General features: G+C 61.2%; 39 protein-coding genes. 22 read left to right on the top strand and 17 right to left on the bottom strand.

Annotation, left to right across the window (positions count from 1 at the left end):
* The 5 genes from AC4PS6_RS07885 to AC4PS6_RS07865 all read left to right on the top strand — a co-directional run.
* A partial coding sequence (locus tag AC4PS6_RS07885) for a hypothetical protein (protein ID WP_230633856.1) occupies window positions 1–92 on the top strand: 92 nt, incomplete at its 5' end.
* A 146-nt stretch (window positions 93–238) separates the two neighbouring features.
* Window positions 239–727 (top strand): DUF1289 domain-containing protein, encoded by a 489-nt coding sequence (locus tag AC4PS6_RS07880; protein ID WP_014718664.1) that lies wholly within the window; start codon window positions 239–241, stop codon window positions 725–727.
* Window positions 728–776: 49 nt separating this feature from the next.
* The gene (locus tag AC4PS6_RS07875; RefSeq protein WP_014718665.1) at window positions 777–1697 is read left to right on the top strand and encodes a class I SAM-dependent methyltransferase; all 921 of its coding nucleotides are present in this window, start codon (window positions 777–779) and stop codon (window positions 1695–1697) included.
* Between the two features lie 148 nt (window positions 1698–1845).
* Window positions 1846–2562, top strand: a complete 717-nt coding sequence (gene pcsA, locus AC4PS6_RS07870; RefSeq protein WP_014718666.1) for a phosphatidylcholine synthase — start codon at window positions 1846–1848, stop codon at window positions 2560–2562.
* A 109-nt stretch (window positions 2563–2671) separates the two neighbouring features.
* Window positions 2672–3451: a TSUP family transporter gene (locus tag AC4PS6_RS07865; RefSeq protein WP_003191011.1), complete on the top strand. Its 780-nt coding sequence runs from the start codon at window positions 2672–2674 to the stop codon at window positions 3449–3451.
* Here the strand turns inward: AC4PS6_RS07865 and nudC are convergent.
* Together nudC and AC4PS6_RS07855 are read right to left on the bottom strand one after the other, a co-directional pair.
* Window positions 3419–4252: an NAD(+) diphosphatase gene (gene nudC, locus AC4PS6_RS07860; protein ID WP_032901605.1), complete on the bottom strand. Its 834-nt coding sequence runs from the start codon at window positions 4250–4252 to the stop codon at window positions 3419–3421. The genes AC4PS6_RS07865 and nudC overlap by 33 nt on opposite strands.
* A 5-nt stretch (window positions 4253–4257) precedes the next feature.
* Complete coding sequence (locus AC4PS6_RS07855) at window positions 4258–5070, bottom strand: crotonase/enoyl-CoA hydratase family protein (protein WP_032901606.1); 813 nt, start codon at window positions 5068–5070, stop codon at window positions 4258–4260.
* A gap of 184 nt (window positions 5071–5254) precedes the next feature.
* On the opposite strand from AC4PS6_RS07855, the gene AC4PS6_RS07850 reads away from it, so the two are divergent.
* The 3 genes from AC4PS6_RS07850 to AC4PS6_RS07840 all read left to right on the top strand — a co-directional run bounded on the left by AC4PS6_RS07850 (window position 5255) and on the right by AC4PS6_RS07840 (window position 7650).
* Complete coding sequence (locus tag AC4PS6_RS07850; RefSeq protein WP_073842467.1) at window positions 5255–5809, top strand: UPF0149 family protein; 555 nt, start codon at window positions 5255–5257, stop codon at window positions 5807–5809.
* Between the two features lie 133 nt (window positions 5810–5942).
* On the top strand, window positions 5943–7199 hold the full coding sequence (gene aroA / locus AC4PS6_RS07845) for a 3-phosphoshikimate 1-carboxyvinyltransferase (RefSeq protein ID WP_122300743.1): 1257 nt from the start codon (window positions 5943–5945) through the stop codon (window positions 7197–7199).
* 61 nt (window positions 7200–7260) lie between these two features.
* On the top strand, window positions 7261–7650 hold the full coding sequence (locus AC4PS6_RS07840; protein ID WP_336827337.1) for a hypothetical protein: 390 nt from the start codon (window positions 7261–7263) through the stop codon (window positions 7648–7650).
* Between the two features lies 1 nt (window position 7651).
* On the opposite strand, the gene AC4PS6_RS07835 is transcribed toward AC4PS6_RS07840, so the two are convergent.
* Window positions 7652–8251, bottom strand: coding sequence for an NAD(P)H-dependent oxidoreductase (locus AC4PS6_RS07835; RefSeq protein WP_336827338.1), 600 nt, complete (start codon window positions 8249–8251; stop codon window positions 7652–7654).
* Window positions 8252–8323: 72 nt separating this feature from the next.
* Between AC4PS6_RS07835 and AC4PS6_RS07830 the strand changes: the two genes are divergently transcribed.
* On the top strand, window positions 8324–8926 hold the full coding sequence (locus AC4PS6_RS07830) for a TetR/AcrR family transcriptional regulator (RefSeq protein ID WP_191949351.1): 603 nt from the start codon (window positions 8324–8326) through the stop codon (window positions 8924–8926).
* On the opposite strand, the gene AC4PS6_RS07825 is transcribed toward AC4PS6_RS07830, so the two are convergent.
* The gene (locus AC4PS6_RS07825) at window positions 8916–9593 is read right to left on the bottom strand and encodes a GNAT family N-acetyltransferase (protein ID WP_014718674.1); all 678 of its coding nucleotides are present in this window, start codon (window positions 9591–9593) and stop codon (window positions 8916–8918) included. The genes AC4PS6_RS07830 and AC4PS6_RS07825 overlap by 11 nt on opposite strands.
* A 56-nt stretch (window positions 9594–9649) precedes the next feature.
* Window positions 9650–10534 (bottom strand): LysR family transcriptional regulator, encoded by an 885-nt coding sequence (locus AC4PS6_RS07820; RefSeq protein WP_019816880.1) that lies wholly within the window; start codon window positions 10532–10534, stop codon window positions 9650–9652.
* A 113-nt stretch (window positions 10535–10647) separates the two neighbouring features.
* On the opposite strand from AC4PS6_RS07820, the gene AC4PS6_RS07815 reads away from it, so the two are divergent.
* The 6 genes from AC4PS6_RS07815 (at window position 10648) to AC4PS6_RS07790 (ending at window position 18621) form a co-directional block, all read left to right on the top strand.
* Entirely contained in the window at window positions 10648–11880 is a 1233-nt protein-coding gene (locus AC4PS6_RS07815; protein WP_336827339.1) for an MFS transporter, read from the top strand.
* Between the two features lie 38 nt (window positions 11881–11918).
* The gene (locus tag AC4PS6_RS07810; protein WP_336827340.1) at window positions 11919–12629 is read left to right on the top strand and encodes a FadR/GntR family transcriptional regulator; all 711 of its coding nucleotides are present in this window, start codon (window positions 11919–11921) and stop codon (window positions 12627–12629) included.
* Between the two features lie 106 nt (window positions 12630–12735).
* Window positions 12736–13929, top strand: a complete 1194-nt coding sequence (lhgO, locus tag AC4PS6_RS07805) for an L-2-hydroxyglutarate oxidase (RefSeq protein ID WP_336827341.1) — start codon at window positions 12736–12738, stop codon at window positions 13927–13929.
* A 56-nt stretch (window positions 13930–13985) separates the two neighbouring features.
* Window positions 13986–15311 carry an MFS transporter gene (locus tag AC4PS6_RS07800; RefSeq protein WP_014718679.1) on the top strand — a complete coding sequence of 442 codons (1326 nt, stop codon included), beginning with the start codon at window positions 13986–13988 and terminating at the stop codon, window positions 15309–15311.
* 82 nt (window positions 15312–15393) lie between these two features.
* Window positions 15394–16245, top strand: a complete 852-nt coding sequence (locus AC4PS6_RS07795; protein ID WP_336827342.1) for a CAP domain-containing protein — start codon at window positions 15394–15396, stop codon at window positions 16243–16245.
* 171 nt (window positions 16246–16416) lie between these two features.
* Window positions 16417–18621 (top strand): GAF domain-containing protein, encoded by a 2205-nt coding sequence (locus tag AC4PS6_RS07790; RefSeq protein WP_336827343.1) that lies wholly within the window; start codon window positions 16417–16419, stop codon window positions 18619–18621.
* Here the strand turns inward: AC4PS6_RS07790 and AC4PS6_RS07785 are convergent.
* The 4 genes from AC4PS6_RS07785 to AC4PS6_RS07770 all read right to left on the bottom strand — a co-directional run bounded on the left by AC4PS6_RS07785 (window position 18600) and on the right by AC4PS6_RS07770 (window position 27546).
* A complete protein-coding gene (locus AC4PS6_RS07785; RefSeq protein WP_019816876.1) occupies window positions 18600–19760 on the bottom strand; it encodes a GGDEF domain-containing protein in 1161 nt (386 codons plus the stop codon). The two genes, AC4PS6_RS07790 and AC4PS6_RS07785, sit on opposite strands and share 22 nt — an antisense overlap.
* A gap of 42 nt (window positions 19761–19802) precedes the next feature.
* On the bottom strand, window positions 19803–22049 hold the full coding sequence (gene glgB / locus AC4PS6_RS07780) for a 1,4-alpha-glucan branching protein GlgB (RefSeq protein WP_014718682.1): 2247 nt from the start codon (window positions 22047–22049) through the stop codon (window positions 19803–19805).
* The gene (gene treS, locus AC4PS6_RS07775) at window positions 22046–25393 is read right to left on the bottom strand and encodes a maltose alpha-D-glucosyltransferase (protein ID WP_014718683.1); all 3348 of its coding nucleotides are present in this window, start codon (window positions 25391–25393) and stop codon (window positions 22046–22048) included. The genes glgB and treS overlap by 4 nt, the downstream gene beginning before the upstream one ends.
* A 164-nt stretch (window positions 25394–25557) precedes the next feature.
* Window positions 25558–27546 carry an alpha-1,4-glucan--maltose-1-phosphate maltosyltransferase gene (locus AC4PS6_RS07770; RefSeq protein ID WP_020301129.1) on the bottom strand — a complete coding sequence of 663 codons (1989 nt, stop codon included), beginning with the start codon at window positions 27544–27546 and terminating at the stop codon, window positions 25558–25560.
* Between the two features lie 204 nt (window positions 27547–27750).
* Between AC4PS6_RS07770 and AC4PS6_RS07765 the strand changes: the two genes are divergently transcribed.
* Window positions 27751–27915, top strand: coding sequence for a hypothetical protein (locus AC4PS6_RS07765; RefSeq protein WP_165835081.1), 165 nt, complete (start codon window positions 27751–27753; stop codon window positions 27913–27915).
* A 195-nt stretch (window positions 27916–28110) separates the two neighbouring features.
* Window positions 28111–29124 carry a M10 family metallopeptidase C-terminal domain-containing protein gene (locus AC4PS6_RS07760; protein WP_336827344.1) on the top strand — a complete coding sequence of 338 codons (1014 nt, stop codon included), beginning with the start codon at window positions 28111–28113 and terminating at the stop codon, window positions 29122–29124.
* Window positions 29125–29143: 19 nt separating this feature from the next.
* Here the strand turns inward: AC4PS6_RS07760 and AC4PS6_RS07755 are convergent, their stop codons facing one another.
* Window positions 29144–29635, bottom strand: coding sequence for an MgtC/SapB family protein (locus tag AC4PS6_RS07755; RefSeq protein WP_014718686.1), 492 nt, complete (start codon window positions 29633–29635; stop codon window positions 29144–29146).
* A gap of 122 nt (window positions 29636–29757) precedes the next feature.
* Here AC4PS6_RS07755 and AC4PS6_RS07750 point away from each other — a divergent pair, with 122 nt between their 5' ends.
* The 3 genes from AC4PS6_RS07750 (at window position 29758) to mapR (ending at window position 33156) form a co-directional block, all read left to right on the top strand.
* Entirely contained in the window at window positions 29758–29997 is a 240-nt protein-coding gene (locus AC4PS6_RS07750) for a DUF3203 family protein (RefSeq protein ID WP_032901622.1), read from the top strand.
* Window positions 29998–30181: 184 nt separating this feature from the next.
* Window positions 30182–31591, top strand: a complete 1410-nt coding sequence (gene ccoG, locus AC4PS6_RS07745; protein WP_038452177.1) for a cytochrome c oxidase accessory protein CcoG — start codon at window positions 30182–30184, stop codon at window positions 31589–31591.
* A gap of 155 nt (window positions 31592–31746) precedes the next feature.
* Window positions 31747–33156, top strand: coding sequence for a GntR family transcriptional regulator MpaR (gene mapR / locus AC4PS6_RS07740; protein ID WP_103452169.1), 1410 nt, complete (start codon window positions 31747–31749; stop codon window positions 33154–33156).
* Here mapR and AC4PS6_RS07735 read toward each other — a convergent pair.
* The 7 genes from AC4PS6_RS07735 to tpx form a co-directional block, all read right to left on the bottom strand.
* On the bottom strand, window positions 33153–33899 hold the full coding sequence (locus AC4PS6_RS07735) for an SDR family oxidoreductase (RefSeq protein ID WP_336827345.1): 747 nt from the start codon (window positions 33897–33899) through the stop codon (window positions 33153–33155). The two genes, mapR and AC4PS6_RS07735, sit on opposite strands and share 4 nt — an antisense overlap.
* 54 nt (window positions 33900–33953) lie before the next feature.
* The gene (locus AC4PS6_RS07730; protein WP_492180768.1) at window positions 33954–36050 is read right to left on the bottom strand and encodes a putative bifunctional diguanylate cyclase/phosphodiesterase; all 2097 of its coding nucleotides are present in this window, start codon (window positions 36048–36050) and stop codon (window positions 33954–33956) included.
* A 364-nt stretch (window positions 36051–36414) separates the two neighbouring features.
* Window positions 36415–37872: an efflux transporter outer membrane subunit gene (locus tag AC4PS6_RS07725; RefSeq protein ID WP_419722485.1), complete on the bottom strand. Its 1458-nt coding sequence runs from the start codon at window positions 37870–37872 to the stop codon at window positions 36415–36417.
* 80 nt (window positions 37873–37952) lie between these two features.
* Window positions 37953–41060, bottom strand: coding sequence for an efflux RND transporter permease subunit (locus tag AC4PS6_RS07720; protein WP_336827347.1), 3108 nt, complete (start codon window positions 41058–41060; stop codon window positions 37953–37955).
* On the bottom strand, window positions 41057–44158 hold the full coding sequence (locus AC4PS6_RS07715; protein WP_073453633.1) for an MdtB/MuxB family multidrug efflux RND transporter permease subunit: 3102 nt from the start codon (window positions 44156–44158) through the stop codon (window positions 41057–41059). Before AC4PS6_RS07715 ends, AC4PS6_RS07720 begins: the two co-directional genes overlap by 4 nt.
* Window positions 44155–45453, bottom strand: coding sequence for an MdtA/MuxA family multidrug efflux RND transporter periplasmic adaptor subunit (locus tag AC4PS6_RS07710; protein WP_014718695.1), 1299 nt, complete (start codon window positions 45451–45453; stop codon window positions 44155–44157). Before AC4PS6_RS07710 ends, AC4PS6_RS07715 begins: the two co-directional genes overlap by 4 nt.
* 232 nt (window positions 45454–45685) lie before the next feature.
* Entirely contained in the window at window positions 45686–46186 is a 501-nt protein-coding gene (tpx, locus tag AC4PS6_RS07705) for a thiol peroxidase (protein WP_014718696.1), read from the bottom strand.
* A 158-nt stretch (window positions 46187–46344) separates the two neighbouring features.
* Between tpx and AC4PS6_RS07700 the strand changes: the two genes are divergently transcribed.
* Both AC4PS6_RS07700 and AC4PS6_RS07695 read left to right on the top strand, forming a co-directional pair.
* On the top strand, window positions 46345–47634 hold the full coding sequence (locus tag AC4PS6_RS07700) for a glycosyltransferase (protein WP_020301121.1): 1290 nt from the start codon (window positions 46345–46347) through the stop codon (window positions 47632–47634).
* Window positions 47635–47706: 72 nt separating this feature from the next.
* Window positions 47707–48612, top strand: a complete 906-nt coding sequence (locus tag AC4PS6_RS07695) for an AraC family transcriptional regulator (protein WP_003190965.1) — start codon at window positions 47707–47709, stop codon at window positions 48610–48612.
* Window positions 48613–49243 lie beyond the last annotated feature (631 nt).

Here is a 49243-nt window from a genome sequence, read left to right as displayed (position 1 = left end):
TGAGCGAGATCATGGACTTGAAGAAAGAGAAAAACTTCTTCGAGACCCGTGTGATTGAGTATCAGACTGGCGGCGCGTTGAGCTGGGACTAATCAACACGAACCAAAAAATGTGGGAGCGGGCTTGCCCGCGATAGCGGTGTATCAGTCACGGATGTACCCACTGACACACAGCTATCGCGGGCAAGCCAGCTCCCACATTGGCTATTGTGATCCATAGACTTTGCAAGTAAGCCTTTATGCCCAACCACACCATTAAAACCCCCTGCGTCGGGCTGTGTTCCACCGTCTACGGTGACCTGGTCTGTCGGGGCTGCAAGCGTTATCACCACGAGGTGATCCAGTGGAATGGCTATAACGCCGAGGAAAAACAGGCGGTGTGGCTGCGCCTGGAACAACTGCTGGTGCAGGTGATGGCCAGCAAGCTGGAAGTGTTCGACCCGCACTGCCTGCGACAGCAGCTGGAAGCGCGCAAGATTCGTTTTATGCCGCACCAGTCGCCGTATTGCTGGGCATACCAGTTGATTGCGCGCGGAGCGCGGGTGATTTCCAAGCTGGATGCCTATGGGTTGACGCTGTTACCGGAGTTTCGCGAACGCCACCTGGCGGATTTGCGCGATGCGATAGATCGAGAGTTTTTTCTGCTGTCCGAGGCACATTACGAGCGCTATATCGCCCCGGTTTTCTTGAAAGAGTCATTCGGCCCGGCGCTGATTGCCACGCGCTGACCCACAGTTGTGTTTAAAATGCCGCCCGCCCGATGACTGACCCTTAACGATGAACCCAGACGCACTCGCTACCCTGCACGCCCACTTGCTCACTGCCCTGGCTGACGCGCCCGCGGAAACCCGGCGCCTGTTCCATGGCCGTGGCCGCTGCTGGCCGGGCCTGGAACAACTGACGGTGGACTGGCTGCAAGGGGTGGTGCTGGTGGCGTTGTTCAAGGAAACCGAGCACCTGCAGGCCCTGAAGCAGACGCTACTGCACATCGACTGGGCCGCTTTCGGCGCGCACACCGTGGCCCTGCAACACCGCTACCTGCCGCAAAGCACCACCGAATGGCTGGTGGGCGACGCCATCGACGAGTTGACCATCACCGAGGGCGGCCTGCGCTACCTGATCGACCTGGGTAAAAAACAGAACAGCGGGCTGTTTCTCGACATGCGTTACGGGCGCAACTGGGTACGTGAGCAAGCACAGGGCCAGCGCGTGCTGAATTTGTTTGCCTATACCTGCGGTTTTTCCGTGGCCGCCATCGAAGGCGGCGCCGACCATGTGGTGAACCTGGATATGGCCCGTGGTGCCCTCAGCCGTGGCCGCGACAACCATCGTTTGAATGGGCACGACCTGAGCCGGGTGAGTTTCCTGGGCCACGACCTGTTCAAGTCCTGGGCCAAGGTGACGAACAACGGTCCTTATGACCTGGTGATCATCGACCCGCCCTCCTTCCAGAAAGGCAGTTTCCTGCTGACCAAGGATTACCAGCGCGTGCTGCGCCGCCTGCCGGACTTGCTCAGTGCCCACGGCACCGTACTGGCATGCATGAACGATCCGGCCTTCGGCGAAGATTTCCTGATCGACGGCGTGACCCGCGAAGCACCGGGCCTGCGGTTTGTACAGCGGCTGGAAAACCCACCGGAATTTCCTGACATTGATCCGCAGAGTGGACTAAAGGCACTGGTGTTCCGTCAGGGCTGATGCCGAAACATCCTACGCTTGCTACGCTAACGGATACGCCGGGCGGTGAACCTTATCCTCCCCTTCCCGGTCGATACCTGCATTCCCTGGCCAGACTCGACGGCGCTACGTCGTCGGCTGCCCCGTTTGACCTTTTGGAGAACCGCCCGTGATATCGACCCTGCATGTAGCCAGACTCAAAGCCTGGGGCGCCCACGGCTTTACCGCCACCGGTGTGGTACTGGCCTTTTTGGCCACCCTGGCGCTGCTGGAAAACTCCCCCAAGGCGTGCCTGCTGTGGCTGGGCCTGGCACTGGTGGTGGATGGCGTCGACGGCTCGCTGGCGCGACGGGTGAATGTCAGCACGGTGCTGCCCAGCTTTGACGGCTCGGTGCTCGACCTGGTGATCGACTACCTCACCTACGTGTTCATTCCTGCCCTGTTTATCTACCGCTACATCGACCTGCCCGAGTTCACCCACCTGTTTGCGGTGTCGGTGATCCTGGTGTCGTCGCTGTTCTGCTTTTGCAATGTGAACATGAAGAGCAAGGACAACTACTTCGTCGGCTTCCCTGCCGCCTGGAACGTCGTTGCCCTGTGCGTCTATATCATCCAGCCGGATGCCTGGGTCACCTTGCTGACCGTGATCGGCCTGGCGCTGTTGACCGTGACGCCGATGAAGTTCCTGCACCCGTTCCGGGTCAAGCGTTTCATGCCGATCAACATCGCGGTGACCACTATCTGGCTGCTGTGCAGCTTCCTGATGGTGGTGGATTACCCGAATACCAACCCTTGGACATTTGGCTTGTGGTCGCTGATGTCGGCGTACTTCCTGGGTATCTGCATCTGGCGCACGGCCGTGGAATGGCTGGGCGCGCACAAATAACCAGGCGGGCCCGGTAAAAGATGTGGGAGAGGCTTGCCACCTCCCACATTTGAGTCACATCGCAGTAAGATGCTGGCCTTCTGCGGCCCTCCAACAATAAGCCCTGCCCATGCCCTTCGAACTCAGCGTAGACCTCACCACCCTGGCCATCCTGGCCGTTGTCGCTTTTATCGCCGGTTTTATCGACGCCATCGCCGGCGGTGGCGGTTTGTTGACCACCCCGGCCCTGCTCACCGCCGGTATGCCGCCGCATCTGGTGCTGGGCACCAACAAGCTCAGCTCCACCTTCGGCTCGGCCACCGCCAGTTTTACCTTCTACCGCCGCAAGCTGTTCCACCCACGCCAATGGGTGCACGCCATTGTCGGTACCTTGATCGGTGCACTGACCGGCGCGGTCGTCGCTCATTACTTGCCTGCCGAAACCCTGAACAAGATGCTCCCGGTGATCGTCTTCGCCTGCGGTGTGTACCTGCTGTTCGGGGGCACGCCCAAGGCGCCACTGGATGCCGAGGCACCGATCAAAAAGAAATGGCAAGCCACCCAGGGCTTTGGCCTGGGCTTTTACGATGGCGTGGCCGGGCCCGGCACGGGGGCGTTCTGGACGGTCAGCACGATGCTGCTGCACCCCATCGATCTGGTGAAGGCCAGCGGCGTGGCGCGCAGCATGAACTTCGTCAGCAACGCCGCGGCGCTGACGGTGTTCATCATCAATGGGTCGGTGGACTGGATCGTCGGCCTGGCGATGGGTGTGTCGGTGATGTGTGGCGCGTTCTTTGGCGCACGCAGCGCGATCAGCGGCGGCGCCAAATTCATCCGCCCAGTGTTTATCACCGTGGTGCTGGGCCTGACCGTGCGCCTAGCCTGGCAGCACTGGTTCAGCGTGGCCTAGGCGGCGGGCCACGTAGAGGTCGATCAGGTAACGCGCAATCGAGCGTGACGCCGGCAACGGCGGCAGCTCGTGGATATTGAACCACTGCGCGTCCTCGATCTCGTCGGCCTGGGGCACGATATCGCCACCGGCGTATTCGGCGTGAAAGCCCAGCATCATCGAGTGAGGGAACGGCCAGCATTGGCTGCCCATGTACTGGATGTTCTTGACCTCCAACTGCACCTCTTCGCGCACTTCACGGATCAGGCAGTCTTCGGCGGACTCACCCGGCTCGGCAAAACCGGCCAGGGTGCTGTAGACCCCCGTGACGAAACGCGGCGAGCGCGCCAGCAGGATGTCATCGCCACGAGTCACCAGCACGATCATGCTTGGCGAGATGCGTGGATAGCTGCGCAGGTCGCAGGCCTGGCAATACATCGCCCGCTCCCGCGGCACCTGTACCATCGCCTGGCCGCAACTGCCACAAAAACGGTGCTCCCGCGCCCAGGTGCCGATCTGCGCGGCGTAGCCCAGCACCTTGTACAGGGTGTGATCACCTTGCAGCATAAAGCCGCGCAAGCCTTGCCAACTGCACCCTGGCACCTCTGCCGACGCGTTGAGTTCCAACAGGTACACCGGCTCGCCATCGAGATGGCCGATGCCGTGTTCGGCAAACACCGACAGGTCCTGGCGCTTGAGCCATTCGCGCGGGAACAGCGGGCCGTTGGTATCGTGTAAAAAGCCTTCGCGGCTGCGGGCGACGGCCCAGCCGCCGGGGGCGTCGTTGTCCAGCAGCGTTGTGGTAATCCAGCCTGGGGTCATGTCAGTCAATCCACGAATTCGGGTTTCTGCTTACTCATATGGGCCGCGATGGCCACGCGCAGGTCGTTGGATTGCAACATAGCCGAGTTCCAGGTGGCAACGTATTCCAGGCCGTCATTGACTGTGTGGTCACGCATGTAGCTGATCATGGCCTTGGTGCCAGTCACGGCAATCGGCGACTTGGCGGCGATTTGCTGGGCCAGGTCCATGACACCCGCCAGCAGGCTTTGCTGATCGGCAAACACGCGATTGACCAGGCCGATGCTGCGCGCTTCTTCAGCGCCGAATTGACGACCGGTATAGGCCAGTTCACGCAGCATGCCATCGCCGATAATGCGCGGCAGGCGTTGCAAGGTGCCGACGTCGGCGGCCATGCCGATGTCGATTTCCTTGATCGAGAATTGCGCGTCTTCGGCCGCGTAGCGCATGTCGCACGCGCTGATCAGGTCGATGGCACCGCCAATGCAGTAGCCCTGGATCGCCGCCAGCACGGGCTTGCGGCAAGTGTCCACGGCGTTGAACGAAGCTTGCAGCTCGAGAATCTTGCGGCGCAGCAGGCGCGCATTGCGACCCACGTCCTTGCCAAAGTCATTGGCGATCGAGGCCAGCATCATCAGGTCGATGCCCGAGGAAAAGTGCTTGCCCGCCCCGCTGAGCACCACGGCACGCACGGCGTCGGTCTCGTCGACCCATTGGAAGATGTCGATGATTTCGGTCCAGAACGCCGCGTTCATGGCGTTGATCTTTTCCGGGCGATTGATCTGCACATGGGCAACGTTGCCACTGAGTTCGACAACGAAGGCTTGGTATTCGGACATGGCAGTGATCCCTGACTGGCGATTGAGAAAGGCCAGACTATATCAAGGGTGCGCCACGGCGCATCGGCCAAAAACGGGACTGGTCACGGTGAGGGAAAAGACGCTGGATAAAACCCGATGCACAGGCCATCCTTTGCGCTTTAAGCCGCGCTGTGCGCGGCGCTCGACGTTTTAAGGATATGCCATGCACGCCCAACCCCTCGCTCCCGCCGATTTCGAATTCATTGACGCCACCTTGCTCAAATACGGCGAAGACCACTCGGTGCTGAACATGGCCGAACTCGACGGTTATTTCACCGCCCTGGTTTCCAGCCCGGCCAAGGTGGATGTGGCCGAGTGGTTCCCGGCGATCTGGGGTGGGCAAAACCCTGAATGGGACAACATGGACGAGGCCCAGGCTTTTCTCGAGCTGTGTGTACGCCATATGAATACCCTGGCCGCGCAATTGGCCACTGACTCCCAGGCATTCAAAGCCCGTTTCGATGAAACCGAACATCAAGGCCAGGCGGTGACCCTTGCCGAGGAATGGTGCTTTGGTTATGTGCGCGGCGTGACAATCGCCAACTGGCCGCCATTGCCCGCTGTACAAGCCGGGCAACTGGAGCGGATTTCCTGGTGCGCCGAACAGGACAATTTCGAATTGCCGGCGGATCTGGATGTAAACGCCCATCAACTGCAGGTCAGCGCAATCGAACCGGCTGCGCGGGCGCTGCATGACTACTGGTTGAGCCAGCGTTAAGGCAGTAGGAGCGCATGCCAATAAATCACGCAGATCACCCACTCACTCGACAAGCATGGCGTGTTTGCCTGATGATTCGGGTCCGCACGTCGGCCACTCCACGCCACCTCGCCTTGACCAGGAGCCTTGTACCTTGAGTTCGCAGAAAACCGTGACCGTTACACCGCCCAACTTCCCCCTCACTGGCAAGGTCGCGCCCCCCGGCTCCAAATCCATTACCAACCGTGCGCTGTTGCTGGCGGCACTGGCCAAGGGCACCAGCCGTTTGAGCGGTGCGCTCAAAAGTGATGACACGCGCCACATGTCGGTCGCCCTGCGGCAGATGGGCGTCACCATCGACGAGCCGGACGACACCACCTTTGTCGTCACCAGCCAAGGCTCGCTGCAATTGCCGGCCCAGCCGTTGTTCCTCGGCAACGCCGGCACCGCCATGCGCTTTCTCACGGCTGCCGTCGCCACCGTGCAAGGCACCGTGGTACTGGACGGTGACGAGTACATGCAAAAACGCCCCATCGGCCCGCTGCTGGCCACCCTGGGCCAGAACGGCATCCAGGTCGACAGCCCCACCGGTTGCCCACCGGTAACCGTGCACGGCGCGGGCAAGGTCCAGGCCAGGCGTTTTGAGATTGACGCAGGTTTGTCCAGCCAGTACGTATCGGCCCTGCTGATGCTGGCGGCGTGCGGCGAAGCGCCGATTGAAGTGGCGCTGACCGGCAAGGACATTGGCGCCCGTGGCTACGTGGACCTGACCCTCGATTGCATGCGTGCGTTCGGGGCCCAGGTCGACGCCGTGGACGACACCACCTGGCGCGTGGCCCCCACCGGCTATACCGCCCATGACTACCTGATCGAACCCGACGCTTCCGCCGCCACTTACCTGTGGGCCGCAGAAGTACTGACCGGTGGCCGTATCGATATTGGTGTAGCCCCACAGGATTTCACCCAGCCCGACGCCAAGGCCCAGGCCGTGATCGCGCAATTCCCGAACATGCAGGCCACGGTGGTGGGTTCACAAATGCAGGATGCGATCCCGACCCTGGCAGTGCTCGCCGCGTTCAACAACACCCCGGTGCGCTTCACTGAACTGGCGAACCTGCGCGTCAAGGAATGTGACCGCGTGCAGGCGCTGCACGATGGCCTCAACGAAATTCGCCCGAGCCTGGCGACCATCGAGGGTGATGACTTGCTGGTTGCCAGCGACCCCGCTTTGGCTGGCACCGCCTGCACCGCACTGATCGACACCCACGCCGACCATCGCATCGCCATGTGCTTTGCCCTGGCCGGGCTGAAAGTCTCGGGCATTCGCATCCAAGACCCGGACTGCGTAGCCAAGACCTACCCTGACTACTGGAAAGCGCTGGCCAGCCTGGGCGTTCACTTGAGCTACTGACACACAAACCTGTAGGGGCGAGCAAGCTCGCTCCTACAACTGAACCTTGCCGGGAGCGTCAATGACCCTTCGCCAACCCTGCCCACCCGGCGCCTGTGTCTGCAACCGTGAACAACTGCTGGAAGCTCCCGGCGCTGATCTGCGCATTCTGCAACTGACGCGACAGCAGGAAAAAATCCTGCTGGCGCGCCTGGAAAACCTCAAGAGCCTGCAAGACCTCGAACACTTGCAACAGCGGATGTACGACCAACTCGGCATCCGCGTCCACATCGCGCCCGGGCATACCGAGGTCAAAAGCATGCGCGGGATCCAGATCGTCATCGACGAACTGCCGGGCATGTGCCGCAAGACTCGCCAGTCGATCCCCGCCTCCATACGCCGTGGCCTGGAGAAAAACCCAGAGATTGCCTACCGCTTGCTGGACGCCCACGACCTGTTTCGCGACGCTTGAATTATCCCGCAACGGCCTCACGCTCAAACAACCCCTGCCCTACAGCCCGGGCCTTGTGCAAATGCGCCTGGGCCGTGCCGTTTTCCGAGTCCAGCAACAACTGCGAGGTAAGTACCCGCGCCCCGCAATAATCAAAGATGCCGTAGTCGATCTGGGTATTCATGGCCTTGGCATAACCGTGTCGATCGAAGGCGCTTTGGTCAGCCGCCCCCAGGGCCAGCACATGCACGTGCAAATGCCTGAGTTTCTTCTGCACCGGTGTATCGGGGCCGTAATCAATCGCCCAGCCATTGACGAATACGCGGTCGACCCAACCCTTGAGCAATGCCGGCATTGACCACCAGTAGATGGGGAATGCCAGCACCAGCGCGTCGGCGCGATCGATGCGGGCCTGCTCGGCCACCACGTCGGCTGGCGGCGTCGCCCGAGTACGGTGCACCCGATGGTCGGCCGCGCTGTAGCGTGGGTCGAACCCTTCAGCGGCAAGGTCGGCTATTTCAAAGGTGTGGCCAGAGGCGCTCAAGCCCGCGCCCACCTCGGCGGCCACGCTGTGGGTGAGGGATTGCGGGTCGTGATGGGCAACAACGATCAGTGCGTGCATGACTTTGACTCCGTTTCGGCTTAATCTACTTTTAGTAAGTTACGTCGAATAAGTTACTTTTGGTATATAAGCATGTCAAGCAATGAATCCCCTGCCCCCCGTCGTCGTTTGTCCCGTGAAGATCGCCTGCGCCAGTTACTCGACGTCGCCTGGCAATTGGTGCGTGACGAAGGCACCGACGCCCTGACCCTGGGCCGCCTGGCCGAGCTGGCGGGCGTCACCAAACCAGTGGTGTACGACCACTTCGCTACACGCGCGGGGTTGCTGGCCGCGCTGTATGCAGACTTCGACGCGCGCCAGGACCAGGTGTTTGCCGATGCCATCGCCACCAGCAAGGCGACGCTTGAGGACCGCGCGTGGGTTATCGCGTCGTCGTATGTCGATTGTGTGTTGTTGCAAGGTCGGGAAATCCCCGGGGTGATTGCCGCCTTGAGCGGTTCGCCGGAGTTGGAAGCGTCCAAGCGCGAATACGAGGCGATCTTCCTCGATAAGTGCAGAGACGCGCTGTCGCCCTTCACCCACGGCGGCAGTATTTCCCAGGCCGGGTTGCGCGCCATGCTCGGCGCGGCGGAAGCCCTGTCCCATGCGGCGGCCAATGGCGAGATCAGCCGCGAGGAAGCTCAGCAGGAACTGCTGGAGACTATCCTCGGGATGGTCATGCGCGTCAGGCCGTAGGCAGACGGCCCTGGACGAACAGTTGCGCCTTGCGCGTCAACTGGTCCAGGTGCCGATCACGCTGTTTCTCCGCATCGACCATGGCGCGCTTGCCGTGTTTTTGCAGCAGGTAGGTGTGGATCTGCCGCACTTCCAGCGAGCTGTAGATTGAAGCCACATCCAACACGCCCATCAGCCCATCGGTGCCGTAGTTGCGGGTGTTCATCACGACCTGGGTGCCACGCGCACCGCGTACCTGGAAACCCATGGCTTCGAACACCGCAACCTTCTCTACCGCACAGGCCAGTTCGGCGTGGGGATAACGCGCCAACACCTCGTCCAGCATGCTGCGTGCCACACCCTGGCGACGAAAGCCGGCCTGCACCGCCATAAACGCGATGCCACACGCGTTCGGGTCATCCTTCACCGGCAGGTACAGGCAAAAGCCCACCACCGTCTCGTCTTCCATCGCCACGACCAACTCGACGGCGATGCCCTTTTCGCCATTCAACGCCTCAAGGTACAGGTGTACCTCAAACCCGATGGCGTACTGGTAGATGTTGTAGAGCAGGTTGCTCGGTGCCAGCGCTACGCTGCTGATATCGGTGAGGTTGTCCACCACCATCTGCAGGATCTGGCTGTTGACCGGTTCGGGGCACGGCGTGGTGTAGCGGGTAAGGCTGAACATGCAAATTCCTGGGGTTTCGCGTCAAGGCAGCGGCGATTGTACCTGTTGCGCGCCGCTCATGGCCCGCACACCTCGCGCAAACACGCGCGCAGCCAGCGATGGGCCAGGTCGGCGTCCTGTCGCGGGTGCCACAGCATCGCCACGGTAAATGGCGGCAATGTCACCGGTAGCTCAAAGCAATACAAGCCTCGAGGCGGCACTGTGATATAGCGCTCAGGCACGCTGGCGATCAGGTCGGTATCACGCGCCAGGGCGATGGCCGTGTTGAAACCGGCGACCACGATGCTGACCTGCCGAACCAGACCTTGCGCCTCAAGGGCCTCATCGATCTGGCCACGGTCCTGGCCGCGCCGCGACACGTAGACATGTTGTCCCTGGGCGAAACGCGCTGCGCTCAAGGGGCCGCGGCTCAGAGCATGGCCCTCGCGCACCACGCCCACCAGGCGATCACGGAACAGCGCCTGGGTCAGCACCTCCGGGCTGGCGCCGACATCGACCACACCGGTTTCCAGGTCGACGCCACCGTCGCGCAGCAGCGCACTGTGCTTGTCGCTCTTGTGCACGAAACGCAAGCGCACCCCTGGAGCCTCCTGGGCGATACGCGCGAGCAATGCAGGGCCGAAGCGTTCGACGAACTCCTCACTGGTGCGCAGGGTGAAGGTACGCACCACCTCACCCAAGTCCAGGGTGTGCGCCGGGCGCAATACCGCATGGGCGTCCTGCACCAGTTGGCTAACCTGTTCGCGCAATTGCAACGCCCGGGGCGTCGGCACCAGGCCGCGCCCGGCACGTACCAGTAGCGGATCGCCCGTGGCCGCACGCAAACGCGCCAGGGCCCGGCTCATGGCCGAAGGGCTCAGGCGCAGGCGCTGGGCGGCGCGAGCGACGCTGCCTTCGGCAAGCAACACGTCGAGGGTGATGAGTAAATTGAGGTCGGGCATGCGGGCTCCTGATCAGGCGTTGGGTGCAGCTATAACCTGCAAGCCATGCGTCTTCCGCCATGTTAGGCGACGCCGTAGATTTGTGACAGGTGCATTCACTCAAGGAAACGCGCATGCAAACCTCCACACGCGGCGGCCTGGTCGCCTTGTCGCTGTCCATGTTGCTGGCCGCCCTGGGCACCAGCATCGCCAATGTCGGCCTGCCCAGCCTGGCGCACGCCTTCGGTGCCTCGTTTCAGGCCGTGCAGTGGGTGGTGCTCGCCTACCTGCTGGCCATCACCGCCGTGATTGTCAGCGCCGGGCGCCTGGGCGACCGTCTGGGGCGCCGGCGCTTGCTGCTGGCCGGGTTGCTGGTGTTTGCCCTGGCCTGCGCCGGGTGTGCCGCCGCGCCAACCCTGCCCTGGCTGATCGGCGCACGGGCATTCCAGGGCCTGGGCGCGGCGATCATGATGGCGATGACCCTGGGCATGGTGGGTGACACTGTCACGAAAGAGAATACCGGCCGAGTCATGGGCCTGCTGGGCACCCTGTCGGCACTCGGCACGGCCATGGGGCCGAGTGTCGGCGGGGTATTGCTCAGCCTGTGGAGCTGGCGCGCGCTGTTTTTGATCGGCCTGCCCTTGGCGGGTGTGGCTGCCGCCTTCGCCTACCGTTATTTGCCGGTAGATGCTCACCGCCGCGACGCTTGGCCAGGCGATACACTCTGGGCGCCCCTGCGCGATGCGCCGTTGCGCGCCGGCCTGGCCATGAGTGCCCTGGTGTCGGCGGTGATCATGGCCACGTTCGTGGTGGGGCCGTTCTACCTGTCACGTGGCCTGGGCCTCGATCCCGCCTGGATGGGCTTGGCCATGGCCGTCGGGCCAACGGTCGCGGCGGTGACCGGTGTACCGGCGGGTTACCTGACCGATCACCTTGGCAGCCAACGCCTGACCCTCGTGGGGCTAAGCGTGATGCTGTGCGGGGCCCTGTTGCTATCGCAGGCGTCCGGGCTTGGCGTTTATCTCGCGGGCCTGATCGTGTTGACGGCCGGCTACAGCCTGTTCCAGGCGGCCAACAACACGGCGGTGATGAGCGATATACAGGCGACACGCCGAGGCACAGTGTCCGGCCTGCTGAATCTGTCACGGAACCTGGGCCTGATTTTCGGCGCCTCGGCCCTCGGCGCGGTGTTCGCCCGCGCCACCCCGGATGTCAGCCTCGCCGCGCCCCAGGCGGTGGCAGCCGGCCTGCACGCCACCTTCGCCATGGCGGTAGGTTTGCTGTTACTGGCGGTGCTGATCGCCTGGAGACGTGGGCATTCCCTGGCCAGCGCGAAGCAGACAAATATTGACAAGCTAAAATCGTAACGACTATTGTCTGACAACCTGATCACCAAGGTTTTCCCATGCTTGAGCTCCAGCGCCCCGATTCGCTTGTCGTACGGGTTGTCAGCGCCATTCGCGCAGAAATCGAATCCGGCCAACTGGCCCCGGAGTCGCGCCTGCCGACCGAACAGCAACTGGCCGAACAACTCAACGTCAGCCGTTCCGTGGTGCGTGAAGCCATTGCCCAGCTCAAGGCCGACGGTGTGCTCACCGCCCGCCGTGGCCTGGGCTCGTTTATTTCGCAGACCCCTGCGGGCACGGTGTTTCGGTTTCCGCAGCCCAACGGGCGACGACCTGACCTGGCGCAGATGTTCGAAGTGCGCCTGTGGATCGAAACCCAGGCCGCTTCGATTGCTGCCCAGCGCCGCGACAGCGCCGACCTGCAGCGCATGAAAAGCGCGTTGCAGGCCATGCAGGACAACCGCAACGACTTTGAAGCCGCAGCCCTGGCCGATGTGGAATTCCACCGTGCCATTGCCGACGCCAGCAAGAATGACTACTTCGTGGCCTTCCATGACTTCCTCAGGAGCCAGTTGGCCAGTGCGCGTAAAACCGCGTGGGAGAACTCGGCGTCGCGCTTTGCCACCGGTTCGGCCGATGCCACCCAGGAACATCAACAGCTCTACCAGGCCATTGCCGACGGCGACGCCCAACGCGCCGCCGCCAGTGCCGAGGCGCACCTGCGTGCCGCAGCGCGACGCCTGCAACTGGAATTACCGACCACGAACTGATCCACCTTGTTTGCAGCGTGTCCGCGGACACGCCATTTTTTTAACAAAAACATTAGTCTGACAACCTGATAAGCAGACTGAAATGTACAACCTAGGTACTTCTGCAATGATTCATGACTTTTGCATTATCGGCGGCGGCATCGTCGGCCTGGCCACCGCCATGGAGCTGCTCAAGCGCCAACCTGGCGCGTCGCTGGTGATCCTGGAAAAAGAGTCGGTGCTGGCCAAGCACCAGACCGGCCACAACAGCGGCGTGATCCATGCCGGCATCTACTATGCACCCGGCAGCCTCAAGGCCGATTTGTGCAAGCGCGGCGCCGAAGCCACCAAGCAGTTCTGCCGCGAACACGGGATCAAATTCGAGGTGTGCGGCAAGCTGCTGGTGGCCTCAAGTCCGCTTGAAATGCAACGCATGGAAGCGCTGTACGCCCGTGCCCAGCTCAACGGCATGCAGGTCGAGCGCTTGAATGCCGAACAACTGCGCCAGCGTGAACCGAACATCGTCGGCCTCGGCGGCTTGTTTCTCGATGCCACCGGGATTGTCGATTACCGCCAGGTGTGCGAGACCATGGCCCAGGTGATTCGTCGCAGCGGTGGGCAGATCTGCCTGGAACGCACCGTCACTGCCATCCACGAAAACACCGATACGGTCACCGTCAACACCGAGGGCGAGACCTGGCAGGCCCGCCACTTGGTGGTGTGCGCCGGCTTGCAGTCAGACCGCCTGGCCCGCCTGGCCGGCATCCGTATCGACCATCAGATCATCCCGTTTCGGGGCGAGTACTTCCGCCTGCCCGCCGCCAAGAACAACATCGTCAACCATCTGATCTACCCGATCCCTGACCCGGAGCTGCCCTTCCTCGGCGTGCACCTGACCCGCATGATCGACGGCAGCGTCACCGTCGGCCCGAATGCCGTGCTGGGCCTGGGCCGCGAGAACTACCGCAAGTTTTCGGTGAACTGGCGCGACGTGGCGCAGTACGCCAGCTTCCCCGGTTTCTGGAAAACCCTGTGGCAAAACCTCGGCTCCGGCACCACCGAGATGAAGAACTCGTTGTTCAAGTCCGGCTACCTGGAGCAGTGCCGCAAGTACTGCCCGTCCCTGACCCTCGATGACCTGCTGCCCTACGAGGCCGGCATCCGTGCCCAGGCGGTAATGCGCGACGGCAGCCTGGTGCACGACTTTCTGTTCGCCCAAACCTCACGAATGCTGCATGTGTGCAATGCGCCCTCACCGGCCGCCACCTCAGCCATGCCCATCGGCGCGATGATCGCCGACCGCCTGTTCCACCCCCAGTAAGACCGCACCGCCCGCTCACCCAACAATAACTACAAAGACCCAGAAGGAAGTCCAGCATGTCGGCATCCGCCTCCATTCCCGGTACCGAAACGCCCGAACAAACCCGCAAGCGCCTACGCAAAGTAGCCGCCGCCACCATCTTCGGCTCGATGCTGGAGTGGTATGACTTTTACCTGTACGCCACCATGGCGGCGATTGTGTTTTCGAAGATCTTCTTCGATAACAGCGACCCGAAGACCGCCACCCTGATGGCCTTTTCGACCTTTGCCATCGGCTTTATCGCCCGCCCCTTCGGCGGCATCCTGTTTGGCTACCTGGGCGACAAGTTCGGGCGCAAGCAAGTGCTGGTGCTGACCTTCTGCCTGATGGGCGTGTGCACCACCTTGATCGGCTTGATCCCCAGCTACGCCTCCATCGGCATCTGGGCCCCGATCCTGCTGGTGTTTATCCGCATCATCCAGGGCCTGGGCGCAGGTGCCGAGTTGTCGGGCGCGGCAGTCACCTCCTACGAGCATGCCTCCCAAGGCAAGCGTGGCAGCCAGGGCGCCTGGCCGGCACTGGGCCTGAACCTGGGCCTGTTGCTGTCCTCACTGACTATTTACCTGCTGACCATCAACGGCAACGAGTTCCTGCTGGCCGGCGGCTGGCGCATTCCGTTTATCTGCAGCATCGTGCTGGTAGGCGTCGGCCTGTGGGTGCGCAACAGCATTCCGGAGACCCCACAGTTCGAAGCGCTGAGCACAGAAAAAGCCAAGGCCAAGCCATCGCCTCTCAAAGCCTTGTTCAAGAATGACCTCAAGGGCCTCGCCGTGGTGTTTTTTGTCGCGATTGGCTACAACGCCCTGAGCTACATCTTCAAGACCTTCTCCCTGGCGTACCTGACCCAATTCAAAGGCGTGGACGTGCATGTCACCTCGCTGTCGGTGACCATCGCCAGCCTGGTGGCCATCGTCGCCGTGCCCTGCTTCGGCTGGCTGTGTGACAAGTGGAGCAGCAAGACCGTGTTGATGCTCGGCGGGCTGTGCTCGCTGTTGTTCGCCTACCCGTTCCTGGCCCTGCTCAACAGTGGTGAAAGCCTGATGATTTACCTCGCCATCGGGGTGGGCACCGGAATCCTCGCGCCGATGATGTTCGCCCCCCAGGGTTCGTTCCTGAGCCGGCAGTTCCCGACGCAAACGCGCTCATCGGGCTTTGGCACCGGGCGGGAGATCGGCACCGCCATTGCCGGTGGCCTGGCACCGCTGGGCGCGCTGTCGATGGTAGCGGCCTCGGCCACCCACTCCACCGATGGCGTGGTGGTGATCCTCGCGATTTCTGCCTTGTTGGTGGTGGTGTTTGCCCTCTGCGATCAGGGCGCGAAACACTCGACATTCAAGAACTGAGCAAAAAAAGTTCGGAGCAACGGGTGCATGGATGCACCTGGATCGCGCATCATGGGCACTTTCAAGCTCAAGGGTAACGTCCATGCGCGTTCTGTCATTGATGATGGGTCTTACGACGCTGGCCGCCACTACGGTGTTCTGCGCCAGCGCGATGGCGAATGAAGAAAGTCAGTTAGTCCAACAGATCAACCAATACCGCAGCCAGGTGCAACGCTGCGGTGACCAGGGTTCCCAGGAGCTTCCGCCGCTGACCAGCGACACGCGGCTGGTGTTGCCGGCCTCCAATGTCGGCGATTTGCAGCAGTCGCTGGCGCGCGCTGCCTACCCGATGGTGAATGTGCAGGCCATCAGCCTGTCCGGGCCCAAGGATGCCGAGGCCGCGATGAAAGCGGTGCGCGAAAGCTTTTGCCGCGTAGTGCTCGACCCGCAATTTGTCGACATCGGCGTCAGCAACAGCGGCCAGGACTGGCGCATCGTGCTGGCTCGCCCGTTGGTGACCAGCGGCCTGGGCGATTGGCAGACCGAAGGCAGAAAACTGCTCGACCTGATCAACACCGCCCGTGCCGAGCCGCGCCAGTGTGGCACCCAGGCGTTCAACGCTACGGCGCCCCTGTCGTGGAACGACACCCTGGCCGGCGCAGCCAACAGCCATACCCGCAACATGGCCAACGGCAATTTCTTCGACCACCTGGACCCCGACGGCCGCACGCCGGGTGACCGCGCCGAGTTGGCGGGGTATATCGCGAAGAATATCGGCGAAAACATCGCCGCCGGCCTCGACACGCCGCGCAAGGTCGTCGACGGTTGGCTCGCCAGCCCCGGCCACTGCGCCAACCTGATGAACCCGCAGTTTCGCGAATTGGGTGCTGCCTACGCCATGGACCCCAAGAGTGACGCGGGCATCTATTGGACGGGCTTATTCGGCACGCAATAAGGTTGGGCGCCGGCCCAACCGGCCAATAATGACGGCGTGCAAATAGACAGTGAAATCAAAGTGCTATCAGGGAGATAATCGCGCTGAACTGAATGCGGTCATTCCGGTCTGTTGCTAGTCGGTATGACTCTTCAAAGCTAAACAGTACGTAGCAACCAAGGTGTGAACCCCATGATGAATTGGCTGCAAGGCAGCAGCGAAATGGCAGAGCGGGTTCGTCAGCACGATTGGGCCAGTACGCCCCTGGGGCCACTTGAACACTGGCCCGATGTGTTGAAGACAACCGTTGCGCTGTGCTTCGCGTCGAGTTTCCCCCAGGCCATCGTCTGGGGGCCTCAGTTGATTACCCTCTACAACGACGCGTTCACGCCGATCCTGGGTAGCAAACCCGACGCCTTGGGCCGCCCGTTCAACGAGATCTGGCACGAGGTGTGGGACGATATCAGCCCTATCGCCGACGCCGCGTTCGATGGGCACGCCACCTATATCGAAAACTTCCCGCTGTTGATCCAACGCAACGAAGCGCCGGAACAAGCCTATTTCACCTTCTGCTACAGCCCGATTCGCAATGCCCAAGGTGTAGTGGTCGGTTTGCTCGACACGGTGACCGAAACCACTGCCACGGTGTTCCTCGCCCGTCGTCTTGAAGTGCTGGACGCCATTAGCAATAGCGTGACCAACGCTACCGACGCCGAAACCATCCTGACGTCTACGACTCGCCTGCTGGCCGAACATCTGCAGGTGTCCATCTGTGCCTACGCCGACATGGACGAGGATGAAGATGGCTTTACCATTCGAGGCGACTGGTCGGCGCAAGGCTCGCCGAGCATCATCGGCCATTACAGCCTGGCGGCGTTTGGCGAATGCGCGGTCAACTGCCTGCGTGCCGGCGAGCCACTGGTGATACGCAATAATCTGATCGAGCTGCCGCCCCATGACGCCGCGAGCTTCCAGGCACTCGGTGTGACGGCCACCATTTGCATGCCCTTGATCAAAGACGGGCGGCTCACCGCACTGATGGCCGTACACGACAAAGTGCCGCGTTTTTGGTCGTCCTACGACATCGCGCTGTTGGGCGAAGTCACCGAACGTTCATGGGCGCATATCGAGCGCGTGCGTGCCGACGCCGCCGTGCGTAAGGGCCTGGCCGACTATGCGGAACTCAATGCCAGCCTGGAGCAGCGCGTGAATGAGCGTACCCGTGCGCTGGCCGAAGCCGAAGCTGCACTGCGCCAGTCACAAAAACTTGAGGCCATCGGCCAACTGACCGGTGGCGTCGCCCATGACTTCAATAACCTGCTGACCATTATCCGCTCATCCGTGGATTTCCTGCGCCAACCGGGCCTGTCCGAAGAGCGTCGGCAACGTTATATGTGCGCGGTATCCGACACGGTGGAGCGGGCCAGCAAGCTCACCAGCCAACTGCTCGCTTTTGCCCGTCGCCAACCATTGAACCCGCAGGTGTTCGATGTCGGCCAGCGCGTGCAGAACATCGGCGAGATGCTCGAAAGCGTCACCGGCGCACGCATTCATGTGCAGGTGCAATTGCCCGATCGGCCCTGCTATGCACGCATCGACCCAAGCCAGTTCGAAACCGCGCTGATCAACATCGCCCTCAACGCCCGCGATGCGATGGACGGCCAGGGTACCCTGACCCTCAAAGTCGCCAGCGAGCAAACGCTGCCACGTATTCGCGGGGATGCCGAGTCGTGCATGCCCTACATCGCCATTTCCCTGGCCGATACCGGCACCGGGATTCCCAGCGATACCTTCGAACGCATCTTCGAGCCGTTCTTCACCACCAAGGCCGTGGGCAAAGGCACGGGCCTTGGCCTGTCGCAGGTATTCGGCTTTGCCAAGCAGTCAGGCGGCAATATCGATGTGGCCAGCACCCTTGGCCAGGGTACGGTGTTTACCTTGTACCTGCCGCAGGTCGAAGGCGAAGCGGCGCCGGATCAAGACCCGCATACAGACTTGCCAGCGCCGCAAGAGGCTGCTCATCAGCACGTGCTGATCGTCGAGGACAACCTTGAGGTAGGACGCTTCGCCAGCCAGATCCTCAAGGACCTGGGTTACCAGACCACGTGGGCGACTAATGCCGAACAGGCGCTGAACCTCGCCGGCACAGACGTCCAGGGGTTCGATGCGATTTTCTCCGACGTGGTGATGCCCGGCATGACCGGCGTGGCCATGGCCAAGCTACTGCGCCAGCGCCGCCCGGACCTGCCCGTGGTACTCGTCTCCGGCTACAGCGAGGAACTGGCGGACAGCGGCTATGAAGGCTTTGAGTTCCTCGCCAAGCCCTACTCCGCCGACCAGGTTGCGCGAGTGCTGGCAAAGGCGATGAGCAAGGATCAGTCGACAACCGCCACCTGATTGCGGCCCGATGCCTTGGCCTGGTACAGGGCCTTGTCGGCACTGTTCATCAAGCCGTTCAAATCCAGAGGCTGAGCGTGGGTCGATGCCACGCCCAAGCTTGCGCTCACCCCTTGTACCGGGTCGGCGGGCAAGTGATAAATCGTCTGGAGCAACTGCTCGGCAATGCTGCGTGCGGTCTCCAATGAGGTATTGGGCAGCAGCACTGCAAACTCCTCGCCCCCCAGGCGACCGTAGATATCGGTCTGGCGAAAGGACGCGCTGATCACCGCGCCAATCTGACGCAACACCTGGTCGCCGGCCTGGTGGCCGTAGGTGTCATTGATGGCTTTGAAGTGGTCCATGTCCATCATCAATGCACACAACGGCTGCTGCTCGCGAAGGCACTGGGCATACAGCAACTGAGCCTGTTCGTAGAACGCCCGACGGTTCATCAGCCCGGTCAGTTCATCGGTCTGAGCGGCGCGGGTGGAAATATGATGAGCGCGTTCCATTTGCCTCGTCAGGCGAAAGGCTTTTTCCAGGGCATCGGAGAGTTTGCGCGTGGCACCGGCCACAAACGAAGCAAACACCAGCACCGCCAACGCCACGCCGACCTGCATCGGCGAAGGCTGAAACAGCATCCATACCGTACAGGGAAGCAACACCAGCGCCATCGAGCCCAGCGTCATGTAGCGATAGGCTGAATAACAGGACACCGCGCTGACCGACATGCCCACGGTAAACAGCATCACCAGCACCTGGGATAAGCGGTCATCGACCGGCATCACCGCCAGCGCCCCGCCGCCCCAGATACCCGCCGACAGCATCAGCGTGACCCAGTAGCGGCGTTCCCAACGGGCGGGCGTGCGCGCCGCGTCAGGGCAGCGAAACCATTGCACGAACAGATGCAGGCGCACCAATGACGAGCCCGCCAACAGTACCAACCACACCAGGATGACCTGATGATCGAACCGATCCCAGCACAGCCAGCAGAGCATGACGGCGCCCAGGTAGCTGCCGAAGATCGCCGAGAATGATTGACGAAACAGCTGGTGCAAACGGTCGGTTCGCACCTGCTCTTCGATGGAGTGACCCTGGTCCTGCCCGAGGCTATTCATGGGGTTGGCCTGTTTGACCGGCGACGGCAAAGGCGCCATTGTGGCACCTTGCCAGCAAGCCGAACAGCGGCATACGCCGCGCTAGAGCGTTTCAGGCTCTTGAGGTCGCAAAATCAGCACGCCCAGGGGCGGCAGGTTCAACGACAACGACACCGGTTGCCCATGGCGCGGCTCATCCTGGGTAAACACGGCTCCGCCATTCCCGTAATTGGAGCCGGCGTAGGTATCGGCATCACTGTTGATCACCTCACTCCAACGCCCACCAAACGGCACACCGACTGCGTAGCCTTCACGGGGCACCGGGGTGAAGTTGGCAACCACCAACACCGGCTTGCCACCCTTGCTCCAGCGCAGCCAGGCGTAGACGCTGTTGATCGCGTCATCACCGATCAGCCATTGGAAGCCCTGGGGCGCATCGTCCTGTTCGTGCAACGCCGGTTCTTCGCGGTACAGGCGGTTCAGGTCGCCAACCAGCTTCTGCACCCCACGGTGCTCGGGGTATTGCAGCAAATACCAATCCAGTTGCTGGTCGTGGTTCCACTCGCGCCATTGGCCAAATTCGCAGCCCATGAACAGCAGCTTCTTGCCGGGGTGCATCCACATGAAACTGAGGTAGGCGCGCAGGTTGGCAAATTTCTGCCAGCGGTCGCCGGGCATCTTGTCGATCAGCGAGTGCTTGCCGTGCACCACCTCATCATGGGAAATCGGCAGGATAAAGCGCTCCGACCAGGCGTACACCAGCCCGAAACTCAGCTCGTTGTGATGATGGGCGCGGTACACCGGGTCTTGCTGGATGTAATGCAGGGAGTCGTGCATCCAGCCCATGTTCCATTTGTAGTTGAAGCCCAGGCCTCCCTGTTGGGTCGGCTGGCTGACGCCGGGCCAGGCCGTGGACTCCTCGGCAATTACCAACGCGCCCGGCGCTTCAAGGGCAACCACGTCGTTCAGGTGCCGCAAGAAATCGATGGCTTCCAGGTTCTCGCGGCCGCCATGACGGTTGGGCACCCATTCACCGGCCTTGCGCGAATAATCGCGATACAGCATGGAGGCCACTGCGTCCACACGCAGGCCGTCCACGTGGAAATGCTTGAGCCAGTGCAAGGCCGACGCGAGCATGAAACCGTGGACCTCGGTGCGGCCCAGGTTGTAGATCAGCGTGTCCCAGTCCTGGTGAAAACCTTCCAGCGGGTTGGCGTATTCGTACAGCGCGGTACCGTCAAATTGCGCCAGGCCGTGGGTATCGGTGGGGAAATGCGCTGGCACCCAATCAAGGATCACGCCGATATCGGCCTGATGGCAGGCATTGACGAACCAGGCGAAGTCTTCCGGCGAGCCAAAGCGCGCGCTGGGGGCAAACTGGGATAACGCTTGATAACCCCACGAGCCACCAAAGGGGTGCTCCATGATCGGCATCAGTTCGATATGGGTGAAGCCCAATTGTTGAACGTAAGGAATCAGCCGCTCGGCCAATTCGCGCCAGCCATATTGCCGAGCCACTTCACCGGCCTCGTCCAGCTCGCACTGCCAGGACCCCACATGCAGCTCGTAGATCGACAACGGCGCGGTGGCTTTCTGCTTGTCTCCCCGCGATTGCATCCACTCATGGTCCTGCCAATCCACCTGCAAAGGTGCGGCGACCTTCGAGGCGGTGTCCGGCGGTAGTTGGGTGGCCAGCGCCACAGGGTCGGCCTTGAGCGGCAGAATGCCGTGGGCACCGAGAATTTCATACTTGTAGGCCGCGCCCGGTTGCAGGCGCGGGATAAAGATTTCCCACACCCCCGATGGATGACGCAGGCGCATCGGGTGGCGGCGCCCGTCCCAGATATTGAAGTCGCCCACCACCGAAACCCGCCGAGCGTTCGGCGCCCACACGGCAAAGCGCACGCCTTGCACGCCATCGACGCTGACCACCTGAGCCCCCAGGCAGTTGCCCAGGTCACGGTGATTGCCTTCGGCAAACAGGTACAGGTCCATTTCCCCCAGCAGCAATTGGCTGAAGCTGTAGGGGTCTTCGGTGATCTGCTCACCGCCGGCCCACTGGATTTTCAGCAGGTAGGGCTGGCGAGTGCTGAAGTGCCCAATAAACAGGCCTGGCACCTGGGTGGCATCGAGGCTGCCAAACGGCTCACCTGTGTCACGCGCCAGTACCTGGACACTCAGGGCCTCGGGCAGGAACGCACGGATAAACTGGCCGCCCTGCTCGTCATCATGGGGCCCCAGGATCGAAAAGGGATCGGGGTGCTCGGCGCGCACCAGCGCATCGACGTCCTTGGACGCCGGCAATGCAGTCAACTTGGGCTGCAGCGGTTCTCTCTGTGTAAAACTCATGACGTCTCCCCACCGCGTACAGGTTTAGATATAGGTGTCAGCCCGCTCAACAAGCCGTGCAGCCCTTGCAGGGGCACCGGCAGCCAAGTCGGGCGGTTTTCTGCTTCGTAGGCCACTTCGTACGCCGCCTTTTCCAAGCTGAACAAGGTCAGCGCTGCGTCTTGGCCGTTGGCATCCTGCCAGTCATGCGCCAGTGTAGACGCAGCGGCCTGGTAAGCCTGGGTAAATGCTACGCGGGCTTCATTCAGGTAGCGGTCGGTCACGCGTTTGCGCGCAGCGTTCGCTTCTGGCGTGTGATCCACCCCTTGTACATTCAGCGCCATGGCCGCGGCATAATCAAAGGAACGCAGCACACCGCTCACATCTTTATAAGGGCTGTGTTTGCCGCGCCGCTCATGCAGCGGTCGCGCCGGTTCGCCCTCGAAGTCGATCAAGTAGGCATCGCCCTTGACCACCAATACCTGGCCCAGGTGCAAGTCACCGTGGACGCGAATGCGCAATCCGCCCGCCGTGGCTTTGGCCAACGCCTGGACATGCGCCGCGATGGCTTTTTTCTGCGCCAGTAATTCACTGACCAACGCCTGGTCGGCGGGGTTCAACTGGCTTTGATTAAGCTTGAGCAACTGCAAGGCACGGTCGATCTGGGCGCCGACATCCTTGGCCCAGGCTTGGGTGTCTTTGATTGTGGTGGGTTCGGGTTTGAAGGCCTTGTCGGCCGTTGGCGCACCCAGCACCAGGTGCATTTCACCCAGGCGCTGACCGAGCAAACCGGCAAAATCTGCCAGTTCCCCGAGGGCGTTGTAATGCTGTTCCTGTTCAGAGATCGCGTCGGCCAGCTCATCGCGGATCGCCCGCTCCAGGTTGTTCTGGGTCCAGCTCCAGGCATCGCCCTGATTGCTCAAGTAACCCTGGGCAATCATCAGCAAGTTGTCCTGTCCCTGCCCGTCCTGGCGGCTCATAAAGCCCAGCAGCGGCGAGATGTTCGGGTAGCCAGCGGCGGTCAGGTACGCACTCATTTCCAGCTCCGGGTGCACGCCGGCGCTGACTTTGCGAATCAGCTTGAGCACCAGACTCTCACCGACCACCACCGAGCTGTTGGACTGCTCGGCGGACAAGTAACGCACCGGCGATTCACGGGTCAGTTGCAATGCGGCCAAGTGATGAGTGGCCTCGAATCGCAGATCGCCGTCAGGGGTATTGAGCACGGTGCCGGCCTGCATGGCCTGGATCACCTCAAGGATAAAATGCTCAAGGCTGAAGGCATCGGTCACCAAACCTACCTGGCGGGTGCGTCGCACTCGGGCCAACGCCAATTGCTGGGGCAAGGCGCTGGTGAACTGGTCTTCGCCAAGGAAGCCCAAGGGCAGTTGGTAGCGGCTGACCTGGCCGGCACTGGTCACTTCGATCTCACTGAGCAACACCGGATGCTGCGGGTCGCCAAAACGCACGCCATATGCGATGTGCACCGTGTCGATTGCCGTATCTTTGCCGGCAAACCAGCGCCGCTTGGGCAGCCAGGCGGGCAGTGACGTATGTTCCAGGCTGGTGCGGCAAGGTTCTTCGAGTAGCTCTTCCATGCGTTTTTTCAGTACCAAAGTGGTGAAGTCGGGCATGCTTTGCGCCGGTTCCACATGCCAGCTGGGCATCTGGTTTTCCGCTGCCAGCACGAACCAATAGAAACCATAGGGCGCCAGGGTCAGCAGGAAATTCAGCTGGCCGATTGGCGGGAAGGCATTACCGCCAAGCATCTCCACCGGCACCATGCCGGCAAAGGCCGACAGGTCCAGCTCCGCCGCCTGGGCGCTGCGCGACACGTTGGCCACGCACAGGATGATCTCGGTGTGGCCGTCTTCACCGGTGTATTCACGGGTGTAAGCCAGGATGCGCCGGTTAGTCGGCGAGAGCATTTTCAAGCTGCCACGACCAAACGCCTTGGACTGCTTGCGCACTGCGAGCATGCGCCGGGTCCAGTTGAGCAATGAATGCGGGTCCTGGGCCTGGGTCTCGACGTTGACCGACTGGTAGCCGTATTGCGGGTCCATGATCGGCGGCAACACCAGGCTGGCCGGGTCGGCACGGGAAAACCCGCCATTGCGGTCGATGGACCATTGCATGGGCGTGCGCACGCCGTCACGGTCGCCCAGGTAGATGTTGTCGCCCATGCCGATTTCATCGCCGTAGTACAGGGTCGGCGTGCCCGGCATCGACAGCAACAGGCTGTTGAGCAATTCCACCCGCCGACGATCGCGCTCCACCAGCGGCGCCAGGCGTCGCCGAATGCCCAGGTTGATGCGGGCGCGGCGGTCTGCGGCGTAGTAGTTCCACAGGTAGTCGCGCTCTTTGTCGGTGACCATTTCCAGGGTCAGCTCATCATGGTTGCGCAGGAAAATTGCCCACTGGCAGTTGGCGGGAATCTCCGGGGTCTGGCGCAGAATGTCGGTAATGGGGAAGCGATCTTCCTGGGCCAACGCCATGTACATGCGCGGCATCAGTGGAAAGTGAAAGGCCATGTGGCATTCATCGCCGTCATCACCCTTTCTATCCCCAAAGTACAGCTGCGTGTCTTCCGGCCATTGGTTGGCTTCGGCCAGCAGCATGCGGTCGGGATAATGGGCATCGATCTCGGCGCGGATCTGCTTGAGGACGTTGTGGGTTTCCGCCAGGTTTTCGTTGTTGGTGCCGTCCCGTTCGATCAGATAGGGAATGGCGTCCAGGCGCAGGCCGTCGATGCCCAGGTCGAGCCAATAGCGCATCACCGACAGCACCGCTTTCATGACCTGCGGGTTATCGAAGTTGAGGTCCGGTTGGTGCGAGTAAAAACGGTGCCAGAAGTACTGGCCGGCCACCGGGTCCCAGGTCCAGTTGGACTTTTCGGTGTCCAGGAAAATAATGCGCGTGCCGTCGTATTTCTGGTCATCGTCCGACCACACGTAGAAGTCCCGTGCGGCCGAGCCCGGCTTGGCCTTGCGCGCACGCTGGAACCAGGGGTGCTGGTCGGAGGTGTGGTTGATCACAAGCTCTGTGATCACGCGCAGCCCGCGTTGATGGGCTTGGGCAATAAAGCGCTTGGCGTCGGCCATCGTCCCGTAGTCGCTGTGCACGCCGCGGTATTCGGCAATGTCGTAGCCGTCATCACGGCGGGGAGACGGGTAGAACGGCAGCAGCCAGATGGTGTTCACGCCCAGGTCAGCGATGTAGTCGAGTTTGGCGATCAGCCCGGCAAAGTCACCAATGCCGTCGTTGTTGGAGTCGAAATAGGATTTGACGTGTACCTGGTAGATCACCGCGTCTTTGTACCAGAGCGGGTCTTTGATGAAGGTGGCTGCCTTGGGTTTCTTGGCCATTGCAAACTCCTGAAAATACAAAGTTCTCGAGGATCGTTCCCAGGCTCCGCGTGGGAATGCAGCCCCGGACGCTCCGCGTCCCAAGCGCGACGCAGAGCGTCCAGTGAGGCATTCCCACGCAGAGCGAAGTGAGGCGTTCCCACGCAGAGCGTGGGAACGAGCACTCAGGGGGTGCTGATGCGCCATATCCCGAACGGCATCTGCGGCTCCAGCCGGGTCCATTGGGTCTTGCCGTACCAGGTCCAGCGATGGCCGTTCATCAAGTCTTCGCCCTGGGTCTGGGCATCGTCGGGCAAGCCCATCTCCCACAGCGGCAATTCAAAGTGGGCTTCCTGGGCGTTGTGCGGGTCGAGGTTGACGGCGACCAGAATGAAATTGCTGCCGTCCTCGCTGCGCTTGCCGAAGTACAGGATGTTGTCGTTCCAGGCGTTGTAGAGCTTGAGCCCCAGGTGCGTGTGCAACGCCGGGTTCTGGCGGCGGATGCGGTTGAGCTGGGCGATCTCGGCGATGATGTTGCCGGGGGCGGTAAAGTCGCGGGGGCGGATCTCGTACTTCTCGGAGTCGAGGTATTCTTCTTTGCCTGGCACGGGCGCCGACTCACACAACTCAAAGCCTGAATACATCCCCCACAGGCCCGAGCCCATCGTGGCCAGCGCAGCGCGGATCAGGAAGCCTGCGCGGCCGGAGTCATGCAGGAAACCCGGGTTGATGTCCGGCGTATTGACGAAGAAGTTCGGGCGGTAGCACTCACGCCAGGGCGATTGGTTCAGTTGAGTGAGGTACTCGCTCAGTTCAGCCTTGGTGTTGCGCCACGTAAAGTAGGTATAGCTCTGGGAATAGCCGACCTTGCCCAGGCGCGCCATCATTGCCGGGGTGGTGAAAGCTTCGGCGAGGAAGATCACCTCCGGGTACTTGGCACGCACGTCGCTGATCAGCCATTGCCAGAACGGCAGCGGCTTGGTGTGCGGGTTGTCGACGCGAAAGGTCTTCACGCCCTCTTCCACCCAGCCCACCACAATGTCGCGCAGTTCTGTCCATAAGCCCGGAATCGCATCCGCCGCATAGAAATCGACGTTGACGATGTCCTGATACTTTTTCGGCGGGTTCTCGGCGTACTTAATCGTGCCGTCGGGGCGCCAGTTGAACCAGCCAGGGTGCTGTTCAAGCCATGGGTGGTCCTGGGAGCACTGGATGGCGAAGTCCAGGGCAATTTCCAGGCCGTGGTCGGCAGCGGCCTTGACCAGGCGACGGAAATCCTCACGGCTGCCCAGTTGCGGGTGAATCGCCTCATGCCCGCCCTCCGCGCTGCCGATGGCATACGGACTGCCCGGATCATCGGGGCCTGCGGTGAGTGAGTTGTTCTTGCCCTTGCGGTGGCTGCGGCCGATAGGATGGATCGGCGGGAAGTACAGCACGTCAAAACCCATGTCGTGGATCATCGACAAGCGCGAGTGCACGTCGTTGAATGTACCGTGGCGGGCCGGATCATCGGTGATCGAGCGGGGAAACAGCTCATACCAACTGGCGAACTGCGCCGCCTCACGCTCTACGTCAATTGGGTAGGCGGGGCTGACGCTCAGATACGCGCGATGATCGGCCTGGGTCATCAGGTGTGCACTGTCTTCGTGCAGGAACAACGCCACCTGCTCGGTTTCCAGCAGGCCCGACAGTTCGTGGTGCAACACCATCAAACGGTCGCGCAATTCGTTGTCACTGCGCTCGGCAGCCTGCAACACCAGGCTGCGGCCTTCCTGCAATTCAAGGCTGACCGGCACCCCGGCCTCATGTTTCTTGCGCAATTCATAGCAGAAGCTGGCGAAGGTATCGATCCATGCCTCGATGCAGTATTCATGCGGCCCGAGTTGGGCTACGGTGAACGCGCCTTCCCAGCCATCGTTGCCGACATCGGTCATGACCACGCTGTGCCAGCTTTCTTCCTCCAGCACGCGCCAGCGGATCAGCACCGCCAGCTTGTCGTGACCATCAGCGAACACTTTGCTGGTGACATTGACACGCTGGCCGACCACAGCCTTGACGGCGAACTCACCATTGTCGATCACCGGCATGGTGCTTTCGATAGCGATCCTGGGTAACAACAGCGCTTGCGACAGCGGCAGTATCGAGCCTTCTGGAGCCAGTGTTTCAGCAATCATCGAGCATCTTCCCCTTACGCCCTGTGGACGCTCTTGGCTTGATCCGAATTCAAAGGCGGCGACGCTTTCCCTGAGCGTGGCCGTATAAGGTCCGAGCCTGGGCGCGCCGCAAAAGTTCAGGTGGATATGCCGCCGCTGGGCAGGGAATCAATTGCCCCAGGCAGCGGTCCACCGCTAGAGCAAAGCACAAAGGAGGCCACACCGATGAATATCCCGATACCACCTGAACCTGAAGATCCGAATATCGACACTCCGCCACTACCGACGCCGCCCAGTGAACCGGCGCCCATTCCAGAGAGAGAGCCGCCGGAAAACGACCCACCGCCCGTGCAAGAGCCGCCGACGACCCTGCCTCCGGTGATCGTCTAAATCATCAGAGCAAGAACACGGCCTGCTCGAACACCTAGACGTCCTGGTGTTCGAGCACACAAAAAAACGAGGAGTCCTACGAAGTTCCACGTCAAGGCTGAATGTTCGTTTTACTGTTCCTTTTTATATTGATCTCGCGTGAATGCTCAGCCTTTTTTTCACCTGGCCTTTAGCCCATTTATCACGAGTAGACCCATGTCGACTATCGCCTCCCCATCAACGCCCACTGCTCCAGTCACAACACCCACATCCTCCAATCCCGTCTCCAATCAACAGGCGCTGACGCCCGAGCGAATAAATACGTTGCTCAAGGCCGGCCCGAACTGGTCCTCCTCCCCTAAGGCGCCTGACCGCTCACCCCATACCCCCCTGTCGCCAACGACGAAGTCCAACACCTCACCTTCTATGTCGGAGGTAGAGGCGAAGAATAAGTTGGACGACCTGAATACGGCATTGACCCCAGACACCATCAAGGAGATACAACGCAATCCAAGCTCGCCGAAATCTCGCGCAATCACTGAGCAGTTCAACACCACATTGACCCCAGAGAATGTCAAATTAATGTCGAGGGGCGCCAACGCGAAAAAAAACCGCGACACACTTCGAGAGATCCGGGACAAGCTCGACAAAAAAAATATTGATTCAAACCTGGAGTCTGCCAAGCACCAGGTGATCAATGAAGCGGCCGATAAAATGAGGCTCAAACTTCTGGAAATCATTACCGCCGCGTTCGACGGCGACATCTGGAACACCGTTGACCATCACAAAAATTGGCTCGAAGAACTGGGTGCTCTGAGCAAAAATTTTTCTGCAATGGAGACCAAGTCCAAAGCCCTCACGGATGCAGCTTCGTCCCTGAGCGACGAAAAGCTCGACCAATCGGCGGCGCCTGAAACGCAGGACTCATCGCCTGCCGACACTCGCGCTGCAACCTACAGTTTCAACGCTACCAGTGAATCTACCCTGGAGGCCCCCAGCGAGGTCCGCAATTTCAAATCGGGAGATAAACTGGACCTGTCCGGCATCCAGCGGCAGCTGAACACGTCGCTGCGGCCGGTCGATCGGTTTCCAGAAGTAATCGGTGAAATGCAGATCCATCACTCGCCCAGCGCCAACACCAGCGTAATTGTCATCGCCGATGCGCCGGGCAAAGACCCCTTTTTGCTCAAGGTGTTTGGTGAGGTACGCCAAAGCAACATCGTGACCTGATCCGCGGTATGACTCAGGATCACTTTTCCAACAATCTGACGATTCTCGGCATGATGCTGAACACCGCCAGGGCCAGCAGTGTACTGAGTACTGCCGTCGATTCACGCCCCATCCCCGCCGCCACACCAATGGCGGCGGTCATCCACAACCCGGCCGCCGTAGTCAGGCCCTTCACATGCTGGCCCTCTTCATCTTCCTTGCCCTTGAGGATGGTGCCGGCGCCAAGGAAGCCGATGCCCGCAATCACCCCCTGAACCACACGGCTCATGGCGTCCGCCTGGTTGCCGGACATCTGCGGCACCAGCACGAACAGCGCCGCACCAAGCGCAACCAGCATATGGGTGCGCACGCCAGCCGCCTTGCCCTTGTGCTCACGCTCAAAACCCAGGATGCCGCCCAGGATCGCGGCGATCAGCAGGCGCACCGTCACTTGGGTGAGTTGCCGGGCATCGCCGATGTCCGCGAATTCGGCTTGCAGGGTTTGCCACACTTGATGCCACCAGGCGTCCATGGATGCGCTCCTTTTATTATGGATAGATAAAGGATGGACAGCGCAGACCGCCAGTCAGTTGCCTGGAACCCCTTGTCATAGGGGTCGCCTAACGTGATAGAGCCCATAGAAAGGAGATCGCCATGCCCCTGCGCATCGAAAACCATTTGTGCTACTTCACGCTCGACGTGGACGGCCAGGAACAAAGCCTGCCAGCCACCCGCGTGAAGATCCTTACCGACCATGACAAAGCCATGTCCTATGTGGAGTTGGCGGGCGAGCGGATCTATATCACTGAAGCCGAAGCCGACGCGCTGACGGTTGAAGGGGCCACGGATGGCCGTAACCATGTAAAGGCGCAAGAGCCTGGTTCGGTGATTTGATTGATCTGTATCATCGAACCCTTTGAATCCCTGCACCCCTATAGATTCGGGGTGCAGCACATTGACGCACAAGAACGCATCAAGCCTATCTGATCCGCTTTTTATCCTTCCACCTGAGTCTGTTATGCGAACAGTCTGTCGCCCATAGTTCATCCGCCTGATGGAGGCTGATGAGCGAATGACCATGAGCGAACGAATCCCAACCGTGGAAACCTTTGAGCCCATTCACCCAAAGAAGGTGAAGGCCAAATCCAGCGACAACCTGATCCATACCCGCAGTTTTACCGGTGTGTTCCGCACCTTGCGCGTGGGCGGTGCCGGCCTGCTGTTTCTGGCTTTTTTTGGCACTGTGTGGCTGAACTGGGGTGGACGCCAAGCCGTACTATGGGACTTGGCCGAGAGCAAGTTCCATATCTTTGGTGCGACATTCTGGCCCCAGGATTTCATCCTGCTCTCGGCGCTGTTGATCATCTGTGCCTTCGGCCTCTTCGCGATCACGGTGTTTGCCGGCCGCGTCTGGTGCGGCTACACCTGCCCGCAAAGCTCGTTTACCTGGCTGTTCATGTGGTGCGAGAAGGTGACCGAGGGTGAACGCAACCAACGTATCAAACTGCAGGCGGCACCCTGGAGCCTGAATAAGCTGGCACGGCGCTCGGCCAAACATACGTTGTGGCTGGGTATCAGTGTGTTGACCGGGCTGACGTTTGTGGGCTACTTCACCCCCATCCGCCCCTTGGCCGCCGAACTGCTGACGTGGCAGATGGGCGGTGTGAGCCTGTTTTGGGTATTGTTTTTCACGGGGGCCACTTACATCAATGCCGGCTGGCTACGCGAAGCCGTATGCATGCACATGTGCCCCTATGCACGCTTCCAGAGCGTGATGTTTGATAAAGACACCCTGACTATTTCCTACGACGCCGCCCGCGGCGAGCAACGTGGCCCGCGTAAACGTGACGTGCCGCCAGCGCAGGTTGGCCTCGGTGACTGCATCGATTGCCAGCTATGCGTGCAGGTATGCCCCACGGGCATCGATATCCGCGACGGCCTGCAGATGGAATGCATCGGCTGCGCAGCCTGCATCGACGCCTGCGATTCGATCATGGACAAAATGGGCTATGCCCGTGGCTTGGTCAGTTATACCAGTGAGCACCAATTGCAGGGTGGCAAGACTCATCTGCTGCGGCCACGCCTGATCGGCTACAGTGCCGTGCTGGTGGTGATGCTCGCGGCACTGGTGGTGGCCCTGATTGAACGGCCGATGGTGTCGCTGGATGTGACCAAAGACCGTGGCATGTTCCGCGAAAACAGCCTGGGTTTGATCGAAAACATCTACAGCCTCAAGGTGATCAACAAAACCCAGCAGCGCCAGGAATACCGCCTGGAACTGGTGGATGCCGAGGGGTTCCAGTTGCAAGGCAAGACCCAGGTCAGCCTGGCTGCCGGGGAAATTGTCGATATACCGGTGTCGGTAGCATTGCTGGCGGACACACCGGCCAGCAGCTCTCAAACCTTACGTTTTAAAGTCACTGATGTGGATGAACCTTGGATCTATACCGCTGCTGACAGCCGCTTCGTAGCGCCCTTGAATCGCTGATACTTCATCAACAACAGAGATCAAATGTGGGAGCTGGCTTGCCTGCGAAAGGGGTAGAGCAGTAACAGATGCAGTGACTGACACACCGCCTTCGCAGGCAAGCCAGCGCCTACAATTTGCCCTGCGTACACATTCAAAAAGCTAATTAGGCCGCCATGAAACGCTACGAAAAATTTGCCGACGACATCGCAGAACTGATCCGCTCCGGCGTCCTCGGCCCCGGCCAGCGCGTGCCATCGGTGCGCTATGCCAGCCAGGCCTACGGCGTCAGCCCGTCCACCGTGTTCCAGGCCTACTACCTGCTGGAGCGTCGTGGCCTGATTCGCGCACGCCCCCGCTCTGGCTACTTCGTCAACGCCCATGCGCCCAGCCCGTTTTCCGAACCGGTGGTGAGTGAGCAGGTGCATGAGTCCACCGAGGTGGGCGTGAGTGAGCTGGTGTTCTCGGTACTGGACTCCATCAAAGACCCCAACACCGTGCCCTTCGGCTCGGCCTTCCCCAGCCCCATGCTGTTCCCGCTGCCGCGCCTGGCCCGCTCCCTGGCCAGCGCCAGCCGCGAAATGGACCCACGCTTGGTGGTGACCGACATGTCGCCGGGCAACCCGCAACTGCGCCGGCAGATTGCCCTGCGCTATATGGTCGGTGGCCTGATGCTGCCGATGGAGGAGCTGTTGATCACCAACGGTGCCCTCGAAGCGTTGAACCTGTGCCTGCAGGCTGTGACCGAACCGGGCGACCTAGTGGCCATCGAGGCGCCGGCGTTCTACGCGTGTTTGCAAGTGCTTGAACGCCTGAAGCTCAAGGCCGTGGAGATCCCGGTGCACCCGCGCGACGGTATTGACCTGAACGCCCTGGCCCAAAGCCTTGAGCGCTATCCGATCAAGGCCTGCTGGACCATGACCAGTTTCCAGAACCCCATGGGCGCCACGCTGCCTGAAGAGAAAAAACAGGCGCTGGTGGAACTGCTGCGCAGCCATCAAGTGCCGCTGATCGAAGATGACGTCTACGCCGAGCTGTACTACGGGCAACAAGCGCCTAAACCGGCCAAGGCCTTCGATACCGAAGGGCTGGTGATGCATTGCGGCTCCTTTGCCAAGAGCCTGGCGCCGGGTTACCGAGTGGGCTGGGTCGCCGCCGGGCGCTTTGCACAGAAGGTCGAGCGGCTCAAGTTGATGACCTCGTTATGCCCGTCGATGCCGGCCCAGGCGGCAATTGCCGACTACCTGCAACACGGCGGCTATGACCGCCACCTGCGCAAACTGCGCTACGCCCTGGAAGAACAGCAAAGCGCCATGCTCGCGGCTATCGCTCGCTACTTCCCGGCCCAGACACGGGTCAGCCAGCCGGCGGGGGGCTATTTCCTGTGGTTGGAATTGCCGGAGCAGACCGACTCGCTGAAGTTGTTCCAGATGGCCTTGGCCCAGGGCATCAGCATTGCGCCGGGGCCGATCTTTTCCGCAACTCAGCGGTTCAGAAACTGCATACGCTTGAACTATGGCAGCCCGTGGAACGAGGCATCGGAAGAGGCCATGGAGACATTAGGGCGGATTGTGCGATCGTTTTAACGGCCGCCTCCCAAGTCGATAAACGTTCCGGTGGAATACGATGCCTTGTCCGACAGTAACCAGATAATCGCCTCCGCCACTTCATCCGGACGCCCGCCGCGCGCCATCGGGATGCCGGACTCCAGCTTGCTGACCCGGTCCGGGTCGCCGCTCAGGGCATGGAAATCGGTAAAGATATAGCCTGGGCGCACGGCGTTGACGCGAATGCCCTCGCCCGCCACCTCCTTCGACAACCCCAGGGTAAAGGTATCCAGCGCGCCCTTGGAGGCCGCGTAGTCGACATACTCACCCGGCGAGCCCAGCCGCGCCGCCACCGAGGACACGTTGACGATACTGCCGCCCTGCCCGCCATGCCGGGGCGACATGCGTAACACCGCGTGCTTGGCACACAGAATCGGGCCCAGCACATTGGTCTTGAGGATTTTGAGGATACGAAACTCGGACATCTCGTCGACCCGCGATTTTTGCCCCACGGTACCGGCATTATTGACCAGCGCAGTGACACGCCCCAATTCGGCGTCCACACGATTGAACAGCGCAATCACCTCATCTTCGATGCTGACATCGGCGCGCACCGCGATGGCCTGTGCTCCGAGGCCGCGCACTTGTTCAAGCACAGCATGGGCAGCCTTCTCGTCCGACTGATAATTAATGCAGATGCGATAACCTTCGCGAGCGGCCAGCAAGCCCGTCTCGGCGCCAATCCCTCGGCTGCCCCCGGTGATGATGACGACTTTGTCCATGGCTGCGGTCTCCTGAATCAACCTGATGTTTAGGGTTGGATCCAAGAATACCCGTCACTCAGGGCGTTTGTCAGGCACTGCTGCCTGTTCGGCACTGCGGATATTGGTTATGAAGCTGTCGGCCGGCAATGGATGCCCCAACAGATAGCCTTGCAAGGAATCACACCCCAGGCGGGTAAGGAAATTTTGCTGCGCATCGGTTTCCACGCCTTCGGCGACAATCCGTAAGTCCAGAGCCTGGCCGAGGGCCACGATGGCCGAGACGATGGCGGCGTCGTCGCTGTCGTGTTCCAGGTCACGTACAAAGCCGCGGTCGATCTTCAACTCATTGGCCGGCAGGCGCTTGAGGTACATGAGGCTGGAGTACCCGGTGCCAAAGTCATCGATAGACAGGTCCACACCCATGTCCGACAGTTGCTGCAATACCTTCATGCTCGCGTCGGCATCGCTCATGGCGGTGGTCTCGGTGATCTCCAGCGTGAGGCTGTTGGCCGGTAATTGGTGACGCTCCAGCGCGGCCGCTACGCTGTTGACCAACCCGGCGTGGCAGAACTGCAACGCCGAGAGGTTTACGGCAATGCGCCAGTGCTCATAACCCTGTGCGTACCACTGACTCATCTGGCGACAAGCTTCATCGAGTACCCATTCGCCGATGGGGATGATCAGCCCGGTTTTCTCCGCCAGTGCAATAAACGTAGCGGGCATCAACAAGCCTTGTTGCGGATGCTCCCAGCGCAACAGCGCCTCGGCCCCCACGGCAAGACCGCTGACGGCGTCGAACTTGGGTTGGTAGTGCAAACGAAATTGCCCCTGCTCCAGGGCATTGCGCAGGTCCTGCAGCAATTGCAGTTGTTTGCGCGCATTGGTGTTCATCGACACATCGAAGAAGCTATAGCCGTTCTTGCCCATGCCCTTGGCGTGATACATCGCCGCGTCGGCGTTCATCAGCAGTTCCTGAGGACTATTACCGTTACCGGGGAACATGGCGATACCGACGCTGGCCGAGATCTGCAACTCATGCTCGGCCACCGTGAAGGTGCGGTTGATCAGGCTCACCTGGCGCTCGGCCAAGCCCATGGCATCGTCGGGCTGGGTGAGTTGCACCAGCAATACGAACTCATCGCCGCCGATACGGGCCAGGGTGTCCTGGCTGCGCAAGTCCTCACGCAAGCGCAAGCCGACCTCGCGCAGTAACTGGTCGCCCAAGTGATGACCAAAGGCATCGTTGACCGGTTTGAAGCCATCCAGGTCGATAAACATCAAGGCAAAGCAACCGCCCCGCTCGTTCACCGCCTGGATGCCTTGTTGAATGCGATCAGCCAACAACGTGCGATTGGGCAGGCCGGTGAGCATGTCATGCAGGGCCAGGTGAGTAAGTTCCTGATTGGCCAGGGTCAGGGAATCGGCGAGTACGGCGGTGCGCGCTTCCAGGCGCGCATCCAGCACCGAGGTCAAGAGCGCAATGACCAGCACCGCCAGCGAAGTGACCAAGACCAGGTTATCCAGGCCCTTGCCGCTCAAGCCGGTCAATGCGGCGCCGCAGAAGCTGCCATCGGCAAAGCGCGCCGCAGCCATCCCGGTGTAGTGCATCCCCACGATGGCCACGCCCATCACGACGGCGGCGCCACCCCGTGCCAGCCGCACATAAGGTGTGTTGCGCCGCAGGTTGAAGGCGATCCACAGGGCGGCGCCGGAAGCCACCATCGCGATCACCAACGAAGCGCCAAATAAGGTCGGGTCGTAATCAATGCCGGGTGTCATGCGCATCGCGGCCATGCCGGTGTAATGCATGCTGGCAATTCCAGCGCCCATTACCAACGCCCCGAATGCCAGTTGCCAGACCGGCAAGCGTGGCTGGCTGACCAGCCATAACGCGAAACCACTGGATAGCACGGCGATCAACAGCGAAAACAGGGTAATGCCTACCTCAAACCCGAGGGCAAACGGCAGGCGCAGGGCCAACATCCCGATAAAGTGCATGGACCAGATGCCCACGCCCATCGCCACTGCGCCGCCAGTGATCCATAGGTATACAGCCCGCCCCTTGGCGGTCGCGATACGCCCGGCCAGGTCCAAGGCCGTGTAGGACGCCAGGATGGCCACGCACAGGGAAATCACGACAAGGGAGGTTGAATAGCTACCGATCAACATAGGTTTTCTCGCTGGCGACGGGGCGAAAAAGCCCGTGCCGGGTGGCAAAGCGGGCGATTGTAGCGAGTATGAATCCGAGGCAGGTGATTAATTAATCAGTTGGCCATTAGTGAGTTTTTGGCGTCAATCGGATGGCTTCGCCAGGCTGTTTTCAACGACGTCATGGACATCAAAATGTCGCCTGCGCAGATCCCCTGTGGGAGCGGGCTTGCCCGCGAAGGCGGTGTGTCAGTCACCGCAACTACTACTGCACTAACGCTATCGCAGGCAAGCCAGCTCCCACAGGGTACTGTGCTTAACTGACTGGCATTGGGGCAAGCCCACACAGTTGATCTTGCTCCCCCAGGATGCGCGGCGCATCCGGTTACTCCTTTTCAGCCAGGGAGGTCTGGCCGTCCCAGCCTCCGCCCAACGCTGCAATCAATTGCACACTCGCCACCAGGCGCGATTGCAGCAAGGTCAACACGGAGCGCTCGTTGCTCAAGGCCGTTGCCTGCACCGTGACCACATCCAGATAGGCAATCAACCCGGCCTTGTATTGGTTTTCGGTCAAGCGCAAGGATTCACGCGCCGATTCCAGCGCTTCATTGCTGACCACCGCCTCATCGGCGAGCACCTTGAGCTGGACCATGTAGTTTTCCACCTCACGGAAACCGTCCAACACGGTCTGGCGGTACTTGGCCACGGTCTCGTCATAGCTGGCCACGCTGCGGTCGACTTCCGCCGAGCGCTGGCCGCCATCGAACAGGGTCATGGCCAGTTTCGGCCCCACCGACCAGAAGCGGTTCGGCAGGCTGATCCAATCTTCATAAGTGCTGCTGGAATAGCCGCCCTGCAGGCTCAGGCTGAGGTCCGGGTAATAGGCCGCCTTGGCCACGCCGATATTGGCGTTGGCGGCGATCACCGAGCGTTCGGCCGAGGCAATATCGGGGCGACGCTCCAGCAGTTGGGACGGCAGGCTCACCGGTATTTGCGGTAGCGCCGGAATATCTTTGCTCACCGCCAGATTGAAGTTGGCCGGGGCTTCGCCAATCAGCACGGCTATGGCGTTTTCCAGCTGGGCGCGTTGCCAGATCAAGTCGATCAGGCTGGCCTGGGTGGTCTTGAGCTGGGTTTGCGCCTGGGCAATGGCGTCCTTGCCGGCCACACCGGCGCGGTATTGGTTTTCGGTCATGTTCAATGAACGCTGGTAGGTGTCCAGCGTGGCTTGCAGCAGCCGCGTCTGTTCGTCCATGACCCGCAGTTGCAGGTAGCTTTGCACCAGTTCGGACTGCTGGCTCAGACGCATTGCGGCCAAGTCGGCCGAGCTTGCCTCGGCGCTGGCTTCGTTGGCCTCCAGACCACGGCGCAACTTGCCCCAGATATCGGCTTCCCAGCTCACACCCAACTGGGCATTGAGGGTGTCGCGGATACCACTGCTGGAGCTGCTGAGGCTGGCGCTGCTGCTGCCGGTGCCCTGGCTGGCGCGGGTTTTACCCACGCTCAGGTCAACGCTGGGGTAAAACGCCCCGCGTGAGCTGCGCACCAGCGCCTTTGCCTGACGAAAACGCGCTTCGGCCTGGGCGACGGTCTGGTTGGACGCGTTGAGGCGCACCACCAGGTCATTGAGTTGTCGGTCACCGTACAGCTCCCACCAGGCGCCGCGGGCCAGGGAGTCGCTCGGATTGGCCTGGCGCCAGCCCTGGGCCTCCTTGAACTGCACCGGCTCGATGACGTCCGGGCGTTTGTAGTCAGGGCCGATGGCGCAGGCGCTGAGCAACATGGCCAAGCCCACTGTAGGAGCAAGCTTGCTCGCGAAGACTGCCAACGTTAACGCGTTCATTCTGGATGAGCGCGGCGTCTGGGCCTTTTTCGCGAGCAAGCTCGCTCCTACAGAGGTCGCAGGGGCGTTGGTTGAGTCGGTCATAGCGCAGTGTCCAGGGCAGCATCGGTACGCACGCCGCGCCAGGCGTTGAAGCGATGGCGCGCGCGGTCCAGGTAAAGGTAAACCACCGGGGTGGTGTAAAGGGTCAGGATCTGGCTGAACACCAGGCCGCCAATAATGGTCAGGCCCAACGGGTGGCGCATTTCCGCGCCATCACCACTGCCGAGCAGCAACGGCAAGGCACCGAGGATCGCGGCCAGGGTGGTCATCAGGATCGGCCGCAGGCGCAACAGGCAGGCGCTGCGGATCGACTCCAGCGGGCTCATGCCATCGTTGCGCTCCAGTTGCAGCGCCAGGTCGATCATCAGGATCGCGTTTTTCTTCACCACGCCGATCAACAGGAACAAGCCCAGCAAGGAGATCAGGCTGAACTCGCCGCCCAGCAGGTAAATCGCAAGCAACGCGCCGACACCGGCCGACGGCAGCGTCGACAGGATGGTCAGCGGGTGAATGTAGCTTTCATACAGAATACCCAGCACCAGGTACACCGCCACCAGCGCGCCGAGAATCATGAACGGCTGGCCTTTCTGGGTCGCGGCGAACGCATCGGCAGTACCGGCCATCTTGGCGATCACGTCCTCGGGCAACCCGACTTTGGCAATCGCACGCTCGATAGCCGCCGTGCCCTGCTCCACCGTGACCCCGGGCGCCATGTCGAAGGCGATATTCTCCGAAGCGAACTGGCCTTCATGGCTGACGCGATCATCGGCCAGGCTGTTCTCATAGTGGGCAATGGTCGACAACGGCACCCGTGCGCCGTCGGCGGTGATCACCTGCATCTGGTTGAGGGTGATCGGGTCCTGGGCGTATTTGGGGTTGACCTCCATCACCACCTGGTACTGGTTGAGGCTGTCGTAGATGGTGGAAATCTGCCGCTGACTGTAGGCGTTGTTGAGCACTGCCGTGACCATGTTCATGTCGATGCCCAGGCGCTTGGCCTGGTCGCGGTCGACAATCAGCGTGACCTGGGCCGCGCCCCGGCCTTCACGGGCGTCGATGGCGGTCAGCTCTGGCAATTCACGCATGGCCGCCACCACTTTCGGGTACCACAGGCGCAGCGCGGCCAAGTCACCGCTTTGCAGGATGTAGGAGTATTGCGCGCTGGTCTGGTCGCGGCCGCCCCCGAACTGCAGGTCCTGGTCGGCCATCAGGAACAAGCGCCCGCCCGGCACCAGCGGCACCTCCTTGCGCAGGCGCTCGATCACCGCCTGGGCGGAAATTTTGCGTTCGCCGATCGGCTTGAGGCGTACCAGCATCACCGCATTGTTAGTGCCTTGGTTGCCACCGATAAAGCCGGCCACGCTGAGCACCGCCGGGTCCTTGAGCACCGCCTGGCGAAAGATCTCCATCTTCGGCTGCATCACGCTGAACGACAGGCCATCGTCGCCGCGCACAAAACCGATCAACTGGCCGGTGTCCTGCTGGGGCATGAAGGTTTTGGGCACCACCACGTACAGCGCGATATTCACGCCCACGGTGATCAACAGGCTGAGCAAGGTCAGGCGCCGATGGCGCAGCACCCAGTCCAGGCTGGTGGCGTAGCCGGCGACCATGCGGTCGTTGACCTTCTGGCTCCAGCGCTGCAAACCGGTCTGCCGATCCTTGACGTGGGGCTTGAGCCAGCGGGCGCACAGCATGGGCGTCAAGGTCAGCGAGACAATCAGCGAAACGATGATCGCCGCCGACAAGGTGATCGAAAACTCACGGAACAGGTTAGTGACGATCCCGCCCATGAACAGGATGGACAGGAACACCGCCACCAGCGACACGTTCATCGAGAGCAAGGTAAAACCGACTTCCTGAGCGCCCAGGTACGCGGCTTTCATCGGCGGCACGCCGTCGTCGATGTGCCGGGAAATGTTCTCCAGCACCACGATGGCATCGTCCACCACCAGCCCGGTGGCGAGGATCAGCGCCATCAGCGAGAAGTTGTTCAGAGAAAACCCGTACAGGTACATCACCGCGAAGGTGCCCACCAGCGATACCGGCACCGCCAGGGTCGGGATCAACGAAGCGCGGAAGTTGCCCAGGAACAGGTACACCACCAGGATCACCAGCCCTACAGCGATCAGCAAGGTCATTTCCGCCTCATGCAGGGTGGCGGTAATCACGGGCGAGCGGTCCATGGCCAGGCTGAGCTTGACGCTGGACGGCAGCACCGCCTGCAACGCCGGCAACTGCGCCTTGATCTGCCGCACGGTTTCGATGATGTTGGCGCCGGACTGGCGGTTGATCACCAGCAACACCGCCGAATCATTGTTGAAGAAGCCGCTGTTGTAGCGGTCTTCCACACCATCAGTGATCTTCGCCACGTCCTTGAGGCGCAGGGCGCCGCCGTCCTGGTAGCGAATCAGCAGGGGCTCATAATCCTTGGCTTTTTCCAGCTGGTCGTTGGCCTGGATCTGCCAGTTGCGCTCGCTGTCTTCCAAGGAGCCCTTGGGCCGGCGCTGGTTGGCATTGGCGATGGTGTTGCGCACATCGTCCAGGGCCACGCCGTACTGATCGAGGGCCTTGGGCTCCAGCTCGATACGCACCGCCGGCAGCGAACTGCCGCCGATCTGCACTTCGCCCACGCCCGGCACCTGGGACAGGCTCTGGGACAGGATGGTCGAGGCCAGGTCGTACAACTGGCCCTTCTGCAGCACGTCAGAGGTCAGCGACAGCACCATGATCGGCGCCTGGGACGGGTTGATCTTCTTGTAGGTGGGCATGCTGCGCATACCGCTGGGCAGCAGGTTGCGCGACGCGTTGATGGCCGCCTGCACTTCCCGCGCCGCCCCGTTGATGTCGCGGTCGGAATCGAACGCCAGAATCACCCGGGTTGAGCCCTGGCTCGACGAACTGCTCATGGTGGTGATACCGGCAATCGCGCCGAACGAGCGCTCCAGCGGCGTGGCCACCGTGGACGCCATCACCTCGGGGCTGGCACCGGGCAAGCTGGCCGACACCACGATCACCGGGAAGTCGATCTGCGGCAGCGGCGACACCGGCAGCAAGTTGAAGCTGACGCCACCGAGCAACATGATCGCCAGGCTCAGCAGCATGGTCGCTACCGGCCGGCGAATGAAAGGTCCGGACAGGTTCATGGCTCAACCGGCTCCAGGCGTTGCGGCTCTTTGCGCCAGCGACGGCCAAGACGATCGAAGTACAGGTAGATCACCGGCGTGGTGAACAGCGTCAACACCTGGCTCACCAGCAAGCCACCGACCATCACCAGGCCCAGGGGCTGGCGCAGTTCGGCGCCGGAACCGCTGGCGAGCATCAACGGCACCGCACCGAACAACGCGGCCAGGGTGGTCATCAAAATTGGCCGGAAGCGCAACAGCGCCGCCTGGTAGATCGCCGTCTGCGGGTCCAGGCCCTGGTTGCGTTCGGCGTCGAGGGCGAAGTCGATCATCATGATCGCGTTTTTTTTCACGATACCGATCAGCAGGATGATGCCGATGATCGCAATCATGCCCAGGTCATTGCCACTGAGCAGCAACGCCAGCAAGGCCCCCACCGCCGCCGACGGCAGGGTCGAGAGGATGGTGATCGGGTGGATATAGCTCTCATAGAGCACACCGAGCACGATGTACATGGTGACCACCGCCGCCAGGATCAACAGCAAGGTGCTCGACAACGAGGCTTCGAACGCCTGGGCCGCGCCCTGGAACTGGGTTTGCACGCCCACCGGCATGCCGATGTCCTTCTGGGTCTGGTTGATCAGTTCCACGCCTTTGCCCAGCGCTACGCCGGGCGCCAGGTTGAACGACATCATCACCGCCGGGAACTGGCCGATATGGGCAATCGCCAACTGCGCCTGGCGCTGCTCGACATGGGCCAGGCTCGACAGCCGCACCTGGCCACCGTCGGTGGTTTTCACATGGATCTGGTTGAGGGCCGCCGGGCCGAGGGTTTCGCCGGACTGGGCCTGCAACACCACCCGGTACTGGCTGGCCTGGGTGTAGATGGTGGAAATCTGGCGCTGGCCGAAGGCGTCATACAACGCGTCGGTAATGGTCGAGACACTCACGCCCAGGCGCGAGGCCGCGTCGCGGTCTATCACCAGGTACACCTGCAAGCCTTTGTCCTGGAGGTCGCTGGCGACGTCGGTGAGTTCCGGCAACTGGCTGAGGGCGTGTACCAGCTTGCCGCTCCACAACGCCAGCAACTCGGCGTCCGGGGAGGACATGCTGAACTGGTACTGGGTACGGCTGACGCGGTCTTCGATGGTGAGGTCCTGCACCGGCTGCATGAACAGGCGGATGCCCACCAGCTTGTCGATTTGCGGTTGCAAGCGGGTGATCACCTCGGCTGCGCTCAAATCGCGCTGGCCGTGGGCCTTGAGATTGATCAACAAGCGGCCGCTGTTGAGGGTGGCGTTATCGCCGTCCACGCCAATGTAGGACGACAGGCTCTCGACCGCCGGGTCGGCAAGGATGATCTTCGCCAACTCCTGCTGACGTTGGCTCATCGCCGCAAAGGAAATCGACTGCGGCGCTTCGGAAATACCCTGGATCACGCCGGTGTCCTGCACCGGGAAAAAGCCCTTGGGCACCACCAGGTACAGCACCACCGTAAGCCCCAGGGTGGCGATCGCCACCAGCAACGTGAGCGGCTGGTGCTTGAGCACCCATTGCAGCTTACGGCCGTAGGCTTCGATCAACCAGTCGATCCAGGCGCCGCTGGCTTTGTAGAAGCGGCCCTGTTCTTCTTCCTTGGGTTCGCGCTTGAGCAGGCGCGCGCACATCATGGGCGTGAGGGTCAGGGACACCACCAGGGAAATCAGGATCGCCACTGCCAGGGTGATGGCGAACTCACGGAACAACCGCCCGACCACGTCGGCCATGAACAGCAAAGGGATCAATACCGCGATCAACGACAGCGTCAGGGACACCAGGGTGAAACCGATCTGCTTGGCGCCCTTGAGCGCGGCCGCCATCGGCGTCTGGCCTTCCTCGATATAGCGCGAGATGTTCTCCAGCATCACGATCGCGTCGTCTACCACAAACCCGGTGGCGATGGTCAGGGCCATCAGCGTCAGGTTATTGATGGAAAATCCGGCCAGGTACATCACACCAAAGGTGCCCACCAGGGACAGCGGCACGGCGATGGACGGAATGATCGTAGCGCTGACCCGGCGCAGAAACAGGAACGTCACCATGACCACCAGGGCAATGGCGATCAGAAGCTCATGCTGTACGTCTTTGACCGAGGCGCGGATGGTCTGGGTGCGGTCGGTGAGCACCGTCACGTCCAGGCCGGCCGGCAGGTTGTCGGTGATGCTCGGCAGGAGGGCCTTGATGCGGTCCACCACCTCGATCACGTTGGCGCCCGGCTGGCGCTGGATATTGAGCAACACGGCCTGGTTCTCATTGGCCCAGGCGGCGAGGCGTTCGTTTTCGGCACCGTCGACAATCTGCGCCACATCCTTGAGCCGCAGCGGAGCGCCATTGTTGTAGGCCAGGATCAGTTCGGCATATTGCTCGGGCGAGACCAACTGGTCGTTGGCGTCGAGCATCGACACGCGGGTGGGGCCGTCGAAGTTGCCCTTGGGCTGGTTGACGTTGGAGGCGGCGATCAGGGCGCGCACGTCCGAGAGGTTCAAGCCATTGGCCGCCAGGGCCTCGGGGTTGACCTTGATGCGCACGGCCTGGCGCTGGCCACCGGCGATGCTGACCATGCCGACGCCGCTGATCTGCGCGATTTTCTGCGCCATGCGCGTGTCGACCAAATCATTGAGCTTGGGCAGCAACATGGTCTTGGAGGTAATTGCCAGGGTCAACACCGGGGTGTCCGCCGGGTTGACCTTGTTATATACCGGCGGCGCCGGCAAATCCTTGGGCAACAGGTTGGTGGCGGCGTTGATCGCGGCCTGCACCTGTTGCTCGGCGACATCCATATTGATGTCGAGGTTGAAACGCAGGGTCAGCACCGAGGCACCGCCCGAGCTGGTGGACGCCATCTGGGTCAGCCCGGGCATCTGCCCGAACTGACGCTCCAGCGGTGCGGTGACCGCACTGGTCATCACGTCGGGGCTGGCGCCGGGGTACAGGGTCATCACCCGGATAGTCGGGTAATCCACCTGGGGCAACGCCGATACCGGCAGCAGGCGGTACGAAATGATGCCGGCCAGGACAATGGCCAGCATGCTCAGCGTGGTGGCGACCGGGCGAAGGATGAACAGGCGCGACAGGTTCATGAACCGACCTTTTGCGCCTTGCCGGCGTCTGCCCCGGTCTCCCCTTTAGCTGCGGGCTTGCCTTGCAGGTGTTCGGTCGGCGTGGTCGGCACCTCGCTGCTGGCGTTGACCACTTCGATCTCGCTACCGTCCTTGAGGCGGTCGGTGCCTTCCAGCACCACGCGGTCGCCAGCGACCAGGCCCTCTTTGATCACGGTGTTTTCGCCATCGGTATCCCCCACCACCAGCGGCTGGACCTTGACCTTCTTGTCACCGTCGAGCTTATAGACAAAGGTGCCATTGTTGCCGAACTGAATCGCCGCAGAGGGTGCCAGCACCACGTTCTTCAAGGTATCGGCCAGCAGGTGCACATTGACGAACTGGTTGGGGAACAGCGCCTGGTCCTTGTTATCGAACCGCGCCTTGAACTTCAGGGTGCCGGTGGTGACATCGATCTGGTTGTCCAGGCTTTGCAGTACACCGACCGCCTGTTTTTTCACGTCGCTACGGTCCCAGGCTTCCACTGGCAATTTGTTGCCGGCGTGGTAACGGGCCAACACGGTTTCCAGGGTATTTTCCGGCAGGGTGAAGGCCACGCTGATTGGCTGGGTCTGGGTGATCACCGCGAGGGCGGTAGTGTCGTTGGCCGCAACCAGGTTGCCGACGTCAAGCTGGCGCAAACCGACGCGGCCGCTGATGGGCGCACGGATCTTGGTGAATTCCAAGTTGAGCTTGGCGTCGTCCACCGCGCCCTGGTTGGTCTTGACCGTGCCCTGGTACTGCAACACCAGCGCTTCGGCGGTGTCCAGGGTTTGCTTGGCGATACTGTCCTGGGCGTACAGGTCGCGATAACGCTGTACATCGACCTGGGCGTTCTTCAACTGGGCCTGGTTTTGCAGCAAGGTGCCCTGGGCCTGGAGCAAGGCGTTCTGGTAGCTGCGCGGGTCGATTTCTGCCAGCAGGTCACCGGCCTTGACCATCTGCCCTTCCTCGAAGGCGATCTTGACCAACTCGCCGCCCACCCGGCTGCGCACATTAATGGTGTTCAGTGCAGTGACCGTCCCCAGGGCCTTGTAGTACACAGGAAACTCCCCCAGCACCGCCGGCGCCACACGCACCGGTACCGGCCCGGTGGAACCACCGAAGCCTGGGCGCGCCATGCCGGTCTTGCCCGTGTGTCCCGCCGGAGCATCTTTATGGGCCGCGCCACTGGGCCAGAATTTCCAGCACAGGCCGGCGATAACCAGCAGCACGAGCAGGCCAAACAGCCAGCGGCGGGAGTTGCGGGAGGAGGATTGCATGGAGTGATCAACCATTGGGGGTGAGAGCTTCTTCTTCGGGAGGCTGAAAGATAAGCACTGGGGTGCGTTTAGAAAAGCACCTTTACCGGCTATTTACCTTAGGCTTACAACGTTTAACTTTTTGATCTTAGTCCACCGGCTATTTCGCTAAGCCGCTGACGCTCAAATAAAAACGGCCTGGACTAGGCCAGGCCGCAATCATGCATCATACGTGTTACTGCCAAACGACAGTCATACGTAGAAACAGTTACTTCAACACAGCCAGGGCGGCGTCGTAGTTTGGCTCTTCAGCGATTTCCTTGACCAACTCGCTGTGCAGCACGTTGTCGTTTTCATCCAGCACCACGACAGCGCGAGCGGTCAGGCCCTGCAGCGGGCCGTCAGCGATGGAAACACCATAGTCGACGGCGAAGTCGGCGTTGCGGAAATCCGACAGGTTCTTAACGTTTTCCAGGCCTTCGGAACCACAGAAACGCGCTTGGGCGAATGGCAGGTCGGAGGAGATGCACAGCACCACGGTGTTGGCCACATCGTTGGCCTGGGCGTTGAACTTGCGCACCGAAGTGGCGCAGGTTGGGGTGTCAACGCTTGGGAAGATGTTCAGCACTTTGCGCTTGCCGGCAAAGGTAGCCAGGGTGGCGTTGGACAGATCGCCGGCGGTCAGGGTGAAGTCTGCAGCTTTGGCGCCGACTTTCGGCAATTGGCCTTCAACCTGGACCGGGTTGCCTTTAAGGGTGACTTGAGCCATGAACGGAATCCTTATGCTGGGTTTGGTTAAACGAATTCGAGAGGCGGAAGTTAACCACAAAGTGCCGAAGCTACCTACCGCCAGACACAAATTGTCATGTCCTGAGGTTGTGGTTTAATTGCGCGCTTTGCGCCTGCCCTTCAAGGAAACCTTCGTCGATGAATCAGCCCGCCACCAAAGTCCTGGTCATTGGCTACGTCTGGCCCGAGCCCCGCTCCTCGGCAGCGGGCGGGCATATGATGCAAATCCTTGAGAGCTTTCTTACGCAAGGTTGGGACATTACCTTCAGCAGCCCGGCCACCATTGGCGAGCACAAGGCCGACTTGCCGGCACTCGGGATCGCCGAACGCGCCATCGAACTGAATAACAGCAGTTTCGACGACTTTATTCGCGAACTAGCCCCGGATATCGTGCTGTTCGACCGTTTCATGATGGAGGAGCAATTCGGCTGGCGCGTAGAACAATGCTGCCCCGACGCCCTGCGCGTGCTGGAAACCTCCGACCTGCAAAGCCTGCGCGACGCCCGCCACCAGCGTTTCAAAGAACAAGTAAAAGCCAACCCCGACAGCGACGACTTCAGCGCCCTGTTCGCGCCGGCGCTGGAGGACGAATTCCAGCGCATGGCCGATACCGACCTGGCCAAGCGCGAAATCGCCGCGATTTACCGCTGCGACATCAGCCTGATGATCTCCGACGTGGAAATCCGCCTGCTCACCGAACAGTTCAAGGTGCCTGCCGCCCTGCTCCACTGGTGCCCCTTGATGCTGCAACCGCCCACTGCAGCCTTTGCGCCCTTTGAAGACCGTGCGCATTTCCTCAGCATCGGCAACTTCCGCCACGCACCCAATTGGGACGCAGTGCTGTGGATGAAGCACAGCCTGTGGCCGCTGATCCGCCAACAGTTGCCGGGCGCGCAGTTGCACATCTACGGCGCCTACACCCCGCCCAAAGCCACCGCCCTGCACAACCCGGCACAGGGTTTTCATGTGATGAACTGGGCCGAAGATGCCTTGCAAGTCATGACGGCGGCGCGTATTTGCCTGGCGCCACTGCGCTTTGGCGCCGGCATCAAGGGCAAGTTGGTGGACGCCATGCTGTGCGGCACACCCAATGTCACTACCCCGATCGGCGCCGAAGCCATGGGCGATGACCAGCCCTGGCCCGGCGAGATCGCACAGGACGCCCCGGCCCTGGCCGCCGCTGCCGTTACCCTTTACCAAAACCGCGAGCGCTGGACTCAAGCCGAGGAGCATGGGCGCCAACTCCTGGCCCGACGCTATGACCAGGACGTGCACGGGCCCGCCTTGGTGGAATGCCTGGAACGTTGCCGCAGCAACCTCGCCGCCCATCGCCGGGACAACTTCACCGGCAGCATGCTGCGCCATCACGCGCATAAAAGTACCCAGTACATGTCCCAGTGGATCGAGGCCAAAAACCGCACCCTATAAACACTGCTGCTGGCGAGGTCGCGCGCGACGGGGCATTATCCTACGCAGCGACCACAATAAAGCGACGGCAGCATGACCCGAGCAACGCGCATCACCGACCCTTCCTACGAACTGATGGACGACCACAACGGCCTGTCCATCATCTATCGTCAGCATGGCTTCCCCTGCCCGTTGGTGCGCTGGCACTTCCACAAGGAATACGAACTGCACCTGATCGTCGCCAGCTCCGGCAAGGTGTTTATCGGCGACTACATCGGCAACTTCTACCCGGAAAGCCTGTTCCTCACCGGCCCCAACCTGCCCCATAACTGGATCAGCCAGGTGGAGGAAGATGAAGTGGTGCCCAAGCGTGACATGCTGGTGAACTTCACCGATGAGTTGTTCGAACACGGCAGCCACATCTTCACCGAACTCAAGAGCCTGGCGCCGCTGCTTGAACGTGCGCAATACGGCATCGAATTTCGCTGCAAAAAAACCATCGCCCACGCCATGACCCTGATGCAACGCATCGAAGACGCCCAAGGCATGGCACGCCTGGGGCACTTCTTTATCTTGCTGGAGGTGTTGAGCGCCTGTGAGGACTACCAGTTACTGTCCGGCGTCACCACGCCACAGCAAGCCGACGAACACAGCATCGACCGCACCAACCGCGCAGTGGACTACATCTTTGCCCACTACGCCCGAGAGCTGCCGTTGGAAGAAGTGGCGGAGTACCTGGGGATGAAGCCGACGTATTTTTCCAGGGTGTTCAAACAGGCGACCGGGCGGACTTTTATTGAATTCGTCAATCGGCTGCGCATCAGCAAATCCTGTGAATTACTGGCCGATGGGGACAAGGCGGTGACGGATGTGTGCTTTGAGTCGGGGTTTAATAATATTTCCAACTTTAATCGGCGGTTTCAGCAGCTTAAGGGGATGACGCCGTCTCACTATCGGCGGTTGGCGGTGCAGCGGTTGACGGAGCAGAATTTGGCTTGAGGTTGATCGTTCATCTAGGTGGTGGGAAACAGAAACGTCTTACAAGGCTTTGAGGTTGCCCCTAGGACACTCGATCTCTACTCCGTACACCGCTGCACAGGCAGCGTCGGGCGTCGCGGCCCGGTTTAATCAGATGCAAAGTGCCATTTCCGCTTTTAGTCGGCGTTTTTTTATCGTCTACTGTGCGGCTTCATGGTGGCTGTGCGCGGGATACCTTCGGGTATGCCGGTTTCCTGATTCCGGTCCGCGAACCTGCGTACGGCTACCACCCCATAGCGTCGCGGCGAAAGGGTGGCAGCTCCACTTAAATCAGGAGTTTCACCATGATCAAACCCACCCCAAATCCCCCAATCGATCCAGCACCCAGCGTGCTATTCACCGTTAAAGACGGCATCGATCGTTCCCGCACTCTGCGTGGGAATGCATACCGTGACGCTCTGCGTCACCCCGGGACGCAGAGCGTCCCAAGCGGCGTTACCACGCGGAGCGTGGGAACGATCAAGCGTTAAGCACTGCACTGAGGATCGTTCCCGCACTCTGCGTGGGCATGCATACCGTGACGCTCTGCGTCACTCGGGGACGCAGAGCGTCCCAAGCGGCGTTACCACGCGGAGCGTGGGAACGATCAAGC

This window comes from Pseudomonas sp. DW-iso17, from assembly GCF_058725345.1.
Note: the sequence above shows the minus strand (reverse complement) of the source record. Positions and strands in the feature narration are given on the sequence as shown.

What these genes read in the sequence shown, in the direction of transcription:
- AC4PS6_RS07880 (WP_014718664.1), top strand. Translation starts at nt 239, where the DNA reads ATGCCCAACCACACCATTAAAACCCCCTGCGTCGGGCTGTGTTCCACC.
- AC4PS6_RS07875 (WP_014718665.1), top strand. Translation starts at nt 777, where the DNA reads ATGAACCCAGACGCACTCGCTACCCTGCACGCCCACTTGCTCACTGCC.
- AC4PS6_RS07865 (WP_003191011.1), top strand. Translation starts at nt 2,672, where the DNA reads ATGCCCTTCGAACTCAGCGTAGACCTCACCACCCTGGCCATCCTGGCC.
- nudC (WP_032901605.1), bottom strand. Translation starts at nt 4,252, where the DNA reads ATGACCCCAGGCTGGATTACCACAACGCTGCTGGACAACGACGCCCCC.
- AC4PS6_RS07855 (WP_032901606.1), bottom strand. Translation starts at nt 5,070, where the DNA reads ATGTCCGAATACCAAGCCTTCGTTGTCGAACTCAGTGGCAACGTTGCC.
- AC4PS6_RS07850 (WP_073842467.1), top strand. Translation starts at nt 5,255, where the DNA reads ATGCACGCCCAACCCCTCGCTCCCGCCGATTTCGAATTCATTGACGCC.
- AC4PS6_RS07840 (WP_336827337.1), top strand. Translation starts at nt 7,261, where the DNA reads ATGACCCTTCGCCAACCCTGCCCACCCGGCGCCTGTGTCTGCAACCGT.
- AC4PS6_RS07835 (WP_336827338.1), bottom strand. Translation starts at nt 8,251, where the DNA reads ATGCACGCACTGATCGTTGTTGCCCATCACGACCCGCAATCCCTCACC.
- AC4PS6_RS07830 (WP_191949351.1), top strand. Translation starts at nt 8,324, where the DNA reads ATGTCAAGCAATGAATCCCCTGCCCCCCGTCGTCGTTTGTCCCGTGAA.
- AC4PS6_RS07825 (WP_014718674.1), bottom strand. Translation starts at nt 9,593, where the DNA reads ATGTTCAGCCTTACCCGCTACACCACGCCGTGCCCCGAACCGGTCAAC.
- AC4PS6_RS07820 (WP_019816880.1), bottom strand. Translation starts at nt 10,534, where the DNA reads ATGCCCGACCTCAATTTACTCATCACCCTCGACGTGTTGCTTGCCGAA.
- AC4PS6_RS07815 (WP_336827339.1), top strand. Translation starts at nt 10,648, where the DNA reads ATGCAAACCTCCACACGCGGCGGCCTGGTCGCCTTGTCGCTGTCCATG.
- AC4PS6_RS07810 (WP_336827340.1), top strand. Translation starts at nt 11,919, where the DNA reads ATGCTTGAGCTCCAGCGCCCCGATTCGCTTGTCGTACGGGTTGTCAGC.
- lhgO (WP_336827341.1), top strand. Translation starts at nt 12,736, where the DNA reads ATGATTCATGACTTTTGCATTATCGGCGGCGGCATCGTCGGCCTGGCC.
- AC4PS6_RS07800 (WP_014718679.1), top strand. Translation starts at nt 13,986, where the DNA reads ATGTCGGCATCCGCCTCCATTCCCGGTACCGAAACGCCCGAACAAACC.
- AC4PS6_RS07795 (WP_336827342.1), top strand. Translation starts at nt 15,394, where the DNA reads ATGCGCGTTCTGTCATTGATGATGGGTCTTACGACGCTGGCCGCCACT.
- AC4PS6_RS07790 (WP_336827343.1), top strand. Translation starts at nt 16,417, where the DNA reads ATGATGAATTGGCTGCAAGGCAGCAGCGAAATGGCAGAGCGGGTTCGT.
- AC4PS6_RS07785 (WP_019816876.1), bottom strand. Translation starts at nt 19,760, where the DNA reads ATGGCGCCTTTGCCGTCGCCGGTCAAACAGGCCAACCCCATGAATAGC.
- glgB (WP_014718682.1), bottom strand. Translation starts at nt 22,049, where the DNA reads ATGAGTTTTACACAGAGAGAACCGCTGCAGCCCAAGTTGACTGCATTG.
- treS (WP_014718683.1), bottom strand. Translation starts at nt 25,393, where the DNA reads ATGGCCAAGAAACCCAAGGCAGCCACCTTCATCAAAGACCCGCTCTGG.
- AC4PS6_RS07770 (WP_020301129.1), bottom strand. Translation starts at nt 27,546, where the DNA reads ATGATTGCTGAAACACTGGCTCCAGAAGGCTCGATACTGCCGCTGTCG.
- AC4PS6_RS07765 (WP_165835081.1), top strand. Translation starts at nt 27,751, where the DNA reads ATGAATATCCCGATACCACCTGAACCTGAAGATCCGAATATCGACACT.
- AC4PS6_RS07760 (WP_336827344.1), top strand. Translation starts at nt 28,111, where the DNA reads ATGTCGACTATCGCCTCCCCATCAACGCCCACTGCTCCAGTCACAACA.
- AC4PS6_RS07755 (WP_014718686.1), bottom strand. Translation starts at nt 29,635, where the DNA reads ATGGACGCCTGGTGGCATCAAGTGTGGCAAACCCTGCAAGCCGAATTC.
- AC4PS6_RS07750 (WP_032901622.1), top strand. Translation starts at nt 29,758, where the DNA reads ATGCCCCTGCGCATCGAAAACCATTTGTGCTACTTCACGCTCGACGTG.
- ccoG (WP_038452177.1), top strand. Translation starts at nt 30,182, where the DNA reads ATGAGCGAACGAATCCCAACCGTGGAAACCTTTGAGCCCATTCACCCA.
- mapR (WP_103452169.1), top strand. Translation starts at nt 31,747, where the DNA reads ATGAAACGCTACGAAAAATTTGCCGACGACATCGCAGAACTGATCCGC.
- AC4PS6_RS07735 (WP_336827345.1), bottom strand. Translation starts at nt 33,899, where the DNA reads ATGGACAAAGTCGTCATCATCACCGGGGGCAGCCGAGGGATTGGCGCC.
- AC4PS6_RS07730 (WP_492180768.1), bottom strand. Translation starts at nt 36,050, where the DNA reads ATGTTGATCGGTAGCTATTCAACCTCCCTTGTCGTGATTTCCCTGTGC.
- AC4PS6_RS07725 (WP_419722485.1), bottom strand. Translation starts at nt 37,872, where the DNA reads ATGAACGCGTTAACGTTGGCAGTCTTCGCGAGCAAGCTTGCTCCTACA.
- AC4PS6_RS07720 (WP_336827347.1), bottom strand. Translation starts at nt 41,060, where the DNA reads ATGAACCTGTCCGGACCTTTCATTCGCCGGCCGGTAGCGACCATGCTG.
- AC4PS6_RS07715 (WP_073453633.1), bottom strand. Translation starts at nt 44,158, where the DNA reads ATGAACCTGTCGCGCCTGTTCATCCTTCGCCCGGTCGCCACCACGCTG.
- AC4PS6_RS07710 (WP_014718695.1), bottom strand. Translation starts at nt 45,453, where the DNA reads ATGGTTGATCACTCCATGCAATCCTCCTCCCGCAACTCCCGCCGCTGG.
- tpx (WP_014718696.1), bottom strand. Translation starts at nt 46,186, where the DNA reads ATGGCTCAAGTCACCCTTAAAGGCAACCCGGTCCAGGTTGAAGGCCAA.
- AC4PS6_RS07700 (WP_020301121.1), top strand. Translation starts at nt 46,345, where the DNA reads ATGAATCAGCCCGCCACCAAAGTCCTGGTCATTGGCTACGTCTGGCCC.
- AC4PS6_RS07695 (WP_003190965.1), top strand. Translation starts at nt 47,707, where the DNA reads ATGACCCGAGCAACGCGCATCACCGACCCTTCCTACGAACTGATGGAC.